The following is a 56,266-nucleotide window of genomic DNA, read 5'->3' as shown; positions in this document are numbered from 1 at the left end:
GAGGTCTTCGCCGAAGCGGAGCCGGTGCTTGCAGCCATGGGGCGGCCGGTGCACGTGGGCCCTTCGGGCAGCGGGGAGCTGTCCAAGCTCGCCAACCAGTCCATCGTCGCCATCACCATCGCGGCGGTGGCCGAAGCCATGCTGCTGCTGGAACGGGGCGGCGCCGACCCGGCCGCCGTGCGCGACGCGCTGAAGGGCGGCTTTGCCGATTCCACCATCCTTCAACAGCACGGGCAGCGGATGACGGAGGGCAATTTCGTGCCCGGCGGGCTCACGAAGTTCCAGGTCAAGGATCTGGACAACGTGCTGGCCGAGGCTGCGGGGCTGGGCCTGACCCTGCCCACCACCCATGACGTGAACGAGCGTTTCCGCCACCTCTGCGACGCGATGGAGGGCGGCGACATGGATCACTCCGCGCTCTACCTCGAACTCAAGAAACGCAACGGTCTGCTGTGACATGGGCACCATCGAGAACATCCTGATCATCGGCGGCGGCGGCATGGTGGGCCAGAAACTGGCCCATGCGCTCGCCCGCGAGCCGCTCACGCCGGGCACCACATCCGCCCTCACCCTGATGGATCTCGGCTTTCCGCCGGGCAGCCCGGCAGGGGCGCGCCAGATCACCGCCGACGTCTCCGACCCGGCGCCGCTCAGGGCCGCGCTGGCCGAGCGCCCGGCAGTGATCTTCCACTTCGCCGCCATCGTCTCAGGGCAGGCAGAGGCCGATTTCGATCTCGGCTGGGCGGTCAACCACATGGCCTTCTGGCACTTCCTCGAAGCCGTGCGCCAGGAACATCTCGCCTCAGGCGGCAGCTACTGCCCGCGCGTCGTCTTCACCTCCTCGATCGCCGTCTTCGGCGGCCCCTACCCCGAGGTCATCGACGACGGTTTCCCACCGGCGCCGCTGACCTCCTACGGCGCGCAGAAGGCCGCCTGCGAACTGATGCTCGCCGATTTCTCGCGCAAGGGCTTCCTCGACGGGATCGCCATCCGCCTGCCCACGATCTGCGTGCGCCCCGGCAAGCCCAACAAGGCGGCCTCGGGCTTCTTCTCCGGCATCATCCGCGAACCGCTCAACGGGCAGGAGGCGGTGCTGCCCGTGGGCACCGACGTGCGCCACTGGCACGCCTCGCCGGCATCGGCCGTGGGCTTCCTGCGCCATGCCGCCCGGCTGGACACCGCGCCGCTGGGCCAGCGCCGCGCGCTCAACCTGCCCGGCGTGTCGTGCACCGTGGAAGAGCAGATCGAGGCCCTGCGCGCGGTGGCCGGAAACGACGTGGTGGCGCTGATCAAGCCGCAGCCCGACCCGGTGATCGAAAGCATCGTCGCCGGCTGGCCGCGCAATTTCGCGCCCGAGCGTGCGCTGGCGCTCGGCTTCCGGGCGGACGCCGATTTCCGGGCCATCATCGAAAGCTACATCCGCGAGGATCTCGCGCCGGAGCAGGCTCAGAGGTTGCGCTTGAGATGATCGTGGATCGCCGCGCGGCAGGCCGTTTCGTCACGGCCCAGCGCGACGTCGAGGATCGCCTGGTGCTCGGCGATGATGGCGCGGAAGTAATCGCCGCCGAAATCGCGCTCCAGCGCGAACATCTGCTGCCGGAACTGCAGGTAGATGCTTTCAAAGCTCTCAAGCAGGATCGGCGAATCGCAGGCCGAGATGAGCGTCCGGTGGAAATCGTATTCCGCCGCACTCCAGAGCGCCTTGTCGTCCCCCGGCGCACCGGATTCCCGTGCGATCCGCGTCTCGATGTGCACGAGCTTGTGATGGGCCGCCGTCAGCTGCGCCTCCCAGGCCACCCCGCCATGCACCATCGACCGCGCCGCGCCTTCCTGCTCCAGCATGATTCGAAACCGGGTTACGTCAGACCGGATCGCCTGGGAACTGGGCTTCGTCCGAAACCCCCTCTGAAGCTCGAAGCTCACCAGCCCCACCGCCGAGAGCCGCAGCAGAACATCGCGGATCGTGTTGGCGGAACAGCCGTAGGTGCCCTGCAATGCGCCCGGCTTGAGCTTCTCGCCCGCCCCGAAGAAGCCGTTGATCAGCTTGTCCTGCAGATCGCTGTAGATCGCCGCCGTATCGGCTCCCTTGACCATGGCGCACTCCCCGCCTGCCCGCGCCTTCCCCGGCGCGGAAACTGGTTATGACCGGAATCGCTACCACGTCGAAATGCCAAAAATCCAGATAATTTCGAAATTTTTTTCTTTTTCAAATTATTGTTGGCATTGACGGGAAGCCGTTGTTAGGCTCCCCCTGCGTCAATCCGGCACGCCCAGGGAGGAAGGCCTCGGATGCGCAACGACAACATTGGGAGGAATACCATGAAACTCAGGAATCTGGCCGCGGCCCTGGCCGGTGCGACGGCCATCATCGCGGGCACCGCGCTGAGCGCGGAAACCACGAAACTGCGCATCCAGACGCACTACGCCCCGGAGACCGTCTCCGGCAAGCTCGCCGCGCAGTACATCGACGACATCCAGACGATGTCCAACGGCGAGATCGAAGTGGAAATGTTCTACTCGTCCTCCGTGGTGAAATCGGTGGAGACCTTCGACGCCGCGGCCACGGGCATTCTCGACTGCGACATGACCGGCGGTGGCTACCAGACCGGCAAGAACCCCGCGTTCCAATTCGTGGGCGACATCATGGGCGGCTATGAAACGCCCTACCAGCAGCTTTCGTGGCTGTATTTCGGCGGTGGCCTCGAAGCCGCTGCCCCGCTCTACAACAAGTATGGCATGGAGCTGATCGGCTGGTGGGTCTACGGCCAGGAGAGCTTTGCCTCCTCCAAGCCGATCGAGAAGGTGGAAGACTTCAAGGATTGGAAATTCCGCTCCCCGCCGGGCATGGAAACCAAGATCTTCGAGAAGCTCGGCGCCAGCCCGATCGTGATGGATTTCACCGAGATCTTCACCGCGCTTGAAACCGGCATCATCGACGGTGCGGACGCCTCCGGCCTCGCCAACAACGTGGGCCTGGGCCTCTACGACATCGTGAAATACGCCAACTTCCCCGGCTTCCACTCGATGCCGTCCGACCACCTCGCCTGCAACAAGGCCGTGTTCGACGCCATGCCGGCCCACCACCAGAAGATCATGAAGGTCGCGATGGAGGCCCTGGCCCTGCGCACCGCCCTGACCTTCGAGAAGGCCAACGCCGAAGCCGCCGCCAAGCTGCGCGCCGAAGGTGTGACGCTTTCCGCTTGGTCGCCGGAAGAACTGCAGAAGTTCCGCGACGCCGCCCAGGCGACCTGGCCGGAATTCGCCACCACGCCTGAAGCCCAGGCGCTCGTGGAGAGCCACCTGGCCTACCTGGATCAGCTGGGCCTCGTGTCCAAGTAATCCGAGCCTTTGGCGGGTGGGCCTCGAAATGGCCCGCCCGTTTTCTCTTGCAAACGGTCACCCGATGGCCGGCCCAAGGCAGAAACCCCCGCAGGGACATGGAACAGAAGCACGGAACCCCGATTGAGTGGCTCATGCCGCTCGCCTTTTGCACCGTTTTCGGATGGGTCGTCTGGCACACGCCGGCCTTCATCCTCGATTTCGGCCCCGAGAACCAACAGCTCGCGGCGCTCTACGCCCGGCTCGACGTGTCGCCGGGCCTTGCGCCCCTTTTCGGCGGCTACGGCGACATCATCGACTATGGCGCCCTGCTGCTTTCGCCGCTGATCTTCATCGGCGGCGTGATGACGGTGCGCCGCGCCCCGATGGAATTCGAATCCTGGCGCGCGATCGATCGCGTCGCCGTCTTCATCGGGCGCATCACCATGATGCTGATCGTGCTGCTGACCTCGGTGATGATCTACGAGGTGATCCTGCGCTACGTCTTCGAAGCGCCGACGCTCTGGGCAAACGAGCTTTCGCTCTGGCTCGCGGGCTTCGTGTTCCTGCTCGCGGGGCTCTACGCCATGCAGCAGCGCAGCCACATCCGCATCTTCCTGCTCTACGATGCCGTGCCCCGCTGGCTGCAACGGGTGTTCGACGTTGTGTCCACCTCGCTGATCGTCATCTTCGCCGCGGCTCTGATCTACGGCGGCTACGGCGAGGCCTTCGCGAAATTCATGCGCTGGGAAACCTTCGGCACCGCCTTCGACCCGCCGATCCCGGCGACCCTCAAGATCATGGTGCTCGTGATCATCGCGCTCGTCGCGATCCAGGCCGTGATCAACCTCATTTCCGACTGGAACGCCGTCCCGGTGGTGCACACCGCCGCCGACGACATCGACCAGGACGAACTCGAACGCCTGAAAGCCGCCGTCGGAAACGAGGGCGTCGGCGAACTGGACGTCACCCGCGGCGCCATCCAGGGCAATCAATCGGAGCACAAGTAAGTGGATATCGGAACCATCTCTCTCGTCCTGATGCTCGGGCTCATCCTGCTGCTCGCCATCGGGATGCCGCTGGGCATGGCCTCGGCCTTCCTCGCGGTGCTCGTTCTCGTCATGAAATTCGAGCCGGCGCTGCTGTTCAATCCGCTCTCCTTCGGGGACGGCATCCTCACCGGGCGCCCCGGCTCGGGGCCGCTCAACATCCTGAGCCAGAAGATATACGGGCTTTTGACGGACTACGTGCTCATATCGATCCCGTTGTTCATCTTCATGGCCGCGCTGCTGGAGCGTTCCGGCATCGCCAAGGACATGTACAACTCGCTGTCGATCTGGCTGAACCGCACCCGTGGCGGCATCGCCATCGTCACCTCGATCATGGCGGTGATCATGGCCGCGATGTCGGGCATCATCGGCGGCGAGGTCGTGCTTCTGGGCCTGATCGCCCTGCCCCAGATGCTGCGGCTGGGCTACGACCAGAACCTCGCCATCGGCACCATCTGCGCGTCGGGCTCGCTGGGCACCATGATCCCGCCCTCCATCGTGCTGATCATCTACGGCCTCATCACGGAGACCTCGATCAAATCGCTGTTCACGGCGGCCTTCGTGCCGGGCTTCATGCTCGCAAGCTTCATCATCATCTACATCGTGATCCGCACCAAGATCCGGCCCGACCACGCGCCCCTTCCCAACGAGCGCATCGCGGCGGAACTGGCGGCCCTCGGCCCGGAGCAGACGCGCGAACGCGCCGCGCTCGAAGCCGAGATGGCGGAGTTCGAGGCCCAGCCGGCCGGCCGGGAAAAACTGGCGCTGTTCCTGTCGTTCCTCTGCGTTCTGGCCGCGGGGTTCTGCACCATCCTCTTCCTGCGCGCCGGCTTCTTCACCATCACCGGCCAGAACGTCGATCTCGGCGACGGGCAGGAGACGATCTTCTGGGGCCGCCCCGATCACGTTCTGTGGTTCGCGGGCATCGTCGCGGCGGCGCTGGCGCTGATCTTCTTCGTCTTCGGGCTGGAGCGCACCCAGCGCGGCTGGCTCATCGGCAAGGGGCTCGTGGCCCCGATCGTGGTGATCGGCGTGGTGATGGGCTCGATCTACGGCGGCATCACCGGCATCACCGAGGCCGCCGGCATGGGCGCGCTGTCGGTCTACATCCTGATGACGCTCTACCAGAAGAGCTTCACCGGATGGCTCGACGTGCTCCGGCGCAACGCGGTCTGGATCGGTCTCTACATCGGGCTCGCCCTCGTGCTGCCGCAGTTCCTCACCAGCTGGGAAAGCCTCGGCCAGGTGCAGACCGTGGCCACCATCGCCGTTCTGCTGCTGTGCACCCTGCGCCTTCCGGTCGTCGTGGACGGCCTCTGGGACAGCCTCATGCGCACGCTGAAATCCACCGGCACGATCATCTGGGTCACCATCGGCGCCGCCGCGCTGGCCGGGGCCTACACGATCGCGGGGGGGCCGACCTACGTGGCCGATTTCATCGTCGGGGCGGATCTGCCCACCATGGGCATCCTGCTGATGATGATGCTGATCCTGCTCTTCATGGGCGCCTTCATGGATTGGGTCGGCATCGTGCTGCTCATCATTCCGGTGTTCCTGCCCATCGTGCAGCGCCTGCCGATCGAGGAGATCGGCCTGATCGGCACGCTTCAGCCCAAGTATCTGGCGGTGTGGTTCGGCGTGCTGTTCTGCATGAACATGCAGGTCAGCTTCCTGTCGCCGCCCTTCGGCCCCGCGGCCTTCTACCTGAAGTCCGTGGCCCCGCCGCACATCTCGCTGACCGATATCTTCAAGGGCTTCCTGCCCTTCATCGGCATCCAGATCCTCGCCCTGTCGGTGCTGCTGATCTGGCCGCCGATCATCGAGATCCTGTTGAAGTAGACATCCCCCGGGCCCGCGAGGGCCCGGGGCCCCCGAAAGCCCGGCCCATGCTCAGCCCCGATCAGATCTCCGAATTCCAGGCAACCGGCATCCTCGTTGTGCCCGATGTCCTGCCGGAGACGACGCGGCGCGCGATCGAAGCCGAATACACCGCCCGGCTCGACGGGCTGCTGGCCGGCTGGGGGCTTCCCGAGGCCGGGCAGCCCCTGTCCTTCGAAGAAAAGCTGATGGCGGCCCACGCCACCGGGCGGGACTGGTTCCAGCCGCTGGACATCTCCCTGCCTGCCGAGCGCATCCGCGCCGACACGCCTTTCCACTTCGGCCCCGCCGTCTTCGAGATGATCACCCACCCGCGGATCCTCGACATGGTGGAAGATCTGATCGGCCCCGAAATCACCTCCAACCCGATCCAGCACGTGCGCATCAAGCCGCCCGAGGCCCGGCTCGCCCCCGGCGAGCGCCGCGCCCACGTCGGTGGCACCGACTGGCACCAGGATCGGGCCGTGGCCCATGAAGAGGCCGACGACACGCAGATGATCACCGTCTGGCTCGCCATCACCGACGCCACCGTCGAGAACGGCTGCCTTCAGGCCAAGCCTTTCAAGGCGCCCACGATGCTGCCCCACTGCCCGCAGCGGCAGACGGCCATCGCGCCGGGCCACCTCGACACATCCGACGCCATACCGCTGCCGGTGCCCGCCGGCGGGGCGGTGCTCTTTGATCCGATGGTGCCCCACGCCGCCCTGCCCAACCGCAGCGACGGCCTGCGCTGGAGCTTCGATCTGCGCTACAACGTGACCGGCCAGCCCACCGGGCGCAGCCATTTCCCCGAATTCATCGCCCGCTCCCGCGCGCACCCCGAAAAGGAATTGCGCGACTGGCGCGACTGGCAGCAGATGTGGCTGGCGGCCCGCGCACGGCTGGCGGGCGAATCGCATATCGACATCCACCGCTGGCAGGCCGACAGCCCCGCCTGCGCCTGAGGAGCCCGCATGAGCAGAACCGTCAGACTCGACCCGTCCGACAACGTCGAGACAGCCGTCGAGGCCATTGCCGCCGGCGCCATTGCGGCTGGCACCACCGCCCGCGAACCGATCCCCGCCGGCCACAAGATCGCCACCCGCGCCATCGCCCGGGGCGAGCCGATCCGCAAGTATGCCCAGATCATCGGCTACGCGGCCGAGGACATCCCCGCCGGCAGCCACCTGCACACCCACAACGTGGAGTTCCGCAACACCGACGTGGCCTATGAATTCGGCACCGATCTGCGCCCGCCGAAACCGCCGGCGCGGCAGGACAGCTTCATGGGCTACCGCCGCGAAAACGGCAGCGTCGGCACCCGCAACTACATCGCCATCGTCACCTCGGTGAACTGCTCGGCCACCGCCGCCCGCCGCATCGCCGACGCCTTCGGCCCCGAAGAGCTGGCGGCCTATCCCAACGTCGATGGCGTCGTCGCCTTCGTGCATGGCACCGGCTGCGGCATGGGCGGCGACGGCGAGGGCTTCGAGGCACTGCAGCGGGTGATGTGGGGCTACGCGCGCCACCCCAACCACGCGGGCGTTCTGATGGTGGGGCTGGGGTGCGAGATGAACCAGATCGACTGGCTGCTGGAGGCCTACGGCCTGAAGCAGGGGCCACTGTTCCAGACCATGAACATCCAGAACGTCGCCGGGCTGCGGCGCACCGTTGAGATGGGCATCGAGAAGGTGAAGGCCATGCTGCCTCTGGCCAACGCTGCCCGGCGCACGCCCTGCCCGGCGTCGGAGCTGAAGGTGGCCTTGCAATGCGGCGGCTCGGATGCCTGGTCCGGCATCACCGCGAACCCGGCGCTCGGATACGCCTGCGATCTGCTCGCGGCGCAGGGCGGCACCGGCGTGCTCGCCGAAACCCCCGAGATCTACGGCGCCGAACACCTGCTGACCCGCCGCGCCAGGGATGAGGCCACCGGCCAGCGGCTGATCGGCCTGATCCGCTGGTGGGAGGATTACACCGCCCGCAACCGCGGCTCCATGGACAACAACCCCTCGCCCGGCAACAAGAAGGGCGGGCTGACCACGATCCTCGAGAAATCCCTCGGCGCCGCCGCCAAGGGCGGGACCACCCCGCTGAACGGCGTCTACCGCTATGCCGAGCCGGTGACGGCCCGGGGCTTCACCTTCATGGACAGCCCCGGCTACGACCCGGCCAGCGTCACCGGCCAGATCGCCGGCGGCTGCACCCTCGTCTGTTTCACCACCGGTCGCGGCTCGGCCTTCGGCAGCAAGCCCGCGCCCACGATCAAGGTGGCCACCAACACCGCCCTCTTCGAGCGGATGTCCGAAGATATGGACATCAACGCCGGCTCCATCCTCAGCGAGGGGGTGAGCGTCGAGGAGAAGGGCCGCGAGATCTACGAGATGTTCCTCTCCGTCGCCTCGGGCGCCCAGAGCAAATCCGAGGCGCAGGGGCTGGGCGATTACGAATTCGTGCCGTGGCAGATCGGCGCGGTGATGTAGCAAGGCAAGAAAGATGAAGACCCTACGTATCGGATTGATCGGTGACCACATCGGCGACTCCCGTTTCGGCGCGGCCATGCAGGCCCTGTGCGACCTGCACGCGCTCGATCTGTCCTTCACCCCCATCGACACCGCGGGCGACGCAGGTTTCTCCCTGCACGATACGCTGGAGAGGCTGCAGGCCGAGGGCTGGGACGGCGTTTCCGTCACCCACCCGCACAAGGGCGCGGCGGCGGATCTCGCCGGAAGCGCGGTGACGGAGGAAGTGGCCGCGATCGGCGCCAGCAACCTCGTGACCTTCCGCCCGGAACGGCTGGCCCACAACACCGATGCGCCGGGCTTTCGCGGCGCCTGGCACGCCGCTTTCGGCTCCGCCGCACCGGGGCAGGTCGCCATGGCCGGGGCCGGCGGCGTGGCGCGCGCCGTGGCGGCGGCGCTTGTCTCGCTGGGTGCCGAGGAGATCCTCGTCTGGGATCCCGAGCCCGAACGCGCCAAGGCCTTCGCCGCAAGCTTCGGCCCCAGCGTGAAAGCCATCCCCTTCGCCGGGGCCGCCGATGCGATCCGCGAGGCGGACGGGCTCGTCAACGCCACCCCGCTCGGGATGGGCCGGGACAAGCGCTCGGCCTTCTCCGCCAACCTGCTCGGCCCCCAGAGCTGGGCCTTCGATGCCGTCTACACCCCGCCCGACACCCCCTTCCTGAAGGACGCCGCCGGCCGCCACCTCTCGATCCTGAGCGGCGTGGCGCTGTTTCGCTACATGGCCATCGAATCCTTCACCATCTATTCCGGGCTGACCCCGGACGAAGACGCCGCGCTCGAGGTGCTGCGGCCGCTCGCGGCCGATTTCCACCCCGGCCGCCCCTGACCCATCGGCCGCCGCCCCCCACGGCGCGCCCCGAACCGACAAGCATTCCTGAGGAGCAAGACATGTCCAAACCCACCATCGGATTCATCGGCCTCGGCCTCATGGGCTCGGCCATGGTGCAACGCCTGCTCGATTGCGGCTACAGCCTCACCGTTCTGGGCAACACTGACCGCACCGGGGTGGAAGCCGCCCTCGCGCGCGGTGCAACCGAGGCGGCCACGGCGCGCGAACTGGCCGCCGCCAGCGACATCGTGATGCTCTGCATGGGCACGTCGGACCACGTCGAAGGGCGGATGCGCGGGCCCGACGGCGTGATTGCCGGGCTGCGCCCCGGCGCCGTGGTGATCGATTTCGGCACCTCGCTGCCCTCCTCCACCATCGCGCTCGGCGCCGAGGTCGCCGCCGCCGGGGGCACCATGCTCGACGCGCCGCTCGGGCGCACGCCCAGCCACGGGCGCGACGGCCAGCTCAACATCATGTGCGCCGGCGACGAGGCCGCCTTCGCCAAGGTGAAACCGGTGCTGGAACAGCAGGGCGAGAACGTCTTCCACCTCGGGCCGCTGGGCGCGGGACACACGATCAAGCTGATCAACAACTTCTTCGCCATGACCACGGCCAACGCCATGAGCGAAGCCTTCGCCATGGCCGACAAGGCCGGCGTGCCCCGCCAGAGCCTCTATGACGTGATGAGCGCGGGGCCGGTGCATTCGGGCATGATGGATTTCGTCGCTGCCTACGCGCTGGAGGGCAACCCGGAGAAACTGGCCTTCTCGGTGCGCAATGCCGCCAAGGACGTGGGCTACTACGCCACGATGGCCGAAGCGCTCGGGGTGAAATCCATCATGTCCAACTGCGCCCGCGAAGCGCTCGGCGCGGCACTGGAAGAGGGGCGCGGCGATGACCTGGTGCCGCAGATGGTCGAGTTCTACAGCGCCCGTTTCGGCAAATAGGCGCGGCGATGTCCGCGCAAGCCACGCGACCGGGGCACCCGCAGGCCCATCTCGGCATGGGCATGATGCTCATGGCGTGGTTCCTGTTCTCCTTCGTCGATACCTCGGTGAAGTGGCTGGTGCTGCTGGGCATCCCTGCGATGCAGCTGGCCTTCATGCGCTACTTCGTGGCGCTGCTGCTCACGCTGCTGGCCGGGCGCGGCGCCGCCCGCCGAGCCAAGCGGCGGCCGGGCGCCGCCGCGGCCCGCGCGCCGGCCTCCGGCCTGCGAAAGCTCACCGGGCGGCAGGTGGCGATGCTGTCCCTGCGCGCCTTCCTGCTGGTGTCGGCCACGGCGCTCAACTTCATCGCGCTGCAGTATCTTTCGCTCACGGTGACCTCGGCCATCATGTTCTCCGCGCCGATCTTCGTCTGCGCGCTCTCCGGCCCGCTGCTCGGCGAGCGGGTCGGCCCGTGGCGCTGGGGGGCAATCCTTCTTGGGTTCGCCGGGGTGCTCATCATCGTGCGCCCGTGGAGCGCGGCGTTCCACTGGTCCGCCGTGCTGATCGTCTACAACGCGCTGGCGCTGGCGCTGTTCTCGATCCTGACGCGCCGGCTCAGCGGGCAGGTGCCCGCGCTCACCATGCAGCTCTTCATGAGCGTGCTGGGCAGCATCGTGCTGCTGCCATTCGCCCTCGCCGGCTGGGAAAGCCCGGCGACCTTCCGGGACTGGGGCCTCCTGGTGGGGCTCGGCGCCTTCGCCTGGGCCGGGCACGAGATGTTCAGCCGCGCGCATGCCTATGCCGAAGCCTCGGTTCTGATGCCCTTCCAGTATTCCTTCATCCTGTTCATGACGGCCGGCAGCTTCCTCGTGTTCGGCGATGTGCCGGACGCGGTGACGCTGCTCGGAGCGGCCGTGATCGTCGCCGCCGGCCTCGTGATCTGGTGGCGGGAGCACCACGCATGACCCAAGCCAACGAGGCCCGCCCGCCATGCTGACCTTCGCCGCAGCCGTCTTCTTCCTGATCATCACGCCGGGGCCGGGCGTGCTGTCCACGGCTGGCGTCGGCTCGGCCTTCGGAGCGCGGGCCGGCAGCCGCTACGTCGCCGGGCTCTGGATCGGCAACAACGCGGTGGCCCTCGCGGTGATCTCCGGGCTCGCGGCGGTGGTGCTGGCGGCGCCGGTGGTGCGCAATATCCTCTTCGCGGCCTCCACCGCCTACCTGCTCTACCTCGCGCTGCGCATCGCCGCCGCCGGCTCCCGCATCGCCTTCATCGAGGCCCGCAGCGCACCGGGCATCTGGAACGGGATCGCCCTTCAGGCCATCAACCCGAAGGCCTACGCGGTGAACACCGCGCTGTTCTCGGGCTTTTCCTTCCTGCCCGAAAGCCTCGCCGCCGAGACCATGCTGAAGCTGCTGATCTTCAACGCGATCTGGATCCCGATCCATTTCCTCTGGCTCTATCTCGGAATCCGCCTGCACGCGTTGAACCTCTCGCCCGGCAGCCACCGGGCGATCAACATCGCCATGAGCCTTTCGATGCTCGCGGTCGTCGCGCTGGCGGTGCTGGCCTTCCTGCGCTGACGCGGCCGCCGATCAGAAGTTGAACGTCAGGCCGAGGTAGGGGCCGTGCTGGTTCACGTCGTAGGCAAAGGTGCCGCCGGCGCGCTCGGTCGAGAAATCGATGCCGTAGAACTGGTAGCCGAAGCGCAGCGCGGTGTTTTCCCACTTCTGCCAGCTGAAGCCCACCAGCGCGAGATAGGCCAGATCGTTGCCGTTCACGCCGAAGCCGCTCAGTTCGGCCCGCGCGCCGAAGATCCAGTCGTCGGCCACTTCCACCGAGTAGCGCGCGGTGATGACCGGCTCGAACCAATCCTCCGTGCCGCCGATCGTGGCGGTGCCTCCTCCGCCGCCGGTGCCGGTGACTTCCTGTTTCAGCCGGTTCCATTTCACCCCGAAGGCGAGATCGGTGGCAAAGGGCCGCCCGGCGGCGTTCACCCCGGCGTTCACCCGGTAGGCCCCCTGCAGCGCCAGGAAGGATTGCCGGGCATCCACCTCGACCCGAGTGACCGTCGGCCCGGGAAGGGCCTGATCGAGGCCGAGGTTGGTGTAGTAGCCTTCCGCGATGATCCCGTAGCGCCCTTTCCAGCCCTCGTAGCGGATGGAGGCCGCCCCCTGCAGCAGGTCGAAGATGTCGCCGAGATCGAGATCCAGATCGGTGGCGTTGCCATCTATGGTGGAGGTGCCCGTGGTGGCCAGCGGCAGAAACAGGAAGGGCGTCACGCTGTGTTGCCAGCCATCGGATGACAGCGCGCCGGGCGCGGGCTGCGCCGTGGCGCCACTGCCTTCAAGGGTGAAGAGGGCCGCGGCCAGCAGGGCCGGGAGCGTCTTTAGTAGGGTCTTGCTGGTGCGTCGCATCGTGCAACCTCCTGTTGCCTGCCTCTCGTGCTGAACAGCGGATGCAGGTTTCCGTTGCGTAAATTCTTTCACGGATCGCCCCCGATACCAAGAACAAAGCCCAGGCTTTGCTGCCTTTGCCGCGATTGACTTTCCCCCGGCACCCCCGGACACTCCCGCCGAGTACCCGCCGCGCGCCGGCAGACCACCCGGAGAGACCCATGACCAAGGCCTTCGCCTCCGCCGCCGACATGGCGGAGAAAACCGTCAGCTTCACCGAGATCGGGCCGGGCCTCTACGCCTTCACCGCCGAAGGGGATCCGAACACCGGCGTGATCGTCGGCGATGACAGCGTGATGATCGTCGAGGCCCAGGCCACCCCGCGGCTGGCGCGAAAGGTCATCGACTGCGTGCGCTCCGTCACCGACAAGCCGATCACCCACCTCGTGCTGACCCATTACCACGCGGTGCGCGTGCTGGGCGCCTCCGCCTACGGCGCGCGCGAGATCATCATGTCGGACAAGGCCGCCGCCATGGTGGAAGAGCGCGGGCTGGAGGATTGGCAGAGCGAGTTCGAGCGTTTCCCGCGCCTGTTCCGGGGCCACGAGGAGATCCCCGGCCTTACCCGCCCCACGATGACCTTCTCCGGCCGCATGAGCGTCTACCTCGGAAAGCGCCGGATCGAGATCTTCACTCCGGGCCGCGCCCATACCGCCGGGGATGCCGTGGTCTGGGTGCCGGATTCCGAGGTGATGTTCACCGGCGACATCGTGGAATACCGCTCCGCCTGCTACTGCGGGGACGGGCATTTCGGCGACTGGCCGGCAACGCTGCAGGCCATCGCCGCCTACGCCCCGAAGGCCATCGCCCCGGGGCGGGGCGATGCGCTGATCGGTGAAGAGATGGTCGCCCGGGCGCTGGCCTCCACCGAGGATTTCATCCGGTCCACCTACGGGCCGGCCGCCCGCGTAGCGGCCCGCGGCGGCAGCCTGAAGGAGGCCTTCGCCGCCGTGCGCGCGGAATGTGATCCGAAATTCGCCGATTACGCCATCTACGAACACTGCCTTCCCTTCAACGTCGCCCGCGCCTACGACGAGGCCCGCGGGATCGACACCCCCCGGATCTGGACCGCGGCGCGCGACAGGGAGATGTGGGCGCAACTGCAGGAATAGCGGCCGGCGACGGGATGCAGGTGGCGATTTTCAAACGCCGCCGAAAGCACCCTTCGCCGGAAAGCCGCTGGCAGCCCCCGCCCGTCCCGGCCCATTATCCGAAGAGCCCGAACGCCCTCAGCAAGGAGCCCCGATGTCCGCCCCGTCTTACTACGCCCCCACGGGCGGCCACCCCGGACAGGATCAACTTCTGACCGATCGCGCCATCTTCACCGAGGCCTACGCGGTGATCCCGCGCGGCACCATGCGCGACATCGTGACAAGCTACCTGCCCCACTGGGAGGCCACGCGGCTCTGGGTGCTGGCGCGCCCGATGACGGGCTTTGCCGAAACCTTCTCGCAATACATCATGGAGGTCGCCCCCGGCGGCGGCTCGGATCGCCCCGAAAGCGACCCGGAGGCCGAAGCGGTGCTCTTCGTGGTGGAAGGCGAGGCCACGCTCACCGTCGAGGGCACGGCGCACCGGATGGTGCCCGGCGGCTACGCCTACCTGCCGCCCGCCTGCGACTGGAGGCTCAGGAACACGGGCGATGCGCCGCTGCGGTTCCACTGGATCCGCAAGGCCTACGAGCCGGTGGAGGGGCTTTCGGCACCGGATCCGCTGATCCTGAACGAGCAGGAGATCGCCCCCACCCCGATGCCGGGCACCGAGGGCAGATGGGCCACCACCCGTTTCGTGGATCCGGCCGATCTGCGCCACGACATGCATGTGACGATCGTCACCTTCGAGCCCGGCGGCGTCATCCCCTTCCTGGAAACCCACGTGATGGAACACGGGCTCTACGTGCTGGAAGGCAAGGCCGCGTATCGGCTCAACGGCGATTGGGTGGAGGTGGAAGCGGGCGATTTCATGTGGCTGCGCGCCTTCTGCCCGCAGGCCTGCTACGCGGGCGGGCCGGGCAAGTTCCGCTACCTGCTCTACAAGGACGTGAACCGCCAGATGCCGCTGAGGCTCGCCCCCCGCCGCTAGCCGAGCAGCTTTCCGCGCCGCGCCACCACGAAATCCACCAGCCGCCGGACCTTCGGGTCCAGCAGTTTCTTGTGCGGGTAGAGGCAGCCGAAGATCGAGGGCACCGGGCGATGCTCGGGCAGCACCTCCACCAGCCGCCCCGAGGCGAGGTGTTCGGCCACGTCGAAGCGCGGCTTGTTGACGATCCCGCGCCCGGCGAGCGCCCAATCGGTGAGCACGTCGCTGTCATCGGCATCGTAGCGGCCCGAGACCTCCAGCTTCCGCGGCCCCTGTGCCGTCTGCAGCATCCAGAAATATTCCGGCGAGCGCGGAAAGCGCAAAAGCAGGCAGTTGTGCCCGGCGAGCAGATCCTCGGGGCGCTGCGGGGTGCCCGCTGCCTCAAGGTAGGACGGCGCAGCACAGAGCACGCGCTCCACGTCGGCGATCTTGCGCATCTTCAGGCTGGAATCCGGTGGCGTGCCCACGAAGAAGGCCACGTCCAGCCCTTCGGCCAGCAGGTCCACCTTGCGGTCCGACATCCGCATCCGGATCTGCACCTCGGGGTTTTCGTCCACGAATTCCGGGATCAGCGGCGCGATCACCCGCCGCCCGATGCCCAGTGGCGCCGTCACGCGGATCACCCCGCGGGGTGTGTCGGAATACTGCGCCACGACCGTCTCGGCCATGTCCACCGCCTCCAGCACCTTGCGCGCCTCCTCGTAGAAGCGCTGGCCCACCTCGGTGGGGCTGATCGAGCGGGTGGTGCGGTTGAACAGGCGCACGCCGAGCTTCTTCTCCAACTCCTTGATGCGCTTTGACGCCACCGCCGGGGTCAGCCGAAGGTCGCGCCCACCGGCGGTGATGCTGCCGAGTTCCACGACGCGGGTAAAGACACGCAGGCTTTCGATATAGGGCATGGCGGCGCTCCGGGCAGGTGTTGGGCGGAGGGTAGCTTTTTCAATGCACTGCGGAAAGTGACATTGGATTGCCAACAGTTCAGAGTGCGAAAACGCACCGAGCTGATTGATCGGCAGGATCGGAAACGTGAACCAATTGCCCGTCAGGCACTGTTGGGCCGCGCCGACCCGCCCCTTCAAACCAAAGGTTTGCCTTCGGCAAAACGGGCGGCGCGTTTGCGCCCCCCTCGGGTCGGCGCTACCGTCGAGCGCAAGAAAAGCGCGCGGGGCTGCCCCCACGCGCCTTTCAATCTTTTCCGGCCGCTTACTTGCCGCCGCCCAGCGAGCCCGCGCCATGGCCGGACAGCCCGCCCGAGACTTCCTCGGTCGCCTCTCCGGAGAGTTCCTGCGGCAGCACGAGGTTCAGCACGATGGCGATCAGCGCCGCCGGCAGGATTCCGGAGGTGGCGAGGATCTTCAGCGTGCCCGGCAGGTATTGCAGCGCGCCCGGTTCCAGTTGCAGCCCGAGCCCGAGCGAGATCGCGATGGCGAAGATCACCATGTTGCGGCGGTTCCAGTTCACGTCCGACAGCATCGAGATGCCGGCGGCCACGACCATGCCGAACATCACGATCACGCCGCCGCCCAGCACCTCGATCGGCACCGAGGAGATCACCGCGCCGATCTTTGGCACGAGGCCGCAGAGGATCAGGAACAGCGCGCCGATCGTCACCACGTGGCGGCTCATCACGCCGGTCATGGCGATCAGGCCCACGTTCTGGCTGAAGGAGGTGTTGGGCAGCGCCCCGAAAAGCCCCGCCACGGCGGAGCCGAGGCCATCGGCGTAGGTCGCGCCCTGGATCTCCTTGTCGGTCGCCTCGCGGCCCGCGCCGCCCTTGGTGATTCCGGACACGTCGCCCACGGTCTCCACGGCGGAGACGAAGGCCATCAGGCAGAAGCCGATGATGGCGGCGACGCTGAATTCCAGCCCGAAGTGCAGCGGGTTGGGCAGGGCGAAGCTCGCCGCGCGGCCCACGTTGCCGAGGTTCACCTCGCCCAGCAGGAAGGCCACCACGTAGCCCGCCACGAGGCCCAGCAGCACGGCCGAGACCGAAAGCATCCCCCGGGTGAAGAACTTCAGCCCCAGCGTGACGAAGATCACCACCCCGGCCATGAGCCAGTTCAGGGCCGAGCCGTATTCCTCGGTGCCGATGGCCGGCACGCCGCCGGCGGCATACTGGATGCCCACTTTCACGAGCGCGAGGCCGATCATCGTCACCACGAGGCCCGTCACCAGCGGCGGCAGGGCGAAGCGGATCTTGCCGATGAAGAGGCCGAGGCAGGCGTGGAAGAGCCCGCCCACCAGCACGCCGCCCATGACGACGGCCATGGCGTCCACGCCCTTGCCCGCCACCAGCGGGATCATGATCGGGATGAAGGCGAAAGAGGTGCCCTGCACGATGGGCAGCCGCGCGCCCACGGGGCCAAGGCCGATGGTCTGCAGCAGCGTGGCGACGCCGGCGAAGAACATCGACATCTGGATCATGTAGATCATCTGCGGGAAGTCGGGGCTGTTGGAGCCGAAGCCGAAACCCGCCGCACCGCAGATGATGATCGCGGGGGTCACGTTGGAGACGAACATCGCCAGCACGTGCTGGATGCCCAGCGGAACGGCCTTGGCCAGCGGCGGAGTGTAGTTGGGATCGCGGAGTTCCTCCAGCGTCCCGATGGTGGTGTCTGTCATTCTGTTTCCCTCTGTCCTGTTGGTCGGTCGGCCCGCCTTATTCAGCTGGCGGGTCCGGTTTCACCGGTGATGGTGAACGGGGTGTCGAACCAGTGCTCTTCGAGGTTGGCGCCGCTGCCGATCCTGTCGACGACGGCGAAGAGCCCGGGTTCGGAAAGGGGGGTGAGCACGCCGTGCCAGGTGCCGCGGTGGTAGTTCACGCCCTGCCCTTCCCGCGTGAGAAACGCACGCGGGCGGCCCGGCTGGCCCGCTTCGTCCGGCGCGACGACCACGAGGAAGGGCGCGCGCTGCATCGGCAGGAAAGCCTGGCTGCCCTCGGGGTGGCGCTCCACCATCTCAAGCCGAAGCGGCAGGCTGCGGGCCTGCGCGTTGAACAGGCTGATGCCGGCCCGCCCGTCGGCGAAATCGAGCCGGGCGCGATCGTGGTAGCGCCCGCAGAGGCCCTGGTTGATGATCTTGTCGGGATCGCCGGAGATGTCGAGCACGTCGCCGAAGGGGGCGAAGGCCTCCGCGGTGAGCGGCTCCAGGGCGATCAGCCGGCTCATCCGCCCAGTTTCTCCAGCAGCCGCAATTCGGCGATGCGCTCCACCTGCCGGCAGGCCTCGGCGAACTCCGTGTCGCGGTCGTTGCCGATCCGGCGCTCGAAGGCGGCGAGGATGCCGGCCTTGTCGTGATCGCGCACGGCGATGATGAAGGGAAAGCCGAATTTCGCCGTGTAAGCCTCGTTGAGCTCGGTGAAGCGCGCGCGTTCCGCGTCGGTGAGCGCGTCGAGCCCGGCACTGGCCTGCTCCGACGAGCTTTCCGCCGTCAGCCGCTTCGCCTGCGCGAGCTTGCCGGCAAGATCCGGGTGCGCGGTGAGCACGCCGAGGCGCTGCGCCTCGGTGGCGGAGCGGAACACCCGCGCCAGCGCCGAGTGCACGCCCAGCGCGCTGTCATGCGCGGGGCCGAGTTCCAGATCGTGGGCGGCTTCGGCGATCCAGGGGCTGTGCTCGAAGATTCCGCCGAAGGCTTCCACGAAGGCGGCCTTGTCCATCTCCGAAGGGCGCGGCGCCGATACCGGCGGATGGGTCGCGGCCCAGTGATCGGCGATCTGCTCCCGCGTGGCGAACCAGACGCCCTCGTGCCCGGCCATGTAATTCAGCGCGCGCTTCAAGGCGGCGGCACGGCCCGGGCGGCCGGCGAGGCGGCAGTGCAGCCCGATCGAAAGCATCTTCGGCGCGCCCGCCTGCCCTTCGGCATAGAGCACGTCGAAACTGTCCTTCAGGTAGGTTTCGAACTGATCGCCCGCCGTGAAGCCCGCCTGGATGGCGAAGCGCATGTCGTTGCAATCCAGCGTATAGGGCACGATCAGCTGATCCTTGCCGCCGGCCTTAACCCAATAGGGCAGATCGTCGGCGTAGCTGTCGGCGATATAGGCCAGATCGCCTTCTTCGGCGGCCAGATCCACCGTATTCATCGAACAGCGCCCCGTATACCAGCCGCGCGGCGGGCACCCGGTGACCTCGGTATGCAGGCGGATCGCCTCCCGGATCTGGGCGCGCTCCTCCTCGGGGGGCATGTCCTTGTGTTCGATCCACTTCAGCCCGTGGCTCGCGATCTCCCAGCCGGCGGCCTTCATCGCGGCGACCTGCTCGGGCGAACGCGCCAACGCCGTGGCCACGCCGTAGACCGTGATCGGCAGATCGCGCAGCATCCGGTGCAGCCGCCAGAAGCCGGCGCGGGCGCCGTATTCGTAGATCGACTCCATGTTGAAATGCCGTTGCCCGGGCCAGGGCTGGGCCCCGGTGATCTCGGACAGGAAGGCTTCCGAGGCGGCATCTCCGTGCAGGAGGTTGTTCTCGCCGCCTTCCTCGTAGTTCAGCACGATCTGGACGGCGATCTTCGCGCCGTCGGGCCACTTGGCCTGCGGCGGCGTCGGGCCATGGCCTCTCATGTCACGGGGGTAACGTTGCACCTGTCTTGCCCTCTTGTTTTGCCACAAAATAAACCAGAAGATCCTGTCACGTTTTCAAAAAATGCCAAAAAGAGCCTTCTGCCCCGAAACGCTCGCGCAAGGCCGATTTCCCGCCCTAAAAACAGGCAGACCTGAGGAGAATGAGATGACCGGCTACCTGACGACCCATGTTCTGGATACCGCCCGCGGCTGCCCGGCGGAGGGCATCCGCATCGCGCTCTACAAGGTGTCGGGCAACAGCCATCGCAAGATCGCCGAAACCGTGACCAACGCCGACGGGCGCACCGACGCCCCGATCCTGCCCGCCGAGGCCTTCGAGACGGGCACCTACGAGCTGGTGTTCTTCGCCGGGGACTACCTGCGCGCCACGGGCCAGGCGGAGGGCGAGATCCTGTTCCTGGACGAGGTGCCGATCCGCTTCGGCATGAGCGATCCGCAGGCGCACTACCACGTGCCGCTGCTGCTGTCGCCCTTCGGCATGAGCACCTATCGCGGCAGCTAACGAGAAAGAACCTTCGCCCAACAGGCACTGTTGGGCCGCGCCGTCCCGCCCCCACAGGGGCGGCGCGATTGCGCCCCCCCCTCGGGTCGGCGCTCCACCTCATTCGCTGCGAGTGCTCTCCACTCATTGCGGCAGCTAGGCGCCGCGCACCGCGTCTGCGATCCGGTCGATCACGAAATCCATGAAGAGCCGGGTTTTCGGATCCTGCCCGCGCCGGTGCGGAAACAGGCAGGCCATCTGGATCGGCACCGGCGGCGTGGCCTGCGCGACGGGTACCAGTGCGCCGCTGGCCAGATGCTCGGCCACTTCGAAACGCGGCTTCATCACGATCCCCTGCCCCGACAGCGCCCAGTCCGTCAGCACATCGCCGTCATCGCTCTCGTAGCGCCCTGCCACGCGGAACCGCTTGGGGCCTTCCGCCGTCGAGAGCCGCCACTGGAATTCCGTCGCGCCGGGAAAGCGCAGGTTGAGGCATTCGTGCCCCTCGGCCACGAGCGCGGCGCCGTCCGCCGGCATGCCGCGCCGTGCCACGTAGGAAGGCGCGGCGCAGAGCACGCGCTCCACGTCAGCGATCTTGCGGATGCGCAGGGCGCTGTCGGCGGGTTCACCGAGGAAGAAGGCGAGATCCAGCCCCTCGATCGTAAGATCCACCGTGCGGTCGGTGAGGCGCAGACGCACGCTTACCTCGGGATAGCGTTCGAGGAAGGCCGGCACCTGCGGCGCGATCAGCCGCCGCCCCACGCCCAGCGGCGCGGCCACGTAGAGCGCCCCGCGCGGATTCTCGGTGATGTCGGCGATCTGCGCCTCCGCGGCCTCCACGGCGGCGAGGATGTCGGTCGCGCCCCTGTAGAAGGATTTGCCCTGTTCCGTCGGCGCAAGGCTCCGCGTCGTGCGCTGGAACAGGCGCACCCCGAGGTGCTCCTCCAGCTGCGAGATGCGCGATGAGGTGACCGCCGGGGAAATCCGCAGATCCCTGCCCGCCGCCGACATGCTGCCCAATTCATAGACACGCACGAACGTGCGGATATTGTCGAAGTAGGACATTCTTCCGTTTTTTTTGATGGTGCTTGATAAAGCCCAGCAATAGCAGAAGAAACCCGGCTCGCCTAGGCTGGCGCGGGGACAGCTGGCAGGAGAAAAGTGATGTATGATCTGGCGGTGATCTGGGATTGGGTGGCCTTCGCGGTGCGGTGGCTGCACGTGGTGACGGCGATCGCGTGGATCGGTTCGTCCTTCTATTTCGTCGCGCTCGATCTGGGGCTCAAGCAGGTGCCGCACCTGCCACCCGGCGCCCACGGCGAGGAATGGCAGGTCCATGGTGGCGGCTTCTATCACATCCAGAAATACCTCGTGGCCCCGGCGAACATGCCCGAGCATCTGGTGTGGTTCAAATGGGAAAGCTATTCCACCTGGCTGTCCGGAGCGGCGCTGCTGATGATCGTCTACTGGGTGGGGGGCGAACTGTTCCTGCTCGATCCGTCCAAGGCGGAGCTGGCGCTCTGGCAGGGTATCCTGATCTCGGCCGGTTCGCTCACCATCGGCTGGCTGTTCTACGATTTCCTCTGCAAATCACGGCTCGGCGAAACGCCGACGGTGCTGATGCTGCTGCTGTTCGCGCTGCTGGTGGCGATGAGCTGGGGCTACAACCAGATCTTCACGGGCCGCGCCGCGCTGCTGCACCTGGGCGCCTTCACCGCCACCATCATGACGGCCAACGTCTTCTTCATCATCATTCCGAACCAGAAGATCGTGGTGGCGGATCTGAAGGCGGGGCGCGCGCCGGATCCGAAATACGGCAAGATCGCCAAGCTGCGCTCCACCCACAACAACTACCTGACGCTGCCCGTCGTCTTCCTGATGCTCAGCAACCACTACCCGCTGGCCTTCGCCACGGAATACAGCTGGATCATCGCCAGCCTGATCTTCCTCACCGGGGTCACGATCCGGCTGTTCTTCAACACGATGCACGCCACGGGCAGGAAGCTCTGGTGGACGTGGGCGGTGACGGCCATCATCATGCTGGTGATCGCATGGCTTTCCACGGTGCCCGGCGGCACGACGCTGGAAGAGGCCGAAGCCCGTCCGCTCACGCCGGCCGAGGAACGCTTCGCCTCCGCCCCCGGCTTCGCGGAAGCCTATGACACCGTGCTGGGCAACTGCTCCATGTGCCACGCGCGCGAACCGGTGTGGGAGGGCATCCGCTGGGCACCCAAGGGCGTGCTGCTGGAAACCGAGGCCGACGTGGCCCGCGAGGCGCACCGCATCTACCTTCAGGCCGCGGCCAGCCACGCCATGCCCCCGCCCAATGCTTTCGAGATGGATGGCGAGGCCCGCAACGTGATCGAAAGCTGGTACAAGGCCGCGCGCGGCGGCTGACCGGCGCGCCCGCCGGCCATATCAGCGGGCCGGGATATACCAGTCGTCGAACTTGCTCAGATCGCTCAGGATGCGCTTGTAGCCGTTGGACACCAGCAGATCGTGGATCTTCTCGCGCTGCTCGGTGAAATTGTGCTCCACGGTGATCAACCCGAAGCGATGGCGGCCGAAATCGAAGGCCTTCAGGATCTCGAACTCGCTGCCCTCGGTATCCACGGACAGATAATCGATCGCTTCCGGCGCGCCGTGTTCGGCCAGCATGTCGGCCAGCGAAACGGTCTCCACCGTCAGCCGCTCGAAATCCTCGCCCCGCTTCTCGGCGTGGTGATCACTGTCGGCGAATTGCGTGAGCGTGGAGAGCGTCTTGGATTTCGCCATGTCGAAGCTCAGGTGTTCGCCGGTGGCGCGCCAGACGCAGCGTGTGTCGATGATGCAGTCGCGTTTGCGGCGCAGGCGGCGGTGCCAGCCCACGGCGGGCTCCGAGAGGATGCCTTGCCAGCCGAAACGCTTCTCCAGCAGGTTCGAATTGCTGTATTTCTCGCCGTCGGTCGCGCCGAACTCGACGAAATAGCCCCCGCGCTTGTAGCCGGAAACGATGAGCGCGAGCAGATCCTGGCGCAGTTGCCCGCGCACGATCAGCCCCTCCGCCGAGGCGTCATCAAGGAAAGCCTCCCGGATCTCCTCCACCGTTTTCGGCGGCGTCCGCTCCCGCTGCGCCGCGCTCGTGATGTCCTGCCCGTCCAAAACCGCTCTCCTCGTCACTGGCCACCTTGGCTCTTGCGCGAAGCCTACCCCATGCCCCCGGCACAGTCACGCCGGGAGAGGGCCGTCACGGGGGGGAATTTTTTTGAATACACGTCGTATACAATTTGTGTGCTACGCTTCCCCATGACACGATTCTCGAAAGAAGACTGCCTGTCGGATCTGCGCAGGCGCATCCTGTCCACCGAGCTCGCGCCGGGGCTGGATCTGGACGAAGGCACCATCGCGGCGCGCTACGGGCTTTCGCGCACGCCGGTGCGCGAGGTGCTTCAACGGCTCCAGGGGGAAGGCTATCTCGAACTGACGCAGAACCGCGGCGCCAAGGTGGCTTCCATGGGCATCGCCGCGATGCGCACCTTCTTCCAGACCGCGCCGATGATCTACGCCAACATCGCGCGTCTGGCGGCGGAGAACCGGACCGAAGCCCAGCTTGATGCGCTGAAGGAGATCCAGCGCGAGTTCGCCGCGGCGACGGGCGGGCGGGACGCCGGGCGCGCGGTGCTGGCCAACCACGCCTTCCACGCGCTGATCGGCGAGATGGCCCACAACCCCTACCTCACGGCAGCGCTCTCGCGCCTGCTGATCGATCACACCCGCCTGAGCCAGACGTTCTATCGCCCGGCGTCCGAGGCGGAGAGCGATCTCGTCGCGAAAGCCTGCGCCCAGCATGACGCGATGATCGCCGCCATCGAGAAGCGCGAAAGCGCGCTCGCCATCGATCTGACCCTGCAACATTGGGATCTCAGCCGCGACCGGATGGAGCGCTACGTGCGCCCCGATCCGCTGCCGGTGGATGTGATCAGCCTGAAGGAGCGCCGGGATGCGATTTGAAGGGATCTACACCCCGCTCGTCACCCCCTACAACGCGGACTTCAGCCTCAACGAGGCGGCGCTGGAACAGGTGGTGGAGAAGCTGATCGGCGCCGGAGTCCACGGGCTCATCGTGGCCGGCACCACCGGGGAATACTACGCCCAGACGATGGAGGAGCGCATCGGGATGATGGCCCGCGTCAAGGCGCTGATCGCCGGGCGCGTGCCGATGATCGTCGGAACCGGCGCCATCCGCACCGAAGACAGCGTGGCCTACGCGATTGCCGCAAAGGAAGCGGGCGCCGATGCGCTCCTCGTGGCCACACCGCCCTATGCCTACCCGACGGGGCGTGAGATCGCGCTGCACGCGCTGGCGGTGGACAGGGCCGCCAACCTGCCGATCATGCTCTACAACTACCCCGGCCGGATGAGCGTCAACATGGACGAGGACTGCCTCGACAGGCTCGGCCGTTCGCCGAACTTCTGCGCCATCAAGGAAAGCTCCGGCGATCCGAACCGGCTGCACATGCTGGCGCGTGACTACCCCCATATCGCGCTTTCCTGCGGGATGGACGACCAGGCCCTCGAGTTCTTCGCCTGGGGCGCGCGCAGCTGGGTCTGCGCCGGGTCCAACTTCGCCCCCGAGGCCCACCTCGCCCTCTATCGCGCCTGCGCGCTGGAGGGCGATTTCACCAAGGGGCGCGCGATCATGTCGGCGATGCTGCCGCTGATGGCCGTGCTCGAACAGGGCGGCGCCTTCATCCAATGCATCAAGCACGGGCTCACCCTGCGCGGGATCGACGCCGGCCCGCCCCGCAAGCCGCTGCAACCGCTCAACAAGGACGACCGCCGCACGCTCGAACGGGTGATCCGCACCATGGACGCAAGCCTCGCCGCCATCGAAGGAGAGGCCGCATGACCGCGCTTCTGACCCGCTCCGAATACGCCGCCATCGCCGCCGATCTGGCCTTCCCGACGACTCCTTTCATCGATGGCCGCTTCCGCAGGGGATCGGGCCCCGAGATGGAAACGCTCAACCCCGCCACCGGTGCCCCGCTTGCGCGGTTCTGCACCGCTGGCCCTGCCGACGTGGATCTCGCCGTCGAGAAGGCGCGCGACGCCTTCGAGCGCGGCGACTGGGCGCACCGGCACCCCTCCGAGCGCAAGGAGGTGCTGATCCGCCTCTGCAAGCTCATCACCCGGCGCCGTGACGAGCTGGCCGTGCTGGAAAGCCTCGAGTCCGGCAAGCCGATCCGCGACTGCGTGCTGATCGACGTGCCGGAAACGATCCAGACGCTCAAATGGCACGCCGAGGCGATCGACAAGATCTACGATCAGGCCGGCCCCACGGGCGATGACGCCCTCAGCCTGATCGTGCGCGAGCCGGTCGGCGTCGTGGCGGCGGTGCTGCCGTGGAACTTCCCGATGCTGATGATGGCCTGGAAGATCGGCCCCGCGCTGGCCGCCGGCTGCTCGGTGATCGTGAAGCCGGCCGAACAGACCTCGATGACGGCGCTGCGGCTGGCCGAACTCGCCCATATGGCCGGGGTGCCGCGCGGGGTGTTGCAGGTGCTGCCCGGCGACGGCCCCGGCGTGGGCCAGCCGCTCGGCCGCCACATGGGCGTGGACATGGTGAGCTTTACCGGCTCCACCGAGACGGGCCGCCGCTTCCTGCGCTACGCGGCGGACTCCAACCTCAAGAAGGTGGTTCTGGAGTGCGGCGGCAAGAACCCGGCGGTGGTGCTGGAGGATGCCGAGAACCTCGATCACGTGGCCGAGCACCTGCTCAACGCCGCCTTCTGGAACATGGGCGAGAACTGCTCGGCCGCCAGCCGGCTGATCGTTCATGAAGCCGTGAAACCGGCGCTGATGGAACGCATGGCCGCCCGCCTGCGGGACTGGCGCACGGGCGATCCCCTCGATCCGGCCACTCACCTCGGCGCGCTCATCGATCCGGCCCATTGCGCCAAGGTCGCGGGCTACCTGAAGGGCGGCGATGCGCCCGACGGTCCCTACGTGACGCCGAAGATCTACGAGATCACCCGCGACGATCCCCTCGCGCGGGAAGAGGTCTTCGGCCCCATCCTCGGCGTGCTCACCGTCGCCTCCACCGAAGAAGCCATCGCCTTGGCCAACGACACGGACTACGGCCTCGCCGCCAGCGTCTTCACCCGCGATCTGCGCCGCGCCCTGCGTGCGGCCCGCGGCATCCGGGCGGGCACCGTCACGGTGAACTGCTACGGCGAGGGCGACATCACCACCCCCTTCGGCGGCTACGGCCAATCCGGCTTCGGCGGGCGCGACAACGGCCTGCAGGCCCACGATCAATACACCGAACTCAAGACGATCTGGATCGATCTCACCGACCCGAAGGACGGCGACAATGTGGGCTGAAGCAGGATCAGGGAAGGCGCGCCATGAGCGTTGAAGCCGTCGGCACCACCCGGCGCGGGCGCGGCGCGCGCAGGGCGCAACGCCAGAGCCGCGACATCACCATGCTGCCCGCGCTCCGGCGCAGGCTGCCGCTAACCGAGCCGATGGACGGCGAACAGGTGGCCCGCATCGATGCCGCCTCGATGGAGATCCTCGAAAACGTCGGCGTCCGGTTCCGCGATCCGATCGCGCTGGAGGATTGGCGCAGGGCCGGTGCCAAGGTGGTGGACGAACGCGTCTACCTCGACAGGCACCTCGTGCGGGAGCTGATCGCCACCATCCCCGAGCGCTTCACGTACCAAGCACGCAACCCGGCCAACGCCCTGCCCTTCGGCGGCGATCACGCGATCTTCGTGCCGATGACGGGGGCGCCCTACCTGCGCGATCTGGAAGATGTCCGCCGTGCCCCGACGCTGGACGATCTCGCCAATTTCCACCGCCTCTGCCACATGCTGCCGGCGCTGCATTCCTCCGCGCACCACATCGTTGAGCCCTGCGATCACCCGATCAGCCAGCGCCACCTGCGCATCACCTATTCCTCGATGAAATACTCCGACAAGACGTTCATGGGCATGACGACGAGCCCCCGAAACGCCGAGGACGTGATGGAGATGTGCGCGCTGCTCTTCGGCGCGGAATTCATGGAATCCCACCCCGTCGTGACCGGCAACTGCAACGGCAACTCCCCGCTCGTCTGGGATGAAACCATGCTGGGTGCCCTGCGCGCCTTCTGCCGGCGCAACCAGCCGGTGCTCTGCTCGCCTTTCGTTCTGGGCGGCGCCAACACGCCTGCCTCCACCGCCGCCACCGTGGCCCAGCTCAACGCCGAGGCGCTGAGCGCGCTGGCCTACACGCAGGTCGTGCGCAGGGGCTGCCCGGCGATCTACGGCCACTACCTCTCCACCGTGTCGATGAAATCCGGCGCGCCGATGGCGGGCACGCCCGAAATCAGCCTGATGAATTTCATGATCGGCCAGATGGCGCGCTTCTACGGCGTGCCGTGGCGCAGTTCCAACACGCTCGGCGGCGCCAAGACCTTCGACGCGCAGGCCGGCTACGAAAGCGCGATGACGCTGAACGCCGTGCTGCTCGCGGGCTGCAACTACATCTGGCACTCCGCCGGCTGGAACGAGGCCGGGATGCATTGCTCCACCGCGAAATTCATCGTCGACGCCGAGGTCTGCGCCATGGGCTACCGCATGGCGGAAGGCATCGACTGGAGCGATTTCGATACCGCGCTGGCCGCCGTCGCCGATGTCGGCCCCGGCGGGCACTACCTCGGCCATCCGCATACGCTTGAACGCTTCCAGCAGGCCTTCTTCATGCCCGAGATGTTCGACAACAACTCCATCGAGCAATGGCAGGCCGAGGGCAGCGTCGAGATCACCGAACGCGCCCTGATCCGCGCGCGCAGCCTGCTGGCCGACTACGAAGAACCGAGCCTCGACGTGGCGAAGGACGAGGCCCTGCGCGATTTCATCGCCCGGCGCGAGCGGGAGATCCCGGCCGCCGATGCGCTGAACCAGGAGTATTGAGGATGCGGGTGCGCCACCTGCCGGTGGATCCCGGCCCGGCGGGTTGGAACCGGCTGCTGCCGGAGCCGCCGCCGCCCGAGCCGCTGGAGCACCGCATCACCGCCGACTGGCTGGTGATCGGCGCCGGTTTCGCCGGGCTCGCCGCCGCCCACCGCCTCGCCGAAAAGGCGCCGGGCGACAGGATCGTGCTGCTGGACGCGGTGCGCGTGGGCGACGGCCCGGCGGGGCGCAACTCGGGCTTCATGGTCGATCTGCCCCATGACCTGACCTCCGAGGATTACGGCGGCACGCTTCAGGCCGATCTCGCCCAGACCGAGGACAACCGCCGCGGCATCGCGCAGGCCCAGAAGATGGCCGAGCAATTCGGCCTGCCCGAAGAGGCCTTCTCGCGGTCAGGGAAGATCAACGGCGCGGCGTCGCAGCGCGGACAGGCCCACAACGAGAGCTTCGCCCACCATCTCGCCGCGATGGGCGAGCCGCACGAACATCTCGACGCCGCCCAGATGCGCGAGATCACAGGCACCAGCTATTATACCGGCGGCCTGTTCACGCCGGGCAGCGCGATGATCCAGCCGGCGATGTTCGTGCGCGGCGTGGCGCAGGGGCTGCGCAGCAACCGGGTGCGCCTGCACGAGGCTTCGCCCGTGGTTCAGCTGAAACGCCTCGGCGACTGGATCGCCACGACGCCACACGGCGAGGTCTGCGCGCCGCGGGTGATCCTCGCCGTCAACGGACACCTCGAAAGCTTCGGCCGGATGCGCGGCCGCCTGATGCATGTCTTCACCTATGCCTCGATGACGCGCGCGCTGTCACCGGAGGAATGCGCGCGGCTCGGCGGGCAGGCCGTCTGGGGGCTCACGCCCTCCGATCCGATGGGCTCCACCGTGCGCAGGATTTCCGGCACCGGCGGCGATCGCATCATCGTGCGCAACCGGTTCACCTTCGAGCCCTCGATGAAGGCCAGCCCGGCGCGTCTGAAACAAGTCTATCAGACCCATGACCGCGCCTTCGCCGCCCGCTTCCCGATGCTGGACGGGGTTTCGATGGAATACCGCTGGGGCGGCCGCCTCTGCCTCAGCCGCAACAACGTGCAGGTGATCGGCGCGTTGGATGAGGGGCTTTTCAGCGCCTGCTGCCAGAACGGGCTCGGCACCGCGAAAGGCACCCTGGCCGGCGGGCTGGCGGCGGATCTGGCCCTCGGCATCGGCTCTCCCGCGCTCGACAGGGCGCTGGCCAGCGCGCCACCCAGCCGCCTGCCGCCCGCGCCGATCGCCCGCCTCGGCGCCACGCTGCACCTGCGCCACGCGGAACGGCGCGCGGGCCGCGAACTCTGATTGCCGCCCGGGCCTTTCCCGCTTCAGGGCGAAGGGGCGCCGTGATCGTAGATGCGCCCGGTGAGCCAGGCGGGCCAGTCGCGTTCGAAAAAGGATTTCGCGCCGTCGTGGCGCCGGTTGGGCCGGGCGGAGATCACCATCCCGCCCCCTTCGAAGCGGACGATGAGCTGGCTCTGCTTGTCTTCCTCGCGCTCGGCGCGGAAGCGGACATCGGCCAGCGGGCCGCGCACCGATTGCGGCAGGGATTCGCCTTCCGGATCGCAGATCGCCCGCGCACCCCGGCTGCCGCCGCCCTGCGCGATGTAGTGGTCCAGCGCGGCCAGCACCGCCTCCGAGGCCAGCGCCATCTGCTGCCATTGCAGGACCCGCGCCGCTTCGGACGGGCGGGAGAGCGCGATGCCCCGGTCGCGGATCGCCCCGTTCAACGCCTTCGCCTCCGCCAGCGCGCCGGACACCTCTTCAGCGGTGCAGAGGATGCCGGCCTTGTCGCTCATGCGGGCCTGCACCTCGGCGCGGATGTCCTTCCACGACAGGCCGCCGCCTTCGGGCGCAAGGACGCGAAGGACCTCGCCCAAGGCCTCCTCGGCCGACCCTTCGGCAAGGGCCCCGGGCGCCGCTCCGCCGCGTGCCGCCACATGCTCGGCCACGCGGGTGCCGAACACCTGCCCGGCGTTGAGCGCGGAGCCGCCCGGGCGCGTGGCCCCGTGGGTGCCGGCCGCCTCGCCCACGGCATAGATGCCGGGCACGTTGGTGCGGCCCCAGATGTCCACCTCGATGCCGCCATTCATGTGCTGGTTGTTCACCGCGAATTCCAGCGGATCGCGGGTGATGTCGATCTTGTATCGTTTGTAGAGCTCGATCGCGAGCGGGTTCATGTGCCGCAGCCTGTCGATCGGCAGGGCGTGATCCGCCCCGGCGCTCCTCAGGTAGCCGGCCACGTCCGCATCCAGCCTGTCGAGGCTGAAGGGTTCATCGATGGGCAGCGGGTTGCGGTTGAAGTCCATGAACACCCGCCGCCCCTTCTGGCCTTCCCGGAAGATGGCGAGATCCACGAGGCTGGACTGGAAATCGAGCATCCGGCTGGCGTGGAAGGGCCACTGGTAGCCCTTGCGAAAGATGTTGGAGGCCATTTCCTGCGTGGTGCGGTAGTAGTCGGCCAGGAAATGGTGCTCGCGGCCCTCCGCATCCACCGAGTAGATATGCGGGATGACCTGCACGTAGGTCCCCGAGAGGTTCCACGGGAAGCCCTCGCGGCGGGTGCCGATGCCGAACTGGCTTTCGGTGATGTTGGTGAGCGCGAGCCCCGCTTCCAGCGCCAGCCCGAGCGAGCCGAAACAGCCGTTCGGAAAAACGCTGTCGCGATAAAGCTCTCCCGGCCCGCCGGCCGCCAGCACGAGCGAGGCGCAGGGAAAGAGCGCCAACCCGTAGGGGTTCGCCGCTCCGGCGTCCCTGGGCCGGATCGCCAGCACCCCGGCCACGCGGCCGTCCTCCTTCACGATTTTCACGGCCGTCGTCTGGTTGAAGAAGGGAATGCCGAGGCGCAGCGCTTCCTCGGCCAGCACCTTGACCATCAGCCGCGAGGTGCGCGGCCCGCAGGAGGTGGCGCGGCCCACTTCGTCGTGGTCTGTCTGGTAGCGCAGGGTGCCGCCCAGATCGTCCTGCGGCAGGGGCAGGCCGAGGTATTGCAGCGAGGCCATGGCGCGGATGGAGCCGACGGCCTCGATGTAGGCGGTATCTTCATCCATCGCGCCCCCCGCTCCGATGGCGGCGGCCATGGCGAGGAAATCATCGCCGCGATCCTTGGTGTTGGCGGTGTGCAGCGTCTGCTTGTCGGAGCCCGAGCAGGCCGAGGTGCCACCCCAGGCGCTCTGGCTCAGGATCGCCACGTCCACGCCGCGCCGCTTCATCTCGACCGCCGCGCGCAGGCCGGCCGCGCCGCTGCCCACCACCACGGCCCCGGCGCGCCGCACGGGGATGGTGAAACCGCCGAGGGTGACGTGTTCGACCGCCTCTGGCTCCGGCGCGAGGCGGGGCATGGCGACATCGGTCAGGGCGTCGAGGATCTCTTGTGATACGGCGAGGGCCATCGGGGCTTCCCTTCTTCGGTGGTCAGGCGATTTCGACCCAGGCACGCTGGCGCGCGGAGTCCATGCAGGCATCGACGATCTGGCAGATGTGGTGGCCAGTCTCGAAGGTGGGCCACATCGGCGTGTGGGTGGTGATCGAGCGGATCACCTCGGCGGCTTCGATGATCTTGGTCTCGTTGTAGCCCAGCGCGAAGTTCGGCAGCGGCAGGAAGGCGCCGTAGGCGGGGTGCTCGGGGCCGACGTCGATCTCGCGGAAACCGCGCCGCCCGCCGGGATCATCGTTGGAGTAGAAGCGCAGGCGGTTCACCTCGTCGAAGGAATAGACGAGGCTGCCCTTCGTGCCGTAGATTTCGTAGCTCTGCATGAACTTGCGCCCGGTGGCGACGCGGCTGAAATCCACGATCCCCTTCGCGCCGTTCTCGAAGGTGCAGAGGATGTTGGTGCCGTCGGGGTTGGTCACCTCGCCCCACTCGGTGGCCTCGGTGATCTCGGGCGCGGAACCGCCCAGATCCTGCCCGTCCACCTTGGGGCGCCTCGGGGCGGTGACGTAGCTGTCGGCGACCAGCGAGGAGACCCGGCCGACGAGAAATTCCATGAAGCTGAACACGTGGCTGCCGGTATCGCCGATGATGCCCGTGGGGGCGAGGCTGCCGTCGGCGCGCCACATGTAGGGGGCGAGCGGATCGCCGTAGACGTCGATGTGCTGGCAGCCCTTGAACAGCTTGATCTCGCCGATCTCGCCGGCCTCGATGATCTCTTTCGCGCGGTCGTGGACGGGGTTGCGCGGGAAGGCATGGCCGACGCGGGTGATGACGCCTTTCGCACGGGCAAGATCGGCCAGTTCGCGGGCCTCGGCAGCCGTATCGGCCAGCGGCTTTTCGCAGAACACGTGCTTTCCGGCCAGAAGCGCGGCCTTGGCCACCTCGTGGTGCATGTTGTCGGGCAGGCAGATGTCGATCAGGTCGATCTCGGGGTCGTTCACCGCCTGCCGCCAGTCCGAAAGGATCTTTGCGCCGGGCGCGCGGAAGCCGAGCTCGGCCTCGGCCCGCGTGGAGACGAGCGCCGCGACGCGGGCGGTGCCGCCGCTCGTGCCGAAGAAATGCGGGAAGGTCTGGTAAGCCATCGTGTGGACCCTGCCCATCCATCCGGACGCGCCCAGCACGGCCACTTTCACCTCAGTCATCGCGAGTTCCTTTTTGCCTGTTGTTCACGCCGCTTGAAGCGCGCACCACCAGCCGCACCGGGCTGCGCGCGGAGGCGGGCGGCGCCTCGCCTTCCTTGATCCAGGCCACGATCCGGCGCGCCGCCGTGGCGGCGAAATCGGGGATGTTGCAGCTGATCGTGGTGAGGGGCGGGTAGCTGTCCCGGCTGTCCTCGATGTCATCGAAGCCCACCACGCGCAGATCCTGCCCGGCGCGCATGCCCAGATCGGGGCAGGCCGCGAGCACGCCGAGCGCCACGAGATCGTTGAAGCAGATCACCCCATCCACTTCGGGATGCTCGCGCCGCAGCCGCGCGGCGGCGTCTTTACCGAAGGCGCGGGTGGACTGCCCCCTCAGCACCAGCGGTGCGCGACCATGTTCCTCCAGCACCGAAAGGTAGCCGCTCATCCGTTCACGGGTCACCGGCCTGTCGTTCAGCCCGCCGAGGAAGGCGATGTTGCGGCAGCCCTGCTGGATCAGGTGCTCCGCCGCCAGCCGCCCGCCGTGCAGGTAGTCCGGCGCGAGAAACGGCAGCGCGCCGCCCTCGGCTTCGAGCCTGCGGAAAACCTGGAGCGTGGGCGTGCCCGAGGCCGCGAGTTCGGAAAGCGTCGCCGCCTCCTCGCCGTAGCAGGGCGAGATGATGAAACCCGCCACCCCGTGCTCGGCCAGCGAGGCGATCATCCGGCGTTGCAGCCCCGGATCCTCGTCGGCATTGGCCAGCACCGTAGCGAAGCCGGCATTGCTGAGTTCCATCTGGAAGCTGGCGGCGAACTCGGTGAAGAACGGGTTGCGCAGATCGTTGATCACGAGGCCGATCAGCCCCGAGGTCGCCGAGCGCAGCGTGGCCGCGGAGCGATTGTAGACGTAGCCGATATCCGCCATCGCCTGCCGCACGGCTTTGCGCGTCTCCTCCTTCACCGCCGGGTTTCCCTGCAACACGAGGCTCACGGTGGATTTCGACACGCCCGCCTGTTTGGCGACGTCAAGGATGGTGGGGCGTTGCTTCATGCGCTCTCTCCGGTCTGGCTTGCCCGCCCTCTATACGTCGAGGTCGAGCACCAGAATACCGTCCATCCCGCCGATCGCATTGGCCACGAGCTGGGCTCCGAGTGCCTTGTGCTCTGAATCATCGGCGTAGGTCTGCAGCGCCTCCCAGCTGTCGAAATCGATCACGAAGCCATGCATGTAGCCACGTTCGATCTGCTCCGGGCTTTCGGAGCGCCCGCCGGTGAAGCCGCCCGCGCCGGGCAGCCTCTCGGCGACGGCGGCGAGGCCGGCGTAGATCTCGCGGATCTTCGCTTCCGGCGTTTCGGGTTTGAACCTGGTCAGAACGATGTGGCGGATCATGGCTGCATTCCCTGATCTTGCTTGATCATGTCGGCGGCCTTCTCGCCGATCATGATGGCAGGAGCGTTGGTGTTGGAGGAATTGACGGTGGGCATCACCGAGGCATCGGCCACGCGCAGGCCGTCGATGCCATTGAATTGCAGGCGCGGGTTGAGCACGGCGGCCTCATCCGCGCCCATCCGGCAGGTGCCTGCGCAGTGGTGGGAGGTCTTGGAGTGGACGCAGATGAAATTGAAGTAATCCTCATCCGTCTTCACGCCCGGGCCGGGCAGGCGCTCGGCGAGGATGTATTTGCTCAAGGCGGGCTGGGCGAGGATCTCCTGCACCAGCTTGAGGCCGCGGATCGACATCTCCCGGTCGTAGGGATCGGACAGGTAGTTCGGATCGATCAGCGGCATGTCGGCGGGGTTGGCCGATTTCAGCCGCACCGTGCCGCGCGAGCGCGGGCGCAGGTGGCAGGCGTTGAGCGTGACGCCGCCGTTGGGCATCGCCGCGACGCCGGCCTCGATCCCGGTGCCGAGCCCCAGGTGCATCTGGATGTCGGGGGAGCGCGCGTCCGGATCGGCGTACCAGAAGCCGCCGGTCTCGAACAGGCTGGAGGCCACGGGCCCCTTGCGGGTGAACAGGTATTGCAGCCCGGCCAGCGCGCTGAGGTGCAGCTTGGCGTAGCGGTCGTAGGTGTGCGGGCCGGTCACCTCGCAGATCGCGTAGAGATCGAGGTGATCCTGCAGGTTCGCCCCCACGCCGGGCTGGTCGAACACAACGTCGATCCCGAGCGCCTTGAGGTGGTCGGCCGGGCCGATCCCGGAGAGTTGCAGCAGGCGCGGGGAACCGATCGCCCCGGACGACAGGATCACTTCGCGATCCGCGCTCAGCACCGTGCCATCGGCCATTTCCACGCCCGTCGCGCGGCCGGCCTTCACCCGGATGCGCCGCACCTGTGCCCCGGTGCGGATGGTGAGGTTGGGCCGCCGCCGGGCCGGGGCGAGGAAGGCCATCGCGGCGGAGGAGCGGCGGGCGTTGCGCTGGGTGAGCTGGTAGTAGCCCACGCCGTCCTGCCGTTCGCCGTTCACGTCAGTCGTTTTCGGGATGCCCAGTTCCCCTGCCGCCGCGATGAAGGCATCGCAGATCGGCAGCGGCGCGGCCGGCATCGAGACGCCGAGCGGCCCGCCCTTGCCGTGGTAGCGGCCTTCATAGGTGTCGTTGTCCTCGGACTTGCGGAAGTAGGGAAGAACATCCTCGTAGCTCCAGCCCTCGCAACCCATCTGGCGCCATTCGTCGTAATCCGCCGCCGCGCCACGGGTGTAGATCTGGGCATTGATGGCGGAGCCGCCGCCGATCACCTTGGCCTGCGTGTAGGGGAACACCTTGTTCTGCATCGCGCGCTGCGGCACCGTCGTCCAGCCCCAGGAGCCGATGCCCTTGGTCATCTTCGCAAAGCCCGCCGGCAGGTGGAAGAACGGGTGGCGATCGCTGCCGCCGGCCTCCAGCAGCAGCACCCGCGCATCGGGATCCTCCGACAGGCGTGCGGCGATCACGGAACCGGCGGACCCGCCGCCAACCACGATGAAATCATATCCTTCGGCCATCAGGCGGCAAACTCCGTTCGGGTGATGTGGCGCCCGGCGCGCAGGGCGAGGGCGGCGATGGTCAGTGCCGGGTTCACGGCGGCCGATGTCGGCAGCACCGAGGCATCGACGATGAAGAGGTTGGGGTGATCGTGGCTGCGGCAGGTGCTGTCCACGACGCTGCGTGCGGGATCGCGCCCCATGCGGGCGGTGCCGCATTGGTGCGAGGGCGTGCGGCGGTCGAAGGGCTTGCTGAGAACGACGGGAAAACCCGCGCGGCGTAGCGCGCGCTTCAGTTCCTTCACCAGCCTCAGATGCGCCTCCCAGTTGGAGCGCTTCCAGTCGAGGCGGATCCGGCCGTCTTTTTCGAGCGTCACCCGGCTGTCGGGGTTGGGAAGATCCTCGCTCATCGCGTAGAGATCGAAGCTGCGCGCGGCGATGGCGTTGGCAAGAAAGCGAGGCAAGCCCGCCCCGGCGGCCAGGATCGGCCCGGTGATCTTGCCCAGCATCTGCACGTTGCCCAGCGCGGGCCTGCCCCCCGCCGGAAGGTAGAAATCGTTCAGCATCAGGGTCTTCTGGTAGATGCTCCGGTTCCGGCGCAGCGGGTGCAGCGCCAGCACGGCGGAGCAATTGTGGTTCATGAAGTTGCGGCCGACCTGATCGGAGCGATTGGCAAGCCCGGTGGGGCAGTTTTCATTGGCCGAGCGCAGCAGCAGCGCCGCCGTCTGCACCGCCCCGGCGGCCACCACGACGAGCGGCGCATGCATTTTGGCCCCGTCGGCAAGCTGCACCGCCGTAATCCGCCCGTCCACATCGCTCAGGAGCCGCTCCACCTTGCGACCGGTGCGCAGTTCCACGTTGGGATAGGCCAGCGCCCGCGAAAGCCCGACGGACTCCGCATCCATCTTGGCGCCGCGGGTGTCGGGGTAGGCATCCCAGGTGGTCCGGCCGCCCGCGAGCCAGGCGTCCAGATCCACGCCCAGCGGGATCGGCGCCGGCGTCAACCCGACGCGCGCCAGGCGCTGCCGCAGGTCGGCGATGTCGGGTTCATCGGGCACCGGCGGGTGCGGGTAGCCGCCGGAATGGGGCGGCTCCGTGGGATCCTGCGTGGCGTCGCCGCGCACCTGGTACATCTCTTCGGCGGCCTGGTAGTCGGCCTCGAGTTCCTCGTAGCTCAGCGGCCACCCCGGCGTCATGCCGCCGGGATGCGGCATCGCCGTGAAATCGCTGGCCCGGTAGCGGATCAGCGCGGCGCCGTAGAACTTCGAATTGCCACCCACGTTGTAGTAGTTGCCGGGGGTGAAGGGCCTGCCCTCGCCGTCCAGCCATTCCTCCGCCGGGCGGAACACGCCGCGCCCGAAGATCGCCTCGGCATCCCGATCCTGCGGCGAAGGGCGCAGGTGCTCCCCCCGCTCAAGGATCACGATCCGGCGGCCCGTGGGCGCGAGGGCGGCGGCAAGCGTGGCGCCGCCCATGCCGGATCCGATGATGAGGACATCCGCATCCATCAGGGCAGGATCCGCATTTCCGTTGCGGGGTCGAAGGCCACGGCCTTCTCCATGTTGACGGCGAAGGTGAAATCGGCGCCGGGGCGCACGTCGGCGTCCGAGCGCATCCGCGCGATCACGTCCTTGCCGCCCAGCGTCATCGTCACGAAGGTATCCGAGCCCGCAGGCTCGGTCACGACGATGCGGTTCACCATCTGCGCGATGTTGGTGGATTTGCGGTCGGCCGCGTCTTCATCGGTGATCGTCTCGGGCCGGATGCCGAGCATGATCTCGCGCCCCTCCCAGGCGGCGAGGTTCTGCTGGCTGAACGGCAGGCGGGCCCTGGAGCCGTCGTGGAGTTCCACCACGGCCATTGGCACGCCGTTCTCCACCGCCACCGTCGCCGGCACCACGTTCATCGCAGGCGAGCCCATGAAGGTGGCCACGAAGATGTTGGCGGGGGTGTCGTAGATCTCCTGCGGGGTGCCGAGCTGCTGCACGTAGCCGCCATACATCACCGCGATGCGGGTGGAGAGCGTCATCGCCTCGATCTGGTCATGGGTGACGTAGACGATGGTGGTGCCCAGCTTCTGGTGCAGCTTCTTGATCTCGGTGCGCATGTCCACCCGCAGCTTCGCGTCGAGGTTGGAGAGCGGCTCGTCGAACAGGAAGACGTCGGGATTGCGCACCAGCGCCCGCCCCATGGCGACGCGCTGGCGCTGCCCGCCCGAAAGCGCGCCGGGCTTGCGGTCCAGAAGCTGTTCGATCTGCAGCAGGCTCGCCACCTCGTGCATGGCCTTTTCGCGCTCCGGCTTTGGAACGCCGTGCATCTCCAGCCCGAAGGTGATGTTCTGGCCCACCGTCATGTTGGGGTAGAGCGCGTAGCTCTGGAACACCATGGCGATGTTGCGCTTGGAGGGGTGCACCCCGTTCATCACCTGGTCCTTGATGCGGATCTCGCCGCTGGTGATGTCCTCCAGCCCGGCGATCATGTTGAGCAGGGTGGATTTTCCGCAGCCCGAGGGGCCGACGAGCACGAGGAACTCGCCCTCTTCGACCGAGATGTCGACCTTGTGCAGGACTTCTACCGCGCCGTAGGACTTGGTGGTGTTGTCGATGTCGAGAAAGCCCATGTGATTATCCTTTCACGGAGCCTGCCATCAGGCCACGCACGAAGTAGCGGCCCGCGACGATGTAAACGAGGAGAGTGGGAAGGGCGGCGAGGATCGCCCCCGCGAAGTGAACGTTGTATTCCTTCACGCCGGTGGAGGATTGCACGAGGTTGTTGAGCGCCACCGTCATCGGCTGGCTGTCGGCCCCGGCGAAGGAGGCGCCGAAGAGGAAGTCGTTCCAGATGTTGGTGAATTGCCAGATGATCGAGACCACGGCGATCGGCCCCGAGGAGGGCAGCAGGATGCGCCAGAAGATCTGGAAGAAGCCTGCCCCGTCGATCTGCGCGGCGCGGATCAGTTCGGTGGGAAACACCGCGTAGTAGTTGCGGAAGTACAGCGTGGTGAAGCCGATCCCGTAGACGACATGCACCAGCACCAGCCCCCAGGTCGTGCCCGCGAGCCCCATCAGCCCGAGCATCCGCGCCATCGGGATCAGCACGATCTGGAAGGGGATGAAACAGGCAAAGAGCATCAGGCCGAAGAGGATGGTATCACCCCGGAAGCGCCATTTCGTCAGCACGTAGCCGTTGAGCGCGCCCAGCACGGTCGAGATCGCCACCGCCGGCACCACCATCTTGATCGAGTTCCAGAAGTAGGGCTGCAGCCCGGTGGGATCGACGCCGATCTGCGCCGAAGACCACGCCTTGGCCCAGGGCTCCAGCGTGAAGACGCGCGGCAGGTTCATCATGCCGCCGCCGGTGATCTCGTCCAGCGGCTTCACCGAGTTCACCACCATCACGTAGAGCGGCAGCAGGTAGAAGAGCCCGAACAGCAGCAGCACGAGGTAGATCAGCGCCCGCGTGACGCGACCGGTGCGGATGGCGGTATCCTGAGTGGAAACGGACATCATTTCTTCTCCCGCAGTTCGGCATAGAGATAGGGGATCATGATCGCGGCGATCGTCATCAGCATGATGGTGGCGGAAGCGGCGCCGATGCCCATCTGGTTGCGGCTGAAGGTGTAGGAATACATGAAGGTCGCCGGCAGTTCGGTGGCCCGCCCCGGCCCGCCGCCGGTGAGCGCGATCACCAGGTCGAAGGTCTTGATCGCCAGATGGCTGAGGATCACGAAGGCCGAGAGGAAGGCAGGCCGAAGCTGCGGGATGATGATGCGGCGGTAGAGGTTCCAGTTCGAGGCGCCGTCCATCTGGGCGGCCTTCAGGATCTCGTTGTCGATCCCGCGCAGGCCGGCGAGGAACATCGCCATGACGAAGCCCGATGTCTGCCAGACGGCGGCCAGCACCACCGTGTAGATCGCGTAGTCGCGGTTCTTGATCCAGTCGAAGCGGAAGCTCTCCCAGCCCCAGGTCTGGAGCACGTTCTCAAGGCCGATGCCGGGATCGAGGAACCATTTCCAGGCGGTGCCCGTCACGATGAAGGAGAGCGCCATCGGGTAGAGGTAGATCGTGCGGATCATCCCCTCGGCGCGGATCTTCTGATCGAGGAAGATCGCGAGCCCAAGCCCCAGCACGGTGCAGATCGAGATGTAGAGCGCGGCAAAGACGCCCATGTTCCTGAGCGAGATCTCCCAATGGCTCAGGCGCCAGAGCTTGGAGTAGTTCTCCCACCCCACCCAGCCGAAGGACGGCAGCAGGCGGCTGTCGGTGAAGGACAGGTAGACCGAGAAAATGATGAAGCCGTAGACGAAGACCAGAACCATGGCCAGCGATGGCGAAAGCACCAGCTTGGGCAACAGGTTCTGCAGCCGCGTCTTGAAATCCGCGTCGGCCGTATGTGCCATCACGCGCCCCCCTTGGGATGTTTGGTGTGTTGGTGGTCAGGTGTGGCGGAGCGGCCTAGGCCACCGCTCCGCCACGGGAGGATCGCCCGGATTTACTGGGCGATTTCCACGGCATCGACGAGTTCCTGCACCGCTTCGGCGCTGTCGAACTCACCGTTGAAATGGGCGGTGATGACGTCGTACATGGCGTTCTTCACCGCGGCCGGGTTGGCGTGGCCGTGGGCCATGGAGCCGAACAGGTTGCCGCTCGCCGCCGCGGCCGCGAGATCGGCCATGCCCTTCTTGCCGCAATCGTCGAAGGCCTCGTCCGATACATCCGTGCGCGCAGGGACGGAGCCCTTCACCACGTTGAAGGCGGACTGGAAGGACGGCGACAGGATCGCGGAGGCCAGCGCGGCCTGTTCCTTGGAGACGGCGCCGCCCTGGTCGAACATCATGAACTGGTCGGCGTTGAAGGTGACCTGATCCTGCGTGCCGGGGAAGCGGAAACAGAGGAAATCCTCACCCGGCTTCTTGCCCGCGTTCAGGAATTCGCCCTTGGCCCAGTCGCCCATCATCTGGAAGCCGGCCTCGCCGTTGATGACCATCGCGGTTGCGAGGTTCCAGTCGCGGCCGGAGAAGTTCTCGTCCACGTTGGCGCGGATCACTTCCATGCGCTCGAAGGCTTCCTTCATGGCATCCGAGCCCAGCGCTTCCGGATCGAGATCGATGAAGGCGGCCTTGTAGCCGTCCGGCCCGAGGGTGGACATGGCAACGGCGTCAAACACCGTGGCTTCCTGCCAGGCCTGCCCGCCGTGGGCGATCGGCGTGACGCCGGCGGCCTTCAGCTTGTCCAGCGCGGCCACGAAATCCTCCCAGGTTTCCGGCACGTCGATGCCGTTGGCATCCAGCACCGCCTTGTTGGCCCAGACCCAGTTGGTGGAGTGCACGTTGACCGGCGCGGAAACCCATGCGCCATCGACCTTGGCGAAGGCCTGCAGCGCCTCGGGGATCACATCGTCCCAGCCCTCGGCGGCAGCGACGTCATTGAGGTTGGCGAGCGCGCCCTGGTTGGCCCAGTCGAGAATGTCAAAGCCAAGGCCCTGCACGGCGGTGGGGGCGTTGCCGGCGGTGACGCGGGCACGCAGCACCGTCATCGCCTGCTCACCGCCGCCACCGGCGACGGGCATGTCCGTCCAGCCGATGCCCTGGCTTTCCAGATCTTCCTTGAGCACGTTGAGCGCCGCGGCTTCGCCGCCGGACGTCCACCAGTGCAGCACCTCCACGTCATGCCCATCGGCATGGGCCGCACCGGCGGTGACCGTCAGAGCCACCGCGATGGCCGTTTTCGTCTTCAGAAATGAACGCATTGTTAACCTCCCTAACTGCGTTTCATGGTGCGGAGCGATCAATCCTCGCTCCGCGCGACCCAGGGTGTCCGGCTGTCGCGCCCGACGCGCATCACCAGCGATTTCACCTCAAGGAATTCCTCGTAGCCGTAGCGGCCGATCTCGCGGCCCTGGCCCGATTGCTTCATCCCGCCGAAAGCCAGCTCCGGAAAGCCGTCCATCCAGGTGTTGGTCCAGACGGTGCCGGCCTGCGCCCCGCGGACGAAGGCGAGGCAGGTGTGGATGTCGTTGCTCCAGATTCCCGCCGAGAGGCCGTAGTCGGAGTCATTCGTGAGCGCGATGGCCTCTTCCAGCGTGCGGAACGTGAGCACCGTGAGCACCGGGCCGAACACCTCTTCGCGCGCGATGGCCATGTCCGGTGTCACGCCGCTGATCACGGTGGGCTGGTAGAACTGCGGCCCCAGCCCCTCCACGCGCAGCGGCGCACCGCCCAGCTCCAGCCGCGCCCCCGCTGCCACGGCGTCCTTGACGTATCCGTCGATCTTGGCGTTGTGCTCGGCCGTCACGATGGCGCCGACCTGGGTGCTGTCGTCCAGCGGATCGCCGAAACGCACCTTTCGCGAAAGCTCCACGACGCGGGCCACGAAATCCTGCGCGATGTCCTCATGCACGATGATGCGGCTGGAGGAATTGCAGCACTGGCCGACGTTGAAATAGATGCCGAAGGTCACCGCGTCGGCGGCGTTTTCGAGATCGGCGTCGGGCATGATGACCTGCGGGTTCTTGCCCCCCAGCTCCAGCGCCACCTTCTTGAGCGTGCCCGCGGCGGCCTGCGTGATCCGCTTGCCCACGGCCGTGGAACCGGTGAAGGTCACCATGTCCACCGCTTCGTGGGTCGTCATCAGGCTGCCAACGGGATCACCGAGGCCCAGCACGATGTTGCAGACGCCAGCCGGCAGGCCCGCCTCGATCAGCAGCTCGCCCAGCATCACCGTGGAAGAGGGCGTCATCTCCGAAGGTTTCACCACGACGGTGCAGCCCGCGGCCAGCGCGAAGGGCAGTTTCTGGCTCAGGATCCAGAAGGGGAAGTTCCATGGCGTGATGATGGAGACCACCCCGATCGGCTCCTTCACGACGACGCCGAGCATGTCTTCGCCGAGGCTGTTGTGGCTGTCGCCGTGGCTGGTGCGCGCCAGAGCGGCGGCGTAGCGCCAGAGATCGGCCGCGCCGCCCACTTCGCCCCGCGCCTGCGCGATCGGCTTGCCGCTTTCCAGCGTCTCCTGCACCGCGATGCGCTCGACGTTGGCCTCGATCAGGTCGGCGACCTTCAGCAGCACCGCGGCGCGGTCCTTCGCGGGGATCCGGCTCCAGATCCCCGCATCGAAGGCGCGGCGCGCGGCGGCGACGGCGGCGTTCACCTCGGCCGCCCCGCCGAGGCAGGCACGGCTGACCACCACGTCGTGGGAGGGGGAGACGCGTTCGAAGGTGTCGCCGCCGTCGATCCACGCGCCGTCGATCAGGTGCCGCGCGGCGAAGACCGGGGGCAGATCGAAGGCGGTGGCCGTGTTGATGGTGAGATCTTTCATCGTTTATTGCCCGTTGAATTCCGGTGAACGTTTGGAGAGGAAGGCCGCAACGCCTTCGTCGCGATCCGCGCTGGCCCCGGCGGCGGCGCCGCCGAGCGCCTCGATGGCCGCGGCGCCGTCTTCGCCGGCGGCGGCGTGGATCATCGCCTTGGTGATCTCGTTCGCGCGCGGCGAGAGGCCCGGGAGTTCCGCCGCGATGGCCTGCGCCGCGCCGAGCGCGTCCTCCGCGATCTCGGCCGCGAAGCCGAGGCCCAGCGCCCGCTCCGCCGGGATTCGGCGGCCGAAAAGCGCGATCTCCTTCACGACGGGTTCGGGCAGCAGCCGCAGCAGCCGCTGGCTGCCGGACCAGCCGGGCACGATGCCGACCCTGGCTTCGGGCAGCGCCAGCGTGGCGCGCGGGGCCATCACCCGGATGTCGCAGCAGGCGGCCAGCTCCAGCCCGCCGCCGAAGGCATGGCCGTTCAGGGCGGCGATGGTGGGTTTGGAGAGCCGCGCCAGCCGATCAAAGATCCGGTGGCCTTCACGCACCCAGATGCGGGCAAATTCAGCAGGCGAAAAGTCCCCCCACTCCGCGATGTCGGCGCCGCAGCAGAAGGCCTTGGGGCCGGCCCCGGTCAGGATCACGGCCCGCGTACCGGGATCCCTGTCCAGGCGGGCAAGATGGGCTTCGAGCGCTTCCAGCATGGCCATCGTCAGCGCGTTCAGCTTGTACTCGTTGGAGAGGGTCAGCACGGCGACCGGCCCCGATTGCGTCAGCTCCACCGTGCTCATAGCGCCAGCCCCATCGGACCCTCGGCCAGCAGCGCCTTCGGCATCTGCCGCGCGTTCTCGGCCACCTGCACCCGCCCCTGCGAGGCCGCCACGATGTGCTCGCGCGGATCGATCCCCGGCATGATCTCGGTGGCGACGAGCCCGTTGCCGGTAAGTTCGATCACGCAGCGCTCCGTGACGTAAAGGACGTTCTGCCCCTGCTCCCGCGCACGCTTGCCCGAGAAGGTGACATGCTCCACCTTCTCCACCATCTTGGTGAACTTGCCGGGGGCTTCGATGGCGATGCCCTCCGCCGTCAGGCCGATCTTCGCCCCGGCCTCGAACCAGCCCGAGAAGACGATGTTCTTCGCCTTGGCGGTGATGTCCACGAAGCCGCCGCAGCCGGCTGTCAGGTAGGGTTTCTTGCCGAGCTTGGAGACGTTGACGTTGCCCTCAACGTCCACCTCGAGGAAGGAGAGGAAGGAAACGTCGAAGCCCGCGCCCTGGAAGTAGATGAACTGCTGCGGGGAAGGGACAAAGGCATCTGCGTTGGAGGCGCAGCCGAAAGCGAAACCCGTCAGCGGCATGCCCCCCACCGCGCCCTGTTCGATGGCCCATGTCACCGCATCGGGGTGGCCCTCTTCCAGCAGAATGCGGGGCACCATGGCGCTGATCCCGAAGCCGAGGTTGGCCGTCATGCCGCGCTTGAGCTGCTGCGCCGCGCGCCGGGCGATCACCTTTTCCACCCCGTGCTCCGCCAGCGAGAAGCTGCTCCAGGGGCGCATGACTTCGCCCGAGATCGCGGGGTCGTACTGGGTTTCGGTCGTCTGTTTCTGATCCGGGGCCACCACGATGCAATCCACGAGGTGCCCCGGCACGCGCACGTCATGGGGGCGCAGGGAGCCGTTCGCGGTGATCCGCTTGACCTGCGCGATCACCAGCCCGCCGTTGTTGCGCGCGGCGATGGCCTGCTCCAGCCCGCCGAGGTAGGCGCCCTCGTGTTCGTATGTCAGGTTTCCGCGCTCGTCGGCGGTCGTCGCCCGGATGATGGCCACGTCGGGCGGAAGATTGGGGAAGTGCAGCCACGTCCGGCCGCCGAACTCGACCCGGTGGACGATGGGCGCGGCGGCCCCCTTCGCATTCATGGCGCAGCCCTGAAGCTGCGGATCCACGAAGGTATCCAGCCCGACTTCCGTGAGCACGCCGGGCCGCTGCGCCGCCGCTTCTCGGTGCATGTCGAACATGATGCCGGAGGGCACGTTGTAGGCGGCGACGCGATCCTCCACGATCATCTTCCAGATCTCGGGCATCTCCACGCTCGACGGCCCCGACGGGTAGGAGCCCGCCAGAACGCGCGCCAGCAGCCCGTCCCTGGCGATGTGATCCATGCCCTTCACCCCGTAGACATCGCCCGCCGCGATCGGATGCAGCGTCGTGATGCCCCGCGGGTGGCCCTCCGCCTCGAAGCGCGCGCCGATCGCGGCCAGCACCGCATCCGGGCAGCCGAGGGTCGAGGAAGAGGACACCGAGACGACCGCACCATCGGCGATCCGGGCCACCGCTTCTGCGACAGGAACAATCTTTGTCATCACGTCCTCCTCCCGCTTCCAGCCTTGGCGGCGCTCCGGCACACGCGTGCGACTCGCCTTATGGAACGTTCCAAAATTGATTACTGGAACGCTCCAAATCTCGCAAGGGAAATTTCGCCTCAAGGCCGTTCGGCAGGGCCACAACGCTGAAAGGGTGCGATCAGGGCAGGCTCAGCCCGAGGATGAACTGGCTGCAGGCCTCGCTCAGATGCCCGAACCGCGGCGCCTCCCGGACGTAGAGGTAGACCTGCCGCCGCACGGAAAGATCGGCGAGCGGGCGGAAGGCGGTGCCGTCGGGCAGGATGCGTGCCACGGCTTCGGGAAGGATCGTCACCCAGCGGCCCGCCGCGACCATGGCGATGAGGGACTGGGTGTTGTGGATCGTCACGTCGGCCCGCTCCATGGCCTGCGCGAAGCCCGGCTCATCGATAAGATCGCAGAGCGCGTTGCGCAGGAAGGGCGCCGACAGAACCGCCGCAACCGTCGGGGCCTCTGCGGCCTGCATCAGCGGGTGGGCGGTGCTGCACACGAGCCCGAACCGATCCGCGAAGAGCGGCAGCGCCCGCACGCCCCGCACCGAGTGCAGGCCAGAGGCGATGCCGATATCGGCCTTCCCCTCGGCCAGCGCATCCAGCACCTGGCGGGTATCGGCGTCGCGCATCTCCACCTTGGCGCCGGGAAAGGCCCGCGTCATGTGGGCAAGCACGCCCGGAAAGATCAGCGCCGCGACGGAGGGCACCGAGGCGATCCGGATCTGGCCGTTGGCGGCGTGGGCCGCGGCCTCGATCGCCTGCACCGTTTCGTCGAACTGGCGCACCTGCCGCAGGGAAAGCTCGAAGACCTGTTCGCCCAGCGCCGACAGCCGGCCCTTGCGCTCCCCCTCGAAGAGCTTGCGGCCGAGGTGGCTTTCCAGCTGCTTCAACGTCATCGACACGGCGGATTGCGTCCGGCCAAGCCGGTCGGCCGCCTCCGCGAGATTGCCGGCCTCCGCCACGGCACAGAAACAGCGCAGGGTTTCGATCTTGATGGCCATGCTTCAGTACATCTGAAGTTTGTTCAATTTGTTCTAGTTTGACTGATGCCGGATGCGAAGTCCACTCTGCGCCCAGTCAATCAGAACGGGGCCCATCGTGACGAAGCTGAACCTGATCGCCGGCGAATGGCTCGCCGGGGAGAGCGAAATCGAGAACCGCAACCCCTCGGACCTGTCCGACCTCATCGGCCTGTTCGCGCAGGCGAGCCCCGACCAGCTGGATGCGACGATCGAACAGGCCCGCCGCGCACAGGCGGAATGGGCCGCCTACGGGCCGGAGCGCAAGCAGGCGGTTCTCATGGCCATCGGCACCGAGCTGATGGCCCGCGCCGAGGAACTCGGCACGCTCCTGAGCCGCGAAGAGGGCAAGCCGCTGGCCGAGGGCAAGGGCGAGGTCTACCGGGCCGGGCAGTTCTTCACGTACTATGCGGCGGAATGCCTGCGCCAACTGGGTGAAAACGCGGACTCCGTCCGCCCCGGCGTCGAAATCGACGTGCGGCGCGAGCCGGTGGGCGTGGTCGCCGTGATCAGCCCGTGGAATTTCCCCACCGCCACGGCGTCGTGGAAGATCGCGCCGGCCCTGTGCTACGGCAATGCCGTGGTCTGGAAGCCGGCCAACCTCACCCCGGCCTCCGCCGTGGCCCTGACCGAGATCATCAGCCGGCAGGACATCCCCAAAGGCCTGTTCAGCCTCGTCATGGGCGCCGGCGGGGCCATCGGCCAACGGCTGGTGGACAGCCCGGACATCGACGCGATCTCCTTCACCGGCTCGGTGCCCGTGGGCAGGCGGATCGCCGCCGCGGCCGTGCAGAACCTGACGAAGGTTCAGATGGAGATGGGATCGAAGAACGCACTCGCGGTGATGGAGGACGCCGATCTCGATCTGGCCGTCAGCCTCGCCCTCGGAGGGGCATTCGGCGGCAGCGGGCAGAAATGCACGGCCTCCTCCCGCCTCGTCGTCCACGCGGCGGTCCACGATGCTTTCGTTGAGAAGCTGGTGGCGGGCGCGCGCGCGATGAAGGTGGGCCACGCGCTCGAGGCGGGAACCGAGATGGGCCCGGTCGTCAGCGCGGAACAGCTGGAGGCAAACCTCGCCTACGTCGCGCTCGGCCAGTCCGAAGGGGCGGAGCTGGCCTGCGGCGGCACCCGGCTCGAAATGCCCCACGACGGCCACTACATGAGCCCCGGCGTCTTCCTGAACACCACCAACGCCATGCGCATCAACCGCGAGGAGATGTTCGCGCCGCTCACCTCGGTCATCCGGGTGGACGGCTACGAGGAAGCTCTGGCCACCGTCAACGACACCCGTTTCGGACTGACCTCCGGCATCGTGACCAAGAGCCTCGCCCGCGCCACCCACTTCCGCCGGAACGCGCGGACCGGCGTGGTAACGGTGAACCTGCCCACCGCCGGCACGGACTACCACGTGCCCTTCGGCGGGCGCGGCGAAAGCTCCTACGGCCCGCGCGAGCAAGGCCGGGCGGCGGCAGAGTTCTACACCACCGTGAAGACGGCCTACATCAGCGCCGGGGCGCCGGGCTGATGCGGATCGACGGGCTGCAATATGCCAACTGGTCCGAGAAGATCTTCCGCCAGCTGCGCGAGGGCCGGGTGGACGCGATCCACGTCACCATCGCCTACCACGAGAATTTCCGGGAAACCGTCCTGAACTTCGAGAAATGGAACCGGTGGTTCGAGCAATACCCGGATCTCATCATGAAGGGCTTGCAGGCCAGCGACATCGACCATGCGCGCGAAACCGGGCGCACGGCGGTGTTCTTCGGCTTCCAGAACCCCTCGCCCATCGAAGACGACATCGGGCTGGTGGAGATCGTGCACACGCTCGGCGCGCGCTTCATGCAGCTGACCTACAACAACCAGTCCCTGCTGGCGACGGGCTGCTACGAGGCCGAGGACGCCGGCATCACCCGCATGGGGCGCCAGGTGATCCGCGAGATGAACCGCGTCGGCCTCGTGGTGGACATGAGCCATTCGGCGGACCGCTCCACCATCGAGGCGGCGGAGATCTCGGAGCGCCCGATCGCGATCACCCATGCCAACCCCCACGCCTGGGCCCCTGCCCTGCGCAACAAGCGCGACGCAGTGATCCGGGCGGTGACGGAAAACGGTGGGATGCTCGGGTTTTCGGTCTATCCTCATCACCTGAAGGACAAATCGGACTGCACCTTGGAAAGCTTCTGCGAGATGATCGCGCGCACCGCGGAGCGCTACGGGCCCGAGCATCTGGGGCTGGGCACGGACCTGTGCCAGGATCAGCCCGACAGCGTGGTGGAATGGATGCGCGTGGGCCGCTGGAGCAAGCAGATCGATTACGGCGAAGGCTCCGCCAGCGCGCCGGGCTTTCCGCCGATGCCCGCATGGTTCCGCGACAACCGCGATTTCGACACCATTGAGCAGGGGCTGCGCGCGACCGGCCTGAACGCCGAGGAGGTGGACGGGATCATGGGCGGGAACTGGTATCGGTTCTTCGCCGCGAATTTCGGGCCGGCGGCGGGGTAACGGGATGGCGGAACGGGCGCAGGCAGGGATCGAACGGCGCGCTCCGGCCACCGTCATGCGCCTGTCCCGGCTGGGCTCCCTCCACCAGTGCCGCCTGAGCTTCATGCGCCAGCTCACCCGCCGCATGGCGCGGGAAGCCTGGGCCTTCTCCCGGCCTCGCTTCGACATCGACGCTCGGGGTGTGGGCACGGCGGTCTACACCGCACAGGGCCCCGAGCGCGCCTATTCTCTCGTGGCATTCGCCCACGACCTGCCGCCCGAGAAACGCTCCGACAGGGTGATCGCCGAGGCCTGGGATGCCACCTTCGCGCTCTTTGACGGCATTCCCACCGAGGCCGACACCGCGCGCCTCGCGCAGAACGTGCCCCTGCAGGAGGCCGGGCGCGTGAGCGAACGGGAGCTTTCGCTCTCCCGCGCCAACCGCTCGGTGCGCCTTTGGGAGCATACCGTCGAAGCGCTTGCCGCCGGGCGGCAGCCGGATCCCGCCCAGATCCGGCAGGTCGGCTACCTGATGCGCACCACGGCGGTCTACGGCTCCGGAAAGTTCGGCGCGGCGGATCGCGAGGCCGTGGCCGACCGGCCCGAACTGCAAGCGCCCTTCCAGGTGGAAATGCTCTCGGTCTACCTGACGCGCGCCTTCGTGCGCGACCTCGTGGAGCACATGGCCCGGGTGAAAGGCGGGGCGCGGGCCGCCAAGCTGGATGCCGGCCTCGCCCGCCGGCTGGGGATCGGCAATTCCACCGGCCTCGGCATGGCCCCCTTCCTCGTCAATCACCCGGTGCTTTTCAATAACTGGATCATGGCCCGCGAAGAGGCCATCGCCCGCGTGCGTTCACTGGAAACCGCCAGCATGTCGGAAGTGGCCCTGTTTCACGAGATGTTCCGGCGCAGCCGCAAGGCGATGTCCGGCTGGCATTCGCAACACCCCCTTCAGGTTGAGAAGCTGCGAAGGCTGGAGGCTGATCTGGAAGCGATCTCGGCCCATCTCGATACCGGTGGCCTCTCCGGCACGCGTCCTTGGAACGCGCTGATCCACTGGTCGGAAACCGCGCTCAGCGAAGAGGGGCAGGAGCTTCTGGCCTCCCTGATCCTGGAGCCCTACGGCGATCTGGTGGACGGGCTGGCCTGCTGCATGGCTGACAGCCGGGCGGAAGCCATCGTGATCGACGGCCGGATGACGGTTGCGCAGGTGCGGCAGGCGATCCGGGACACCTACGGATGGGCGCTCAAGCTGGACTGGTCCGCCCCGGAGAACTGTGCGCGGGCGTGGTATGTTTCCGAGGAGAAGCTGGAGCCGCGCCTCGGCGAGCGTTTCGAGGAACCCATCGAACCATACGAACAGCCGCTCGCCCCGGCGCGCGACGCCGCCGCTGCCTTCGCGGCGCTGGAAGGCTGGAGCGACGCGCGGACCGTGGCCGAGTTCCTGCTGCGCCACCCCGAACACCGCCATACCGTCCGCCGGGCCCAGATGGCACGGACGGCGCCCTACAGCGAAATCCGGGACAACACGATCAGCGCCGAGGTTCTGCCCATCGACATGCTGCGCGCGAAGCTTTCGTTCTTCGGCGCCACGCATTTCGATCCGCGCTCCGATCGCTGGGTGCGCATCTGCATGTTCGCCGGCGCCCCCTACCCCGATGACCTGTGCGATGAGAACGCCGATTTCTGGATCTATCCCGGCGGGGAGGCATGAGCGTCTCGCTGAACGAGGTGGAGGCGCTGGCCAGGCGGGCCGCGCGCGGGGCGGGCTATACCTGGGGGCAGGCCGAGGAAGCGGGCAAGGCGGCGCGCTGGCTATGCGCGCAAGGCCTGGACGGCTGCGCCGCCCTCGCCCGCCTTCTTGAGCAGGGCCTGCAGGAAGCCCCTCAGGCGCACCGCCCCGGCAGCACCGACCGCACCTGGGAAAGCGATGATGGCCTCTGCCCGCTCAGCGCCGGGCCGCTCCTATCGGATGCGGCCTTTCTGCTGGAAGAAGGCCCGATTGCCATGAAAGAGGTCTACGAGCCGCTTTTGCTACTGCCATTTGCGGCCTGTGCGGCGCGCCGGTTGCACAGTGCGGTCACGCTTGAGATCGACAGGCTCACCATACGCACCGATGGCCACCGGCTTGACGCTCCGGAGGGTTTTCCGGAAGTGGCCCAAGGCGCCGTCATCGCACGGGGCGGTGCGCCGCGAGCGCCGCGCCCGCTCCAGAGCCGCGCCCACCCCGCGCCCGAGGCATGGGAAAGCCTCAACGCATTCGCCCACCGCACCTATGCCCCGGCCACCGAAGACTCCCGCCGCCGCGGCGCGGGCGCCGGGCTTTTCGACAACGACTGAAAGAGGCCCCCAATGTCCGATACGCGCATCCTGTCCCTCGACGAGATCGAAGAGCTGTCCTTCCGCGCCCTCGTCGCGGCGGGCACCTCCGAGGCCAACGCCCGCCCGCTGGCCCGGGCCACAGCCGCCACCGAGGCCGATGGCATCGCCAGCCACGGGCTGGCCTACATCCCGATCTACTGCGAGCACGTGCAATGTGGGAAGGTCGACGGCACCGCCTCTCCGCTTCTGTCACGCCCCAAACCGGGCGTGATCGCGGTGGACGCCGCCACAGGCTTCGCCCACCCGGCCATCGACCTCGGTTTCGCCTCGCTTGTCCCGGCTGCGCGCGCGCAGGGCGTCGCGGTGCTGGCCATCCGCAACAGCTACAACTGCGGCGTGCTCGGATACCACACCCGCCGGCTCGCCGAGGCGGGGCTTCTCGGCCTTGGCTTCACCAACGCACCGGCATCCATCGCACCCTCGGGCGGCGCAACGCCCGTCGTCGGCACGAACCCCTTTTCCATCGCCGCCCCCGGCCCCGGCGGCGAAGCGGCCATCCTGATCGACCAGAGCGCCAGCACCATCGCCAAGAGCGAGGTGATGAAACATGCGCGCGAAGGCAGGCCGATCCCGGAAGGCTGGGCGCTCGCCCCGGACGGCAGCCCCACCACCGACCCGGAGGTGGGGCTGAAGGGCTCCATGGCGCCATCGGGCGGATACAAGGGCGTCGGCGTCGCCCTGATGGTGGAGATCATGGCCGCGGCCCTGACGGGTGCGAGCCTCGGCATCAACGCCTCGCCGTTCTCCGGCACGCTGGGTGGCCCGCCGCGGACAGGCCAGTGCTTCATCGCCATCGATCCGGCCTCCACGGCGGCAGGCGCCTTCGATGCCGCCATCGCCGAGCTTGCCGGCGCCGTCCATGCGCAGGGCGGCGCGCGGCTCCCCGGCGACGGGCGCAGAGCCAAGCGCGCGGCCGCCGGCAGGGCGGGCGTGGCCGTCAGCGAGGCGACCCTCGCCCGCATCGAAGCGCTCTTGTGATGCCCGCAAGCGGCTACCCGCCGGATGGGTGGCGCAAGCCTTTGCCGCCGCCGAAGGCAGCTATTCACAAAGCGCCGGCACCCGGCGCGCACGCGACTCCGGCATATCGCCCGCGCCGCTACGCCGGAGTGCTTGCAATCAATAGGTTCCCAGAAAGTGCCGTTTGGGCTAACCTCACAGAAAGAGGGAGGAAAACATGGCCTCGCTGAGGGAAGTGCTGCGCGCGATCGCCGCGGCACTGAGCGATGGCCGGGTGCGCAGCGTGCTGGCCTTGACGGCCGCCATCGTCATCTGGGCCTCGATCGTCTACCGCTTCGTCGAAGGGTGGTCGTGGCTGGATTCCGTATATTTCTCGGTTGTCGCCGTCTCCACGGTCGGGTTCGGGGATCTCTCCCCCGAGACGGCCTTCGGCAAGATATTCACCATCGGCTACCTCGTGGTCGGGCTCGGCGTCTTCGTCGCCATGGTCTCCACCATCGCCGACGCCATTCTCACGCAATACAGGAAAGACCGGGAAGCTGCTCCGGGAAGAAGGGGCCGCCGCTGAAACGCAAAATACCCTGAACGGCCGGGCCTGCGGGGCGGAACTAAAGGGTTCCGCCGGCACCGGGCGGACGGGGCAAAGGGAAGAGGAAGGGAAACGCATGACGGACCAGAACCAAGCGGGGCAGGCCAGCCAGGAGTCAAAGGTGGTGGATCTCGCCATACGGCTGATGTTCCTCGGGCTGTTCATCTACAGCGCCATCGTGATGGTCACCCCGCTGGCCAGCGTGTTCATCTGGGCCGTGATCCTCTGCGTCGCGATCTACCCGATCTTCAACAAGCTTCAGGCCTTGCTCGGCGGCCGGAAATCCCTTGCCGCGACGCTCCTCGTGCTCATCGGGCTGGCGTTGACGCTCGGCCCCATCGCTTCGGCCGTCTCCGGCTTCGCATCGCTCGGAGCGGAATTCACCGAGCAACTCGCCGCCGGCAAGCTCAACCTGCCGCCACCGCCCGAGGGGCTCGACGATTTCCCGCTCGCCGGGCCGCAGATCAAGGAGGTCTGGCTGCTCTTCAACCAGAACCTCGACGTGGCGATCGTCAAATACAGCAAGCCGATCCTCGACATCACCAGCGCGCTGTTCGGCAAGGCGCTCGGCATCGGTCTCGGGCTGCTGGGGCTGGCCCTTGCGGCCATCATCATGGGCGCCCTGCTCGCGCCGGGGCCGAAACTGGTGGTGGGTGTCCAGAAATTCGCCAACCGGATCTTCGCCCCGCGGGGCGGGGAATTCGTGCTGATGGCGGGGGCCACGATCCAGAACGTGATGAAGGGCGTCGTCGGCGTGGCCGCCATCCAGGCCTTCGTCGTCTGGCTGCTTCTCAAGCTCTTCGGCATCGGCTCCGCAACCACGCTGGCCTTCATCAGCCTGATCCTCTCCATCGTGCAGATCGGCCCCGGCCTCGTGCTGATCCCCGTGATCATCTACGCGTGGAGTTCGATGTCGGGCGGCATGGCACTGGCCTTCACGATCCTCGCGATCCCGACCATGATCATGGACAGCTTCCTGCGCCCGATCTTCATCTCCCAGGGGCTTCAGACCCCGATGCTCGTCATCCTGATCGGCGTATTGGGCGGCGTCATGGCCTACGGGTTGATCGGCATCTTCATGGGGCCTGTCCTGTTCGCGGTGTTCTACGAACTGTTCACCGTCTGGATCGAGGCCGATCCCGACGGCGCAGAAGACGCCGGCGATGAAGGCTCCAACGCGGGCGAAGCCTCATGAAACGCACGATCTGGACAACCGTCGCCATCCTTGCGCTCTTCCTGGCCTGGTATATCGCCGCCGACCGCATGACCCCGATCACCGGCAATGCGCGCGTCAAGGCCGTCGCCACGAGCATCGTTCCCGAGGTGACGGGAACGGTCGTGGAAGTGCTGGTGGAAAACGGCCAGGTGGTGGAGGCAGGCGACGTGCTGCTGCGCATCGATCCCCGCCCCTACCAGATCGACCGCGACAAGGCCGAAGCCGATCTCGCATCCGCCACGCAGGACGTGGGCGCCTCTTCGGCCGAAGTGAGCGGCGCCCAGGCCAAGCTCGCGCGGGCCCAGAGCGATCTGGACACGCAACGCCTTCAGAGCGAGCGCATCTTCGCGCTCGAGAAGAAGGGGCTCGTGACGGTGGCCAAGGCCGACGAGGCCCGCGGCAAGCTGACGGAGGCCGAAGCCGCCCTCGAAAACGCGCAGGCCGATCTGGAGCGCGCCAAGCAGCGCCTTGGCAAGGAAGGCGCGGAGAACGCCAAGATACAGCGCGCTCTGGCCGCGCTCGCGGAGGCGGATCTCAACCTCGAACGCACCGAACTCAAGGCCCCCGCGCGCGGCCTCGTATCCAACCTGCTGATCGCTCCGGGCACCTACGCCCGGGCGGGCAGCGATCTCGTGACCCTGCTGGACGCCACGGACATCTGGATCGAGGCCTACCTGACCGAGAACAACATCGGCCTTGCGCAGGTGGGCTCACCGGCCGAGGTGGTGCTTAACATGCACCCGGGCCGGGTGCTGACAGGGCAGGTCGAAAGCTTCAGCGCCGCCGTGTCCGTCACAGGCTCCGATGCGCCCGGCGCCCTCGCCAGCGCCCCCTCCACCACGGGCTTCCTGCGCGAGCCGGAGCGTTTCCCGGTCCGGATCGTTCTGCCGGGCTACGAGGCCGGCAGCCTCGAAGACGATCTGCGCTTCCAGCTCAACGGCCAGGCCGACGTGATCCTCTATCCGACGGACAGTGGCTTCATGAATTTCATCGGCCGAATGTACATCCGCGCGGCAGCATTTCTCTCCTATGCCTATTGAGGACAAGCGCGCGATCTGGCGGCAGATGCTCGGCACCTCGGCCGTGTTCGGCCTCGGCATCCTGATGGATTGGCCGATGGCCTTCCTTGCCGCCGTTTTCACCACGCTGTTCCTGCAGGCCCCGGCCGCGCTTCCGGTAAAGGTTTCGCTCAAGCTCTTCGCCTTCGCGATCGGCGCGATGCTCGGCTCATGGATCCTGTTTTCGCTGCTGGTGCCCTATCCCGTGGTCTTCCTCGCGATGGTCGCCATCGCGATCATGCTCTCCTTCAGCTGGACGATCGCCGGAGCCGGGATCCTGCCGGGCGTGCTCGCGCTGATGGCGGCGATGATGGTGCCCAACATCATCGTCCAGTCCGAGGAACTCGCCCTCGCGCTCGTCACATGGGTCCCGGCCAACCTGCTGATCGCGGGCTTTGCGTCCGCGCTCTGCTTCACGCTCATCCCCGCGCCCCCTGCGCAGCGCTCCGAAATGGCGGAGGGGCCGGCCGGCGGGGCGGCCCAGGCGTTCGATCCGAAACGGCGCCTGCTGCGCATGACGATGGTCACGGTGCCTTTCGCCATCCTCTTCTTCCTGTCGGAATCCTCGGCGCTGCTGGTTCTCTTCTTCGTCGCCCTGCTGAGCCAGCAGCTCGCCGCCATGCCTTCGGCAGGGAAAACGGTTGCGAAAGGCATGCTGACGGCGAACCTTCTGGGCGCCGGGCTGGCCATGATCTTCTACGAGATCAACGTGATCGCCCCCTCCGCGATCACCGCCATCCTCCTGATCGCACTGCTCTGCGCGGCCATGGGCGCGCTCGGAAAGTCATCGCACCCGCTCGCCCCGGCGGCCGGTTCCGCAATCACCACCGTTCTGGTGGTGTACGGCGGCTCCATAGCCCCCTTCTCCGACGAGGCGGACGTCAAAAGCCTCGCCCGCGTCGCCCAGATCGCGGCAGCGGCCGGTTTCGTGATCCTGGCCTACCTTGTTGTCGATGAATTCCTGCCCGAACAACCGCCGCAGAAGCGGAGCCCCCGCCGCGCAGCTTGAGATGTTTGGTCTGTTCCCGGAACTTTCACCCAAAACCAAAAAGCCGCCTTAGTGGCGGCTTTTTTTGGTTGCGGGAGCAGGATTTGAACCTGCGACCTTCAGGTTATGAGCCTGACGAGCTACCGGGCTGCTCCATCCCGCGCCAGAGTGATCGGTTGTGATCACGAGGTGCTGTTGTATCGTATTGAGAGTTAGTGGCTTTTTATTAGGTTTGGCGGTGACCTACTCTCCCACGTCTTGAGACGCAGTACCATCGGCGCGGCTGTGCTTAACTTCCGAGTTCGGGATGGGATCGGGTGTTTCAC

Annotated in this window: 51 protein-coding genes, 1 tRNA gene and 1 rRNA gene (1 of these 53 cut by a window edge); 29 read left to right on the top strand and 24 right to left on the bottom strand. The window is 67.3% G+C overall.

From position 1 onward, the window contains the following. Together PSA7680_RS14045 and denD are read left to right on the top strand one after the other, a co-directional pair. Window positions 1-456: the 3' portion of an NAD(P)-dependent oxidoreductase gene (locus PSA7680_RS14045; protein WP_085869350.1), read on the top strand. It extends 426 nt beyond the left edge of the window; 456 of the gene's 882 nt are visible here — the last part of the coding sequence; its start codon lies off the left edge, out of view; the stop codon is at window positions 454-456. 1 nt (window position 457) lies between these two features. Beyond that, the gene (gene denD / locus PSA7680_RS14040; protein ID WP_085869349.1) at window positions 458-1,468 is read left to right on the top strand and encodes a D-erythronate dehydrogenase; all 1,011 of its coding nucleotides are present in this window, start codon (window positions 458-460) and stop codon (window positions 1,466-1,468) included. On the opposite strand, the gene PSA7680_RS14035 is transcribed toward denD, so the two are convergent. Further along, window positions 1,447-2,094, bottom strand: a complete 648-nt coding sequence (locus tag PSA7680_RS14035; protein ID WP_085869348.1) for a GntR family transcriptional regulator — start codon at window positions 2,092-2,094, stop codon at window positions 1,447-1,449. The genes denD and PSA7680_RS14035 overlap by 22 nt on opposite strands. Before the next feature lie 225 nt (window positions 2,095-2,319). Between PSA7680_RS14035 and PSA7680_RS14030 the strand changes: the two genes are divergently transcribed. From PSA7680_RS14030 to PSA7680_RS13990, 9 genes are all read left to right on the top strand, one after another. Next, window positions 2,320-3,339: a TRAP transporter substrate-binding protein gene (locus tag PSA7680_RS14030; protein WP_085869358.1), complete on the top strand. Its 1,020-nt coding sequence runs from the start codon at window positions 2,320-2,322 to the stop codon at window positions 3,337-3,339. A 134-nt stretch (window positions 3,340-3,473) separates the two neighbouring features. After that, entirely contained in the window at window positions 3,474-4,328 is an 855-nt protein-coding gene (locus tag PSA7680_RS14025; RefSeq protein WP_245824651.1) for a TRAP transporter small permease subunit, read from the top strand. Beyond that, window positions 4,329-6,206: a TRAP transporter large permease gene (locus tag PSA7680_RS14020; protein WP_085869346.1), complete on the top strand. Its 1,878-nt coding sequence runs from the start codon at window positions 4,329-4,331 to the stop codon at window positions 6,204-6,206. 47 nt (window positions 6,207-6,253) lie between these two features. Beyond that, window positions 6,254-7,189 (top strand): phytanoyl-CoA dioxygenase family protein, encoded by a 936-nt coding sequence (locus tag PSA7680_RS14015; protein WP_085869345.1) that lies wholly within the window; start codon window positions 6,254-6,256, stop codon window positions 7,187-7,189. A gap of 9 nt (window positions 7,190-7,198) precedes the next feature. Beyond that, window positions 7,199-8,704 carry a UxaA family hydrolase gene (locus tag PSA7680_RS14010; protein WP_085869344.1) on the top strand — a complete coding sequence of 502 codons (1,506 nt, stop codon included), beginning with the start codon at window positions 7,199-7,201 and terminating at the stop codon, window positions 8,702-8,704. Window positions 8,705-8,717: 13 nt separating this feature from the next. Further along, window positions 8,718-9,569, top strand: a complete 852-nt coding sequence (locus PSA7680_RS14005; protein ID WP_085869343.1) for a shikimate dehydrogenase family protein — start codon at window positions 8,718-8,720, stop codon at window positions 9,567-9,569. Between the two features lie 62 nt (window positions 9,570-9,631). After that, window positions 9,632-10,519 carry an NAD(P)-dependent oxidoreductase gene (locus tag PSA7680_RS14000; protein ID WP_085869342.1) on the top strand — a complete coding sequence of 296 codons (888 nt, stop codon included), beginning with the start codon at window positions 9,632-9,634 and terminating at the stop codon, window positions 10,517-10,519. An 8-nt stretch (window positions 10,520-10,527) separates the two neighbouring features. Beyond that, the gene (locus tag PSA7680_RS13995) at window positions 10,528-11,463 is read left to right on the top strand and encodes a DMT family transporter (protein WP_085869341.1); all 936 of its coding nucleotides are present in this window, start codon (window positions 10,528-10,530) and stop codon (window positions 11,461-11,463) included. A 25-nt stretch (window positions 11,464-11,488) separates the two neighbouring features. Next, a complete protein-coding gene (locus PSA7680_RS13990) occupies window positions 11,489-12,082 on the top strand; it encodes a LysE family translocator (RefSeq protein ID WP_085869340.1) in 594 nt (197 codons plus the stop codon). 12 nt (window positions 12,083-12,094) lie between these two features. Here PSA7680_RS13990 and PSA7680_RS13985 read toward each other — a convergent pair whose 3' ends face one another. Next, on the bottom strand, window positions 12,095-12,916 hold the full coding sequence (locus PSA7680_RS13985) for a hypothetical protein (RefSeq protein WP_085869339.1): 822 nt from the start codon (window positions 12,914-12,916) through the stop codon (window positions 12,095-12,097). Window positions 12,917-13,116: 200 nt separating this feature from the next. Here PSA7680_RS13985 and PSA7680_RS13980 point away from each other — a divergent pair, with 200 nt between their 5' ends. Then, a complete protein-coding gene (locus PSA7680_RS13980) occupies window positions 13,117-14,067 on the top strand; it encodes an MBL fold metallo-hydrolase (RefSeq protein WP_085869338.1) in 951 nt (316 codons plus the stop codon). Between the two features lie 133 nt (window positions 14,068-14,200). Then, the gene (locus PSA7680_RS13975; RefSeq protein ID WP_085869337.1) at window positions 14,201-15,037 is read left to right on the top strand and encodes a bifunctional allantoicase/(S)-ureidoglycine aminohydrolase; all 837 of its coding nucleotides are present in this window, start codon (window positions 14,201-14,203) and stop codon (window positions 15,035-15,037) included. Here PSA7680_RS13975 and PSA7680_RS13970 read toward each other — a convergent pair. The 4 genes from PSA7680_RS13970 to puuE form a co-directional block, all read right to left on the bottom strand. Then, the gene (locus PSA7680_RS13970) at window positions 15,034-15,933 is read right to left on the bottom strand and encodes a LysR family transcriptional regulator (RefSeq protein WP_085869336.1); all 900 of its coding nucleotides are present in this window, start codon (window positions 15,931-15,933) and stop codon (window positions 15,034-15,036) included. The genes PSA7680_RS13975 and PSA7680_RS13970 overlap by 4 nt on opposite strands. 304 nt (window positions 15,934-16,237) lie before the next feature. Next, window positions 16,238-17,656, bottom strand: a complete 1,419-nt coding sequence (locus PSA7680_RS13965; RefSeq protein WP_085869335.1) for a uracil-xanthine permease family protein — start codon at window positions 17,654-17,656, stop codon at window positions 16,238-16,240. A 41-nt stretch (window positions 17,657-17,697) separates the two neighbouring features. Next, window positions 17,698-18,201, bottom strand: coding sequence for an ureidoglycolate lyase (locus PSA7680_RS13960; RefSeq protein ID WP_085869334.1), 504 nt, complete (start codon window positions 18,199-18,201; stop codon window positions 17,698-17,700). Next, complete coding sequence (gene puuE, locus PSA7680_RS13955; RefSeq protein WP_245824650.1) at window positions 18,198-19,610, bottom strand: allantoinase PuuE; 1,413 nt, start codon at window positions 19,608-19,610, stop codon at window positions 18,198-18,200. Before puuE ends, PSA7680_RS13960 begins: the two co-directional genes overlap by 4 nt. Window positions 19,611-19,755: 145 nt before the next feature. Here puuE and uraH point away from each other — a divergent pair, with 145 nt between their 5' ends. Next, the gene (gene uraH / locus PSA7680_RS13950) at window positions 19,756-20,112 is read left to right on the top strand and encodes a hydroxyisourate hydrolase (protein ID WP_085869332.1); all 357 of its coding nucleotides are present in this window, start codon (window positions 19,756-19,758) and stop codon (window positions 20,110-20,112) included. A 135-nt stretch (window positions 20,113-20,247) separates the two neighbouring features. Here the strand turns inward: uraH and PSA7680_RS13945 are convergent, their stop codons facing one another. Continuing rightward, window positions 20,248-21,156 (bottom strand): LysR family transcriptional regulator, encoded by a 909-nt coding sequence (locus tag PSA7680_RS13945; protein ID WP_085869331.1) that lies wholly within the window; start codon window positions 21,154-21,156, stop codon window positions 20,248-20,250. Between the two features lie 99 nt (window positions 21,157-21,255). Between PSA7680_RS13945 and PSA7680_RS13940 the strand changes: the two genes are divergently transcribed. Further along, entirely contained in the window at window positions 21,256-22,488 is a 1,233-nt protein-coding gene (locus PSA7680_RS13940; RefSeq protein WP_085869330.1) for a urate hydroxylase PuuD, read from the top strand. Window positions 22,489-22,509: 21 nt separating this feature from the next. Here PSA7680_RS13940 and PSA7680_RS13935 read toward each other — a convergent pair whose 3' ends face one another. Beyond that, window positions 22,510-23,232 carry an FkbM family methyltransferase gene (locus PSA7680_RS13935; RefSeq protein ID WP_176244145.1) on the bottom strand — a complete coding sequence of 241 codons (723 nt, stop codon included), beginning with the start codon at window positions 23,230-23,232 and terminating at the stop codon, window positions 22,510-22,512. Window positions 23,233-23,376: 144 nt separating this feature from the next. Between PSA7680_RS13935 and PSA7680_RS13930 the strand changes: the two genes are divergently transcribed. From PSA7680_RS13930 to PSA7680_RS13910, 5 genes are read left to right on the top strand one after another with little or no spacing between them, the layout of a single operon-like run. Next, window positions 23,377-24,081: a GntR family transcriptional regulator gene (locus PSA7680_RS13930; protein ID WP_085869328.1), complete on the top strand. Its 705-nt coding sequence runs from the start codon at window positions 23,377-23,379 to the stop codon at window positions 24,079-24,081. Continuing rightward, entirely contained in the window at window positions 24,071-24,979 is a 909-nt protein-coding gene (locus PSA7680_RS13925; protein WP_085869327.1) for a dihydrodipicolinate synthase family protein, read from the top strand. Before PSA7680_RS13930 ends, PSA7680_RS13925 begins: the two co-directional genes overlap by 11 nt. Beyond that, a complete protein-coding gene (locus tag PSA7680_RS13920; RefSeq protein ID WP_085869326.1) occupies window positions 24,976-26,454 on the top strand; it encodes an aldehyde dehydrogenase in 1,479 nt (492 codons plus the stop codon). Before PSA7680_RS13925 ends, PSA7680_RS13920 begins: the two co-directional genes overlap by 4 nt. Window positions 26,455-26,477: 23 nt before the next feature. Next, a complete protein-coding gene (locus PSA7680_RS13915; RefSeq protein ID WP_085869325.1) occupies window positions 26,478-28,028 on the top strand; it encodes a trimethylamine methyltransferase family protein in 1,551 nt (516 codons plus the stop codon). A 2-nt stretch (window positions 28,029-28,030) separates the two neighbouring features. Beyond that, window positions 28,031-29,362, top strand: a complete 1,332-nt coding sequence (locus PSA7680_RS13910; RefSeq protein ID WP_085869324.1) for an NAD(P)/FAD-dependent oxidoreductase — start codon at window positions 28,031-28,033, stop codon at window positions 29,360-29,362. Between the two features lie 23 nt (window positions 29,363-29,385). Here PSA7680_RS13910 and PSA7680_RS13905 read toward each other — a convergent pair whose 3' ends face one another. From PSA7680_RS13905 to PSA7680_RS13840, 14 genes are all read right to left on the bottom strand, one after another. Beyond that, window positions 29,386-31,449 (bottom strand): FAD-dependent oxidoreductase, encoded by a 2,064-nt coding sequence (locus PSA7680_RS13905; RefSeq protein WP_085869323.1) that lies wholly within the window; start codon window positions 31,447-31,449, stop codon window positions 29,386-29,388. Window positions 31,450-31,471: 22 nt separating this feature from the next. Further along, window positions 31,472-32,632 (bottom strand): Gfo/Idh/MocA family protein, encoded by a 1,161-nt coding sequence (locus tag PSA7680_RS13900; protein WP_085869322.1) that lies wholly within the window; start codon window positions 32,630-32,632, stop codon window positions 31,472-31,474. Beyond that, window positions 32,625-33,659: a LacI family DNA-binding transcriptional regulator gene (locus tag PSA7680_RS13895; RefSeq protein WP_085869321.1), complete on the bottom strand. Its 1,035-nt coding sequence runs from the start codon at window positions 33,657-33,659 to the stop codon at window positions 32,625-32,627. Before PSA7680_RS13895 ends, PSA7680_RS13900 begins: the two co-directional genes overlap by 8 nt. Window positions 33,660-33,689: 30 nt before the next feature. Further along, the gene (locus tag PSA7680_RS13890; protein WP_085869320.1) at window positions 33,690-33,998 is read right to left on the bottom strand and encodes a Dabb family protein; all 309 of its coding nucleotides are present in this window, start codon (window positions 33,996-33,998) and stop codon (window positions 33,690-33,692) included. Beyond that, window positions 33,995-35,587, bottom strand: coding sequence for a GMC family oxidoreductase (locus tag PSA7680_RS13885; RefSeq protein ID WP_085869319.1), 1,593 nt, complete (start codon window positions 35,585-35,587; stop codon window positions 33,995-33,997). Before PSA7680_RS13885 ends, PSA7680_RS13890 begins: the two co-directional genes overlap by 4 nt. Then, window positions 35,587-37,074, bottom strand: a complete 1,488-nt coding sequence (locus PSA7680_RS13880) for a GMC oxidoreductase (RefSeq protein WP_085869318.1) — start codon at window positions 37,072-37,074, stop codon at window positions 35,587-35,589. Before PSA7680_RS13880 ends, PSA7680_RS13885 begins: the two co-directional genes overlap by 1 nt. Further along, complete coding sequence (locus tag PSA7680_RS13875; RefSeq protein ID WP_085869317.1) at window positions 37,074-38,186, bottom strand: ABC transporter ATP-binding protein; 1,113 nt, start codon at window positions 38,184-38,186, stop codon at window positions 37,074-37,076. Before PSA7680_RS13875 ends, PSA7680_RS13880 begins: the two co-directional genes overlap by 1 nt. A 4-nt stretch (window positions 38,187-38,190) precedes the next feature. Continuing rightward, window positions 38,191-39,075 (bottom strand): carbohydrate ABC transporter permease, encoded by an 885-nt coding sequence (locus PSA7680_RS13870; protein WP_370738559.1) that lies wholly within the window; start codon window positions 39,073-39,075, stop codon window positions 38,191-38,193. Next, window positions 39,072-39,965: a carbohydrate ABC transporter permease gene (locus PSA7680_RS13865; RefSeq protein WP_085869315.1), complete on the bottom strand. Its 894-nt coding sequence runs from the start codon at window positions 39,963-39,965 to the stop codon at window positions 39,072-39,074. The genes PSA7680_RS13870 and PSA7680_RS13865 overlap by 4 nt, the downstream gene beginning before the upstream one ends. Window positions 39,966-40,057: 92 nt before the next feature. Continuing rightward, complete coding sequence (locus PSA7680_RS13860; protein ID WP_085869314.1) at window positions 40,058-41,314, bottom strand: ABC transporter substrate-binding protein; 1,257 nt, start codon at window positions 41,312-41,314, stop codon at window positions 40,058-40,060. A gap of 38 nt (window positions 41,315-41,352) precedes the next feature. Beyond that, the gene (locus PSA7680_RS13855; protein WP_085869313.1) at window positions 41,353-42,879 is read right to left on the bottom strand and encodes an aldehyde dehydrogenase family protein; all 1,527 of its coding nucleotides are present in this window, start codon (window positions 42,877-42,879) and stop codon (window positions 41,353-41,355) included. Window positions 42,880-42,882: 3 nt separating this feature from the next. Then, entirely contained in the window at window positions 42,883-43,650 is a 768-nt protein-coding gene (locus tag PSA7680_RS13850) for an enoyl-CoA hydratase/isomerase family protein (protein WP_085869312.1), read from the bottom strand. After that, complete coding sequence (locus PSA7680_RS13845; RefSeq protein ID WP_085869357.1) at window positions 43,647-45,218, bottom strand: acyl CoA:acetate/3-ketoacid CoA transferase; 1,572 nt, start codon at window positions 45,216-45,218, stop codon at window positions 43,647-43,649. Before PSA7680_RS13845 ends, PSA7680_RS13850 begins: the two co-directional genes overlap by 4 nt. Before the next feature lie 160 nt (window positions 45,219-45,378). Beyond that, window positions 45,379-46,251, bottom strand: a complete 873-nt coding sequence (locus PSA7680_RS13840) for a LysR family transcriptional regulator (RefSeq protein WP_085869311.1) — start codon at window positions 46,249-46,251, stop codon at window positions 45,379-45,381. 97 nt (window positions 46,252-46,348) lie between these two features. Between PSA7680_RS13840 and PSA7680_RS13835 the strand changes: the two genes are divergently transcribed. The 9 genes from PSA7680_RS13835 (at window position 46,349) to PSA7680_RS13795 (ending at window position 55,961) form a co-directional block, all read left to right on the top strand. Then, window positions 46,349-47,794 (top strand): aldehyde dehydrogenase family protein, encoded by a 1,446-nt coding sequence (locus tag PSA7680_RS13835; protein WP_085869310.1) that lies wholly within the window; start codon window positions 46,349-46,351, stop codon window positions 47,792-47,794. Beyond that, window positions 47,794-48,771 carry a membrane dipeptidase gene (locus tag PSA7680_RS13830; RefSeq protein ID WP_085869309.1) on the top strand — a complete coding sequence of 326 codons (978 nt, stop codon included), beginning with the start codon at window positions 47,794-47,796 and terminating at the stop codon, window positions 48,769-48,771. Before PSA7680_RS13835 ends, PSA7680_RS13830 begins: the two co-directional genes overlap by 1 nt. Window positions 48,772-48,775: 4 nt before the next feature. Continuing rightward, window positions 48,776-50,464 (top strand): hypothetical protein, encoded by a 1,689-nt coding sequence (locus PSA7680_RS13825; protein WP_085869308.1) that lies wholly within the window; start codon window positions 48,776-48,778, stop codon window positions 50,462-50,464. Beyond that, window positions 50,461-51,090, top strand: a complete 630-nt coding sequence (locus PSA7680_RS13820; protein WP_085869307.1) for a DUF3726 domain-containing protein — start codon at window positions 50,461-50,463, stop codon at window positions 51,088-51,090. Before PSA7680_RS13825 ends, PSA7680_RS13820 begins: the two co-directional genes overlap by 4 nt. A 12-nt stretch (window positions 51,091-51,102) precedes the next feature. Next, window positions 51,103-52,110, top strand: coding sequence for an Ldh family oxidoreductase (locus tag PSA7680_RS13815; RefSeq protein WP_085869306.1), 1,008 nt, complete (start codon window positions 51,103-51,105; stop codon window positions 52,108-52,110). A 196-nt stretch (window positions 52,111-52,306) separates the two neighbouring features. Continuing rightward, on the top strand, window positions 52,307-52,657 hold the full coding sequence (locus PSA7680_RS13810; RefSeq protein WP_085869305.1) for a potassium channel family protein: 351 nt from the start codon (window positions 52,307-52,309) through the stop codon (window positions 52,655-52,657). A 97-nt stretch (window positions 52,658-52,754) separates the two neighbouring features. Next, window positions 52,755-53,873, top strand: coding sequence for an AI-2E family transporter (locus tag PSA7680_RS13805; protein WP_085869304.1), 1,119 nt, complete (start codon window positions 52,755-52,757; stop codon window positions 53,871-53,873). Next, window positions 53,870-54,934, top strand: coding sequence for an HlyD family secretion protein (locus PSA7680_RS13800; RefSeq protein WP_085869303.1), 1,065 nt, complete (start codon window positions 53,870-53,872; stop codon window positions 54,932-54,934). The genes PSA7680_RS13805 and PSA7680_RS13800 overlap by 4 nt, the downstream gene beginning before the upstream one ends. After that, window positions 54,924-55,961 carry a DUF2955 domain-containing protein gene (locus PSA7680_RS13795; protein ID WP_085869302.1) on the top strand — a complete coding sequence of 346 codons (1,038 nt, stop codon included), beginning with the start codon at window positions 54,924-54,926 and terminating at the stop codon, window positions 55,959-55,961. The genes PSA7680_RS13800 and PSA7680_RS13795 overlap by 11 nt, the downstream gene beginning before the upstream one ends. Window positions 55,962-56,026: 65 nt before the next feature. Here PSA7680_RS13795 and PSA7680_RS13790 read toward each other — a convergent pair. Further along, a tRNA-Met gene (locus tag PSA7680_RS13790) sits at window positions 56,027-56,103 on the bottom strand. Window positions 56,104-56,170: 67 nt separating this feature from the next. Further along, a 5S ribosomal RNA gene (rrf, locus tag PSA7680_RS13785) occupies window positions 56,171-56,266 on the bottom strand; the annotation flags it as partial.

Source organism: Pseudoruegeria aquimaris (assembly GCF_900172235.1).
Taxonomy (GTDB): Bacteria; Pseudomonadota; Alphaproteobacteria; order Rhodobacterales; family Rhodobacteraceae; genus Pseudoruegeria; species Pseudoruegeria aquimaris.
This window is presented reverse-complemented; position numbering and strand designations above follow the sequence as displayed.

Coding starts and splice junctions, on each gene's coding strand:
- denD (WP_085869349.1), top strand. CDS start 458: ATGGGCACCATCGAGAACATCCTGATCATCGGCGGCGGCGGCATGGTG.
- PSA7680_RS14035 (WP_085869348.1), bottom strand. CDS start 2,094: ATGGTCAAGGGAGCCGATACGGCGGCGATCTACAGCGATCTGCAGGAC.
- PSA7680_RS14030 (WP_085869358.1), top strand. CDS start 2,320: ATGAAACTCAGGAATCTGGCCGCGGCCCTGGCCGGTGCGACGGCCATC.
- PSA7680_RS14025 (WP_245824651.1), top strand. CDS start 3,474: ATGCCGCTCGCCTTTTGCACCGTTTTCGGATGGGTCGTCTGGCACACG.
- PSA7680_RS14015 (WP_085869345.1), top strand. CDS start 6,254: ATGCTCAGCCCCGATCAGATCTCCGAATTCCAGGCAACCGGCATCCTC.
- PSA7680_RS14010 (WP_085869344.1), top strand. CDS start 7,199: ATGAGCAGAACCGTCAGACTCGACCCGTCCGACAACGTCGAGACAGCC.
- PSA7680_RS14005 (WP_085869343.1), top strand. CDS start 8,718: ATGAAGACCCTACGTATCGGATTGATCGGTGACCACATCGGCGACTCC.
- PSA7680_RS14000 (WP_085869342.1), top strand. CDS start 9,632: ATGTCCAAACCCACCATCGGATTCATCGGCCTCGGCCTCATGGGCTCG.
- PSA7680_RS13995 (WP_085869341.1), top strand. CDS start 10,528: ATGTCCGCGCAAGCCACGCGACCGGGGCACCCGCAGGCCCATCTCGGC.
- PSA7680_RS13990 (WP_085869340.1), top strand. CDS start 11,489: ATGCTGACCTTCGCCGCAGCCGTCTTCTTCCTGATCATCACGCCGGGG.
- PSA7680_RS13985 (WP_085869339.1), bottom strand. CDS start 12,916: ATGCGACGCACCAGCAAGACCCTACTAAAGACGCTCCCGGCCCTGCTG.
- PSA7680_RS13980 (WP_085869338.1), top strand. CDS start 13,117: ATGACCAAGGCCTTCGCCTCCGCCGCCGACATGGCGGAGAAAACCGTC.
- PSA7680_RS13975 (WP_085869337.1), top strand. CDS start 14,201: ATGTCCGCCCCGTCTTACTACGCCCCCACGGGCGGCCACCCCGGACAG.
- PSA7680_RS13970 (WP_085869336.1), bottom strand. CDS start 15,933: ATGCCCTATATCGAAAGCCTGCGTGTCTTTACCCGCGTCGTGGAACTC.
- PSA7680_RS13965 (WP_085869335.1), bottom strand. CDS start 17,656: ATGACAGACACCACCATCGGGACGCTGGAGGAACTCCGCGATCCCAAC.
- PSA7680_RS13960 (WP_085869334.1), bottom strand. CDS start 18,201: ATGAGCCGGCTGATCGCCCTGGAGCCGCTCACCGCGGAGGCCTTCGCC.
- uraH (WP_085869332.1), top strand. CDS start 19,756: ATGACCGGCTACCTGACGACCCATGTTCTGGATACCGCCCGCGGCTGC.
- PSA7680_RS13945 (WP_085869331.1), bottom strand. CDS start 21,156: ATGTCCTACTTCGACAATATCCGCACGTTCGTGCGTGTCTATGAATTG.
- PSA7680_RS13940 (WP_085869330.1), top strand. CDS start 21,256: ATGTATGATCTGGCGGTGATCTGGGATTGGGTGGCCTTCGCGGTGCGG.
- PSA7680_RS13930 (WP_085869328.1), top strand. CDS start 23,377: ATGACACGATTCTCGAAAGAAGACTGCCTGTCGGATCTGCGCAGGCGC.
- PSA7680_RS13925 (WP_085869327.1), top strand. CDS start 24,071: ATGCGATTTGAAGGGATCTACACCCCGCTCGTCACCCCCTACAACGCG.
- PSA7680_RS13920 (WP_085869326.1), top strand. CDS start 24,976: ATGACCGCGCTTCTGACCCGCTCCGAATACGCCGCCATCGCCGCCGAT.
- PSA7680_RS13915 (WP_085869325.1), top strand. CDS start 26,478: ATGAGCGTTGAAGCCGTCGGCACCACCCGGCGCGGGCGCGGCGCGCGC.
- PSA7680_RS13910 (WP_085869324.1), top strand. CDS start 28,031: ATGCGGGTGCGCCACCTGCCGGTGGATCCCGGCCCGGCGGGTTGGAAC.
- PSA7680_RS13905 (WP_085869323.1), bottom strand. CDS start 31,449: ATGGCCCTCGCCGTATCACAAGAGATCCTCGACGCCCTGACCGATGTC.
- PSA7680_RS13900 (WP_085869322.1), bottom strand. CDS start 32,632: ATGACTGAGGTGAAAGTGGCCGTGCTGGGCGCGTCCGGATGGATGGGC.
- PSA7680_RS13895 (WP_085869321.1), bottom strand. CDS start 33,659: ATGAAGCAACGCCCCACCATCCTTGACGTCGCCAAACAGGCGGGCGTG.
- PSA7680_RS13890 (WP_085869320.1), bottom strand. CDS start 33,998: ATGATCCGCCACATCGTTCTGACCAGGTTCAAACCCGAAACGCCGGAA.
- PSA7680_RS13885 (WP_085869319.1), bottom strand. CDS start 35,587: ATGGCCGAAGGATATGATTTCATCGTGGTTGGCGGCGGGTCCGCCGGT.
- PSA7680_RS13880 (WP_085869318.1), bottom strand. CDS start 37,074: ATGGATGCGGATGTCCTCATCATCGGATCCGGCATGGGCGGCGCCACG.
- PSA7680_RS13875 (WP_085869317.1), bottom strand. CDS start 38,186: ATGGGCTTTCTCGACATCGACAACACCACCAAGTCCTACGGCGCGGTA.
- PSA7680_RS13870 (WP_370738559.1), bottom strand. CDS start 39,075: ATGATGTCCGTTTCCACTCAGGATACCGCCATCCGCACCGGTCGCGTC.
- PSA7680_RS13865 (WP_085869315.1), bottom strand. CDS start 39,965: ATGGCACATACGGCCGACGCGGATTTCAAGACGCGGCTGCAGAACCTG.
- PSA7680_RS13860 (WP_085869314.1), bottom strand. CDS start 41,314: ATGCGTTCATTTCTGAAGACGAAAACGGCCATCGCGGTGGCTCTGACG.
- PSA7680_RS13855 (WP_085869313.1), bottom strand. CDS start 42,879: ATGAAAGATCTCACCATCAACACGGCCACCGCCTTCGATCTGCCCCCG.
- PSA7680_RS13850 (WP_085869312.1), bottom strand. CDS start 43,650: ATGAGCACGGTGGAGCTGACGCAATCGGGGCCGGTCGCCGTGCTGACC.
- PSA7680_RS13845 (WP_085869357.1), bottom strand. CDS start 45,218: ATGACAAAGATTGTTCCTGTCGCAGAAGCGGTGGCCCGGATCGCCGAT.
- PSA7680_RS13840 (WP_085869311.1), bottom strand. CDS start 46,251: ATGGCCATCAAGATCGAAACCCTGCGCTGTTTCTGTGCCGTGGCGGAG.
- PSA7680_RS13830 (WP_085869309.1), top strand. CDS start 47,794: ATGCGGATCGACGGGCTGCAATATGCCAACTGGTCCGAGAAGATCTTC.
- PSA7680_RS13825 (WP_085869308.1), top strand. CDS start 48,776: ATGGCGGAACGGGCGCAGGCAGGGATCGAACGGCGCGCTCCGGCCACC.
- PSA7680_RS13820 (WP_085869307.1), top strand. CDS start 50,461: ATGAGCGTCTCGCTGAACGAGGTGGAGGCGCTGGCCAGGCGGGCCGCG.
- PSA7680_RS13815 (WP_085869306.1), top strand. CDS start 51,103: ATGTCCGATACGCGCATCCTGTCCCTCGACGAGATCGAAGAGCTGTCC.
- PSA7680_RS13810 (WP_085869305.1), top strand. CDS start 52,307: ATGGCCTCGCTGAGGGAAGTGCTGCGCGCGATCGCCGCGGCACTGAGC.
- PSA7680_RS13805 (WP_085869304.1), top strand. CDS start 52,755: ATGACGGACCAGAACCAAGCGGGGCAGGCCAGCCAGGAGTCAAAGGTG.
- PSA7680_RS13800 (WP_085869303.1), top strand. CDS start 53,870: ATGAAACGCACGATCTGGACAACCGTCGCCATCCTTGCGCTCTTCCTG.
- PSA7680_RS13795 (WP_085869302.1), top strand. CDS start 54,924: ATGCCTATTGAGGACAAGCGCGCGATCTGGCGGCAGATGCTCGGCACC.